The sequence below is a fragment of the Stenotrophomonas sp. B1-1 genome (genome assembly GCF_010894375.1).
In the GTDB taxonomy this organism is placed as follows: domain Bacteria; phylum Pseudomonadota; class Gammaproteobacteria; order Xanthomonadales; family Xanthomonadaceae; genus Stenotrophomonas.
In genome coordinates, this window is record NZ_JAAIUZ010000030.1 from 1 (window position 1) to 56768 (window position 56768).

Below are 56768 nucleotides of genomic sequence, written 5' to 3' on the forward strand. Positions count from 1 at the left end.
GTGATCCTCAATGCCCGCAAGCGGGACGCCGAGGTGGCCCTCGGCAGCCCCTGACAAGACAGTTGCTACTGGGTGAGACCACGCAGGGTTGGTACACGTAATGCCGGGACCCCGCACGGGTGATCGACCCCATGCCGGTAGATCCACGCCATGCGTGGATGGCGTTCCTTCAACCGGCAGATCTGTCGCCTTGAACTCTGTCGAGGCGTGTGGACGGTGTGTATCGTCCCCGACATGAAGAGCGGGGACCTAATCGCACATCGTTACCGTGCCCCATCCCAGGAAGGATCTGGGAACTGGCCTGGTCAAGGCAATCCGGAAGCTTGCTGGACTGAAGTAGAGGCTCCCATGCGATATCCAGTCTTGATCGAAGCCGGTGATGAACACACTGCATGGGGCGTGGTGGTGCCGGATCTCCCGGGCTGCTTCTCTGCAGCGGACACGCTCGATGACGCACTGCGTTCGGCCGAAGAGGCTGCGCTTGCCTGGATTGACGCCGCACTGGATGCCGGGCACTCGATCCCAACACCGTCGGCACCACAGAAACTGGTCGCCGACGCGGCAGGTGGAACGCAATGGATTCTTGCCTATGTCAGCATCGATCCCGCACTGCTGGATGACACCATCGAGCGGGTGAACATCAGCCTGCCGCGACGGATCCTGTCCAGGTTGGATGCGCAGGCCAAGGCGGCCGGGGAAACACGTTCCAGCTACATCGCCCATCTTGCCGCGTTGGCTTGACGGCGGCGGGTGGCGCAACCATCCACGCATGGCGTGGATCTACTGGGTGAGACCACGCAGGGTTGGTAAACGTAATGCCGGGAGCCCGCACGGGATCGACCCCATGGGTGACACCATGCCGGTAGATCCACGCCATGCGTGGATGGCGCACCACTCAATACGTGGCGCACTGCCGCCAGCGCACCGGCTCGTCCACGCCCGGGCGGGCGTTGAGCTGCACGCGCACGGTGCGCAGGGCAGGGTAGCGCAGCACTTCCTGGCAGACGCGCGGCCAGACCTGCTCCAGTTCGCCGGTGCGGTTGATGGCCAGAGTCTGCCGGGTCAGCCAGACGCCGCTGGCAATGCCGCTCTGGCCGGCCAGCGCGCGGGCCAGTTCGGCCTGGTAGCGCTCCAGCGTGGCCGCATCGGGGTTGGGGTTGCTGCGGCTGTCGTCGCCGGCCTTGGCGGCCGGCACCACGGGCGCGCTGGCCGGGGTCGCATCCGCTGCAGGCGCCGGCGCCGGCGCTGCAACGGGGGCGGTCGGTGCCACCACTGTGCTGGCAGTGGCCACGGGCGTGGGCTCGGGGGCGGCAACCGGTGCATCGGCGTGCAGCCCCTGCAGGCTGACCCCGACCAGCAGGCCCACGGTCACCGCACCCAATGCGGAAATGGCGATGCGGCGCACGGCCTCGTGGCGGGCGCTGGCACGCACGCGGCTTTCGATATCGCCGGGCAGGTAAGGCTGCAGCAGCGGCCACAGGCGCGGGCCGTCCAGCACTTCCACCGCCTGCTTCTCGGCGGCAGCCAGGCCATCACGCTCCACCCGCCCCTCGGTGATCAACAGGCCACCCTTGGCGCCGCCCAGGCGCGTGGCCGCGCCCAGCTCGTTCACCGCTGCCGTACCAATGCGGTAGGCCAGGCCGTGCTTGCACCAGACCATCCAGGTGTTGGGGCCGTCGGTCAGCACGAAATCGCTGCGCGGCTCGCGCGCATCCTCGTCCGCGTCATGCGCCTCGCGCAGCCCGCGCTGCTCGCTCAGCATGCGCTTGATCAGCGTGGAAAACTCACGCCAATGCATACCGGCCAGGGCCTGCAGGCCCAGTCGCATTTCCGTTTGCCGCCGCTTCACCCACCACAGATAGACAACAGCCAGGGTGCAGATGAGCAGGGCCGACAGCAGGGCCAGAATCCAAGGGAGCATGCAGGTGCGAACGGAAGGAAAAATTCAGAAGCCGACAGTGTAAAGGCCACACTGGGCGATTGCGTCAGGGTGTTCCTGACAAGAAGCGTGATGCAGCGCGCAGATCAGCGCTGTGCAGACACGAAAAAACCCGCCAATCCTGAAGCCGTGAGGGGAGGGAACAAACGGCAGGCGAAGCGATTGGCGGGTTCTCGCGATTGTCAGACAAATTTTATTGCATTGCAACAATCTGCCGGTCAGGCGGCGCCCGGCCCCTGGTGGCTGCCGGGGGCGGGGGCATCAGTGCCCGATGCGGCACGGTTTTCCAGCTTGGCCAGGCGCGCATGCAGCGCATCCAGGCGAGCTTCCAGTGCAGCCACATCCTGCGCGGTGGGCACATGCATGCGTTTAAGCACGCCCTGCACCTGTTCGTCGAAGGCCTTCTCCACCTTCGTCCAGGTGCCCGATGCCTTCTCGCGGGCCTCATCCAGCGACTGTTCCACATTGTCGCGCCAGCCCGGGCCCTGTTCGCCGCTGCGTTCGCGGCGACGCGCTTCCCAGGCTTCGCCTTCCTTCACCAGACCATCGAAGAAGCGGTTGCCTTCGGCCTGTGCCCGGCCCAGTGCGCCCAGCCCGGCCAGCCAGACCTGTTGTGCCGAATCGCTCAACTTGCGCGAAAAGCGCCCCGCCTGCTCGCCGAAGCTGGCGTCATCGTCGCGGCGGTCGTCGTTGTCGTAAGTGTTCATCGCACTCCCGGGGAGGTTGGGCCTGCCCCGAGAGTAGCGCGGCGTTGCGTTGCTGGGCCGTGATGGCCCGGGGCCGGGGTTCAGCCCAGCTTTTCCTTCAGCACGCGCTGGATCTCGCTTTCCACCATGCCCTTCATGGCCGACAGCAGGAAACCGAGCTTGGCCGTCACCCGCACCGCGCCCGGCTGCAGTTCGATGGCACCGTCCACGCCGCTGCCGCTGAAGTTCAGCACGTCGGCCGCCCAGCTCGACTTCAGGCCGAAGCGCTCGGACAGCTTGGCGGCCACCTGTTCGATGGCCTCGCGTGCCTGCGCGTCGGACAGGGAATGGGCGTGGCGGACGTCGATGCTGGACATGCAGGCTCCTGGCGCAGGGCCGGGTTGTAGTAAGAGGGCGGCCATTGTGCGCATCGGCGGGCGCGGCGCCAAGCACTCACGCTGGGTTCTTCTGCGTTGGCGGCCAACCTGCTAGTCTGCGCCGCGTGCAGAACCTGCTTGTTCACTTCAGTCAACACCAACAGCCCGACCAGCCGCTGCGGCCCGGGGTGCAGCGCATCGTGCGCCAGGCCAATGGCAGCGTGCGGCTGGGCGATGCCGGCAACGGCGCCCTGTTGTTGGCGCAGTTCTGCCTGGATGATCGCGGTCTGTGGCTGCAGGTCGGCAACGGTATCCGTGGCATCCACGTGAATGGTCGCCCGGTGCGGCGCATGGCCCTGCTGCGTGCCGGCGATGCGGTGTACGTGGATGGCGTGGAAATGGTCCTGCAGGGCGAGGTGGAAACCCTGCTGCAGGCACCGGCGCCGACGGCGCAGGCCGATCCGGGCATCGACGAACAGCGCGTGCTGCGCGGCGTGGGTGGCCTGCACCATGGCCGCGGTTTCACCCTGGCACGGCCGCGGGTGATCGGTCGCGGTGACGATGCCGACATCGCCATTGATGAGCCGGCCTTCGCCGACCAGCACGCCCGGGTCGAGCTGCATGGCGAGCGGGTGCTGCTGCGTGACCTGGGCAGTGCCGAAGGCAGCCGGGTGAACGGCGTGGCCGTGCGCCACTGCTGGCTGCAGGCCGGTGACCAGCTGGTGTTCGACGGCCAGCATCGCTTCGTGTTGGAAGTGCCGCACGACCCGCGCCGGCGCCCGGCTCCCAGCGCGGACGACGAGGCGGCAGACAGCGAGCAGGCGCCGGTGGCCCCGGCGGCGCCGCGTCACGTGCGCCGCTGGCCGTGGCTGCTGGTCAGCGCCCTGCTGCTGGCTGGCGTGCTCAGCCTGCTGCTCTGGTTCGGCGCGCGCTGAACCCGTTCCGCCGGGCATGGCCCGGCGCTACCGCCCGCCCGAACCCGCTTCGGTAGGTGCCAACCTTGGTTGGCACGATGCCCCCGGCCGCATGACGCCCTGACCGCTTTGGTAGGTGCCAACCTTGGTTGGCACAATGCCCCCGGGCGCGAATTGGATACGAATGCAACCAAATTTCCCTTGCGCGACAAGGCCGCAAGGCTGGTGCGCTGCGGCATACTAGGGGTCTTGCCCCACAGGTGTGACATGACGCGCGCGTTCAACTTCAGTGCCGGCCCTGCAACCTTGCCGGAATCGGTCCTGCGCCAGGCGCAGGCGGAAATGCTGGACTGGCACGGTGCCGGCGCCTCGATCGTGGAAATGAGCCATCGCGGCCCGGAATTCATGTCCGTGGCTGCCGAGGCCGAGGCCGACCTGCGCCGCCTGCTCGATATCCCCGACGACTACGCGGTGCTGTTCCTGCCCGGGGGTGCCACCACCCAGCAGGCGCTCATCCCGCTCAACTTCGCCCAGCCCGGCCAGCGCGCCGACTATGTCGTAAGTGGCCATTGGGGAAAGACGGCGGTCAAACAGGCCGGCCCCTATGTGGATGTGAACATCGCCGCCAGCAGCGAAGCCAACGGCTATCGCGAACTGCCCGCGCGCGAGGGCTGGCAGCTCTTGGCCGATGCCGCCTACGTGCACATCACCGCCAACGAGACCATCCACGGCGTCGAATTCCGTGATGTGCCAGACACCGGCACTGTGCCGCTGGTGGCCGATTTCAGCTCGTCCATCGCCAGCGAACCGCTGGATGTGCGCCGCTACGGCATCATCTATGCCGGCGCGCAGAAGAACCTGGGCCCGGTCGGTATTGCGGTGATGATCATCCGCCGCGACCTGCTGGAGCGCGCCGGTCAGCCACGCGCGGACATCTTCGATTACCGCTCGCACGTCGCGCGCGATTCCATGCTCAACACCCCGCCCACCTGGAACTGGTACCTGGCCGGCCTGGTGTTCAAATGGATGCTGGCCGAAGGTGGCGTGGTCGAATTCGCCAAGCGCAATGCCGCCAAGGCCGCGCTGGTGTACGGCGCCATCGATGCCTCCGGCGGCTTCTATCGCAATGAAGTGGCACCCTCGGCGCGCTCGCGGATGAACATCCCGTTCTTCCTGCCCAGCCCGGACCTGGACGCGCGTTTCGTGGCCGAGGCCAAGGCCGCAGGGCTGCTGGCGCTGAAGGGCCACAAGGTGGTGGGCGGCATCCGCGCCTCGCTGTACAACGCCATGCCGCTGGCCGGGGCCGAGGCGCTGGTCGCCTTCATGGCCGATTTCCAGCAGCGTCGCGGTTGAGCACTGAACGGCGCGCACCGTCCGATGCGTGCCCTGCAACAAGGAATTCCAATGGCAAGCAAACCCGCCAAGAAGGCGCCCGCCAAGGCTGAAACGGCCAAGGGCAGCGCGGCCCCCAAGGGCAAGAAGACCGCCACCGCGGCCCCCACGCTGGCACCGCTGGCGCTGGCCGACGTGCGCGCCAAGATCGACCAGATCGACCGTGACATCCAGGGCCTGATCGCCGAACGCGCGCAGTTCGCGCACCAGGTGGGCAAGGCCAAGGGCAAACTGGCCGCGGCCGTCGATTACTACCGCCCCGAGCGCGAAGCTCAGGTGCTGCGCATGGTGGTGGACCGCAACGAAGGCCCGCTCAGCGATGAACTGCTGGTGCACGTGTTCCGCGAAATCATGTCGGCCTGCCTGGCCCAGCAGGAACCGCTGAAGATCGGTTACCTGGGCCCGGAAGGCACCTTCAGCCAGCAGGCCGTGCTCAAGCACTTCGGCCGCTCGGCACTGGGCCTGCCGATGGCCAGCATCGAAGAGGTGTTCCAGGAAGTGGAAGCGGGCAACGCCGATTTCGGCGTGGTGCCGGTGGAAAATTCGGGGCAGGGCACCATCCAGATCACCCTGGACATGTTCCTGACCTCCAACCTGAAGATCTGCGGCGAAGTGGAACTGCGCGTGCATCAGTACCTGATGTCACGCAGCGGGCGTATCGAAGATGTCGAGCGCGTCTACGGCCACCCGCAGTCCTTCATGCAGACCTCGGCCTGGATGCGTGCCAACCTGCCGAAGGCTGAGAAGATCCCCGTGTCCAGCAACGCCGAAGGCGCACGCCGTGCGCGTAACGCCGACGATGCGGCGGCCATCGGTGGTGAAAGCGCCGGCCACGTGTACGGCCTGAAGAAGGTCGTGACCAAGCCGATCCAGAACGATGCCGACAACACCACCCGTTTCCTGGTGGTGGGCCGCAACATCTTCCCGACCTCCGGCCACGACCGCACCTCGGTGCTGGTGTTCATCCATGACAAGCCCGGCGCGCTGTTCGATGTGCTCAGCCCGTTCGCCCGCCACGGCATCAGCATGAACCGCATCGAATCGCGCCCGTCGCACCACGGCAAGTGGGAATACGGCTTCTTCATCGATCTGGCCGGCCATATCGACGATGCCCCCATGCAGGCCGCGCTGGCCGAACTGGAAGCGCACTCGGCGCAGATCAAGGTGCTGGGTTCCTACCCGGTGGCCGTGCCCTGATTGCTGTGGCGGCCATGTGCCGCGCCCCTTGAAGCACCGCCGGCCCGCCGGCGTTTACGGAACGATCGAACGATGAGCAACGCGCAACACTGGATTGCCCGCAAGGGCCAGCCCCTGCAGGGCAGCCTGACCATTCCCGGCGACAAGTCGGTCTCGCACCGCTCGGTGATGTTCGCCGCGCTGGCCGATGGCACCTCGCAGATCGACGGCTTCCTGGAAGGTGAAGACACCCGCGCCACCGCGCGCATCTTCAGCCAGCTGGGCGTGCGCATCGAAACCCCCAGCGCCTCGCAGCGCATCGTGCATGGGGTCGGCATCGACGGTCTGCAGGCGCCCAGCGCGCCGCTGGACTGTGGCAATGCCGGCACCGGCATGCGCCTGCTGGCCGGCCTGCTGGCCGGGCAGGCCTTCGACTGCACGCTGGTGGGTGATGAATCGCTGTCGGGCCGTCCGATGCGCCGGGTGACCGGTCCGCTGTCGCAGATGGGCGCGAAGATCGACACGCAGGACGATGGGACCCCGCCGCTGCACGTGCACGGTGGCCAGGCGCTGCACGGCATCGACTTCGCCTCGCCGGTGGCCAGCGCGCAGGTCAAGTCGGCGGTCCTGCTGGCCGGCCTGTATGCGCAGGGCGAAACCAGCGTGGTCGAACCGCACCCGACCCGCGACTACACCGAGCGCATGCTGTCGGCATTTGGCGTGGACATTGAATTCTCGCCGGGCAAGGCCCGCCTGCGTGGCGGCCAGCGTCTGCGCGCCACCGACATCGTGGTGCCGGCCGATTTCTCCTCGGCCGCGTTCTTCCTGGTCGCCGCCAGCATCATTCCCGGTTCGCACATCCGTTTGAAGCAGGTGGGCTTGAACCCGCGCCGCACCGGGCTGCTGCACGCGCTGCGCCTGATGGGCGCAGACATCACCGAGGAAAACCCGGCCGAGCAGGGCGGGGAAGCGGTGGCCGACCTGGTGGTGCGCCATGCCCCGCTGAAGGGCGCGCGCATTCCCGAGGAACTGGTGCCGGACATGATTGATGAGTTCCCGGCGCTGTTCGTTGCCGCCGCGGCGGCCGAAGGCCAGACCGTGGTGACCGGCGCGGCCGAGCTGCGGGTGAAGGAATCGGACCGTCTGGCGGCCATGGCCACCGGCCTGCGCGCGCTGGGCATGCAGGTGGACGAAACCGAAGACGGCGCCACCCTGCACGGCGGCGTGACCCTGGGCAGCGGCACCATCGAAAGCCACGGTGACCACCGCATTGCCATGGCGTTTGCCATTGCCGGGCAGATCAGCAGCGGCGAGGTGCGCATCAACGACATCGCCAACGTCGCCACTTCGTTCCCGGATTTCGACGGCCTGGCCCGCAGCGCAGGCTTCAATCTGGCCTGACGGTAGAGTCGAGCCATGCTCGACTGCTGCGCACCGTCAGTCGAGCATGGCTCGACTCTACAGGGCGGTGTGCAGCAAAAAAAAGGCGGAGGCCGAAGCCTCCGCCACATCACGAACCCCTCGTCCGCGATCAACGCTGTTCGGTACGGAAATCCACCGGCACGCGCACCACACTGGCCACGGCGCGCCCCTCATGCATGGCCGGCTGGAACTTCCAGCCCTGCACGGTATTGATCACGGCGCGGTCCAGGTCGCGGCTGCGTTCGCCGCTGCGCGACACGATGCTGGCCTGGGTCACATTGCCGCGCGTATCCACGTTCAGACTGGCCACCACGCTGCCCTGCACGCCACTGCGCAGCGCAGCAGCGGGGTAGGTCGGCTTGGCGTTGCTGGCCAGCGGGCGCGCCTCACGGTTACTCACGGCCGGGGCGCTGCGTCGGGTGCTGTTGGCCGGTGCCGCGTTGCGCGCCGCCGGCGCGGTGGTGGCAACCGGGGTCTCGGTGGCCGGAAGCATGCGCTCGCCCACCGGGGCCGGCGCCACGTCTTCCTGGTTGGCAAAGCGCAGCCAGACGAAAGCGGCCGCGAACATTGCCACGATCAGCGCCATCCACAGCCACGGCGACGTCGGCCGGTGCGGCACGTCCTGCTGCAGCTGGGGCGAATGAAGGTTTTCGTGGGTAGTAGCCGTCATTGCTTGCTCCTCGCGTCTGTAACGACGCCCCGAGTCTGGACCGGGCAGCAGTGGCAATGTGTCAGCGTTGCGTCAACGCAACCGGCAGGGTTCAGGTTGCCTGCCGGGCACCGTTCAGTTACTGCGGCTTGAAGTCGAACGGCACTTCAATGCTGCCCGGCACGGCCTGGCCGTTGCTCTGCGCCGGGGTGAAACGCCAGCGGCGCACGGCGTCGGTGGCGGCGCGGTCCAGGTCACGCGAACCGCTGCGCTGGATCACCGTTACGTTGTTCGGGTAGCCGGTGGCATCCACGTCCACGCGTACCACCACGCTGCCGGCCTCGCCACGGCGCAGGGCGGCGGGCGGGTAGCTGGGCGCGGGCGACTGCTCGGCAATTGGCATCGGCTGCGACGTTGCCGCAGCCGGCGCGGCCGTACCCGGGGCCGGGGCGGCCGGGTCCACCGCGGCCGGCGGCGGCGGGGCGGTTTCCACCAGCTTCGGCGCCTCGTCCTCGGGCAGCGGCGCCGGCTTGGCATCGGGCATGTCGCTGGAGCCCGCCGCGGCCGGCAACGGCTCGGGCAGCGGCTCGATCTGCGCCGTTTCCTGCGGGGTGGCCGTGGCCGGGTCGGCGCGGAAGAATTCCTTGTCGCGGCCGGTCAGCCAGACCACCACGAACAGCGCAATGCCCACGCCGAAAGCGATGCCGGCGATCTTCAGGGCGTTGCGCGGAATGTGCACAGTGAACGACTTGGCAGAGGACGAGCGAGGTGCAGACATGGACCAGACCAGCGTGAAGTACCCCGATTCTGCCACGCCCGGAATGAACCGGGCGGCAGAAATCCGTATAACAGGCGATAATCCCGTCCCTGTTACCCACCACGACTCCTGCCATGCTTGATCCAGCCCTGCTCCGCCACCAGCCCGCCGACCTCGCCGAACGCCTGCGCACCAGCCGCGGCTTCGAGCTCGACGTGTCTGCCCTGGAGTCCCTGGAGGCCGATCGCAAGCGTATCCAGGTGCGTACCCAGGAGCTGCAAAGCCTGCGCAACAGCCGTTCCAAGGCCATCGGCCAGGCCAAGGCCAAGGGCGAGGACGTCTCGGCCATCATGGCTGAAGTGGCCGCGTTCGCCGACGAACTGAAAGCCTCGGAAGTGGCCCTGGACGAGCTGCGCGAGAAGATCGACACCATCGCCGCCGGCATCCCGAACCTGCCGGCCGATGACGTGCCGGCCGGTGCCGACGAAAACGACAACGTCGAGCAGGCGCGCTGGGGCACCCCGCGCAGTTTCGATTTCCCGGTGCTGGACCATGTTGAACTGGGCGCACGCAACGCCGGCCTGGACGCGGAAACCGCGGCCAAGCTGTCCGGCTCGCGCTTCACCGTACTGCGCGGCCAGGTGGCCCGCCTGCACCGTGCCCTGGCCCAGTTCATGCTGGACCTGCACGCCGGTGAGCACGGCTACGAAGAAACCAACGTGCCGCTGCTGGTCAACGCCGATTCGCTGCGTGGCACCGGCCAGCTGCCGAAGTTCGAGGACGACCTGTTCAAGACCGCCGTGGGCGATTCCACGCGCTATCTGATCCCGACCTCGGAAGTGCCGCTGACCAACCTGGTGCGCGACGAGATCGTCGACGCCGAGCGCCTGCCGCTGCGCGTGACCGCCCATTCCATGTGCTTCCGCGCCGAAGCCGGCAGCGGTGGCCGCGACGTGCGCGGCATGATCCGCCAGCACCAGTTCGAGAAGGTGGAACTGGTCTCGATCTGCCGCCCGGAAGACAGCGACGCCGAGCACCAGCGCATGACCCGTTGCGCCGAAGTGGTGCTGGAAAAGCTGGGCCTGCCGTACCGCAAGGTGCTGCTGTGCACCGGCGACATGGGCTTCTCGGCCATCAAGACCTACGATCTGGAAGTCTGGCTGCCGTCGCAGAACACCTACCGCGAAATCAGCTCTTGCTCCAACACCGGTGATTTCCAGGCCCGCCGCATGCAGGCCCGCTGGCGCAACCCGGCCACCGGCAAGCCGGAGCTGGTGCACACCCTGAACGGCTCGGGCGTGGCCGTGGGCCGCGCCATGATCGCGGTGATGGAGAACTACCAGAACGCAGACGGCACCATCACTGTGCCTGACGTGCTGCGCCCGTACATGGGTGGTATCGAAACCATCGGCTGAACCCGCTGGGGTGGGTGCCATGCTTGCATGGCACTGCTCCTGCTTTGGTAGGTGCCTTGCTTGCATGGCACCGCTCCTGCTTTGGTGGGTGCCTTGCTTGCATGGCACCGCATCCACGCATGGCGTGGATCTACCGCATCCACGCAGGGCGTGGATGAACCCCCGCAATCACCCCACCACCCGCACCTTCTCCAACGGCACCCACCCGGGCTCGCCGTCCTCCGGCACGCACCACGCCCATCCATTCAGCGTGCGCAGCCCGCGCAATCGCTGGCCCGGGTCCACATCCAGCTCCCGCGCGCAGTAATCCTGCGTGGCAAATGCGCCACCGTGCGCATCGCGCCCGATCACCGGCGCCGGCACGAACCCCGGCTCCTGTCCCTCGGCCTGGCATAGAAACCAGTCTTCCCAGCCCTCAGGGCCTTCATAACGTTCGCCCACCACCAGCGCCTGCCCACGGCGCAGGGTGATCGGTTGCGGAAATTCGCTGCGGTGCGCAGTGATCACGATGTAGTCCATGCCCCCAGCCTACCGGCCCCACGCAACAAAAAACGGCCCCGCAATGCGGAGCCGTCGGGGTGGGCCGGGATGGGGGAGGGGCTCCCGGCCCGCAATCAGCGCCCCCGACGAGGAGGGGGGAGGGCGCCGATCGCTGGAACGCAGTACTTACGCAGCCACTTCTTCGGCAGCGTGCGACGGCAGGGCCGACAGCGCGCCGGCAATGGCGTCTTCGCGGTGCTTGGGCGAATAAGCAATGCCCTCGGCGCGCACGAATTCCACGTTGTCGATGCCCATGAAGGCGAACACCTGGCGCAGGAAGGGTTCCTGGAAGTCGGCCGGCGAATCGGTGTAGATGCCACCGCGGGCGCTCACCACGATCACGCGCTTGCCACCGGCCAGGCCCACCGGGCCGTTCTCGGTGTACTTGAAGGTGCGGCCAGCAACGGCCACGCGGTCAATCCAGGCCTTCAGGGTGGACGGAATGCTGAAGTTGTACATTGGCGCGCCAATGACAAGGATGTCGGCGGCCAGGAACTGCTGCATCACCTGTTCAGCATCGGCCGCCTCGGCGGCATCGGCGCCGGCCAGCGAACCGCTGCGCAGATGGGGTACCGGGTTGGCGTCCAGATCGCGATAATCGACCTGAAGGCCGTCGATCTGGTCCTTGAACTGGGCGACCACCGCCGCAGTCAGCTGGCGCGAGACGGAGTTGTCGCCAAGCACGCTGGCGTCGAGATGCAGAAGCTTCATGGCAGTCACCTATGTTCGGGAAGGAGGGGCGGGTTCGCCGCCGACGGAGAGAACGATAGGTTGTTGCATGGGCGGGATAAAGGTGGTTCAATGCCACGAATTGTTCTAGATATGGAACTCGGGTATGCATGACCTGAATGACCTGTACTACTTCGCCATGGTCGTGGACCACGGCGGTTTCGCCGCCGCCGAGCGCGCCCTGGGTATCCCCAAATCGCGCCTGAGCCGCCGTATCAGCCAGCTGGAAACCGACCTGGGCGTGCGCCTGCTGCAGCGTTCCACGCGCCGCTTTGCGGTCACCGACGTCGGCACCAGCGTGCACCGCCATGCGCAGACCATGCTGGCCGAGGCCCAGGCCGCGCGCGAAGTGGTCGACCGCCTGAGCGCAGAGCCGCGCGGCGTGGTGCGCGCCAGCGTGCCCGTCTCGTTGGCGCAGATGCAGCTGCCCAAGCTGCTGCCCAAGTTCCTGGAGCAGTACCCGAAGGTGCGCCTGCAGCTGAACATCAGCAACCGCCGCGTGGACATCATCAATGAAGGCTACGACGTGGCCCTGCGCGTGCGTTCGCGCCTGGACGACGACGGCAGCCTGGTCATGCGCAGCTTCGGCCAGGTGCAGGAACTACTGGTGGCCAGCCCGAAGTACCTGGACCGCGCCGGCCGCCCGAAGGATCCGGAAGAGCTGACCCAGCACGTCACCCTCAGCATCAGCGAAGACGAGGCGCGCCAGCGCTGGGAACTGCATGGCCCGGAAGGCGAAGTACGCCGGGTGGACCTGCAGCCGCGCGTGGCCGGCTTCGACTTCCCGCTGCTGCAGAGCATGGTGAAGGACGGCTTCGGCATCACCATGCTGCCGGAAACCGTCTGCGCCGAAGCCGTGCGCAACGGTGAACTGGAAGTGGTGCTGCCCGACTGGTCGCTGCCGCAGGGCGTGTGCCATGCCGTATTCGCCTCGCGCCGTGGCCTGCTGCCGGCGGTGCGCGTGTTCATCGACTTCCTGGCCGAACACCTGCCGCCGCAGCTGGAGGCCTCGCGCCTGGACTGCGGTGGCGCGTGCGAGAAGGCCAAGGAGAAGATCAAGGCCAGTGCGCTGGGTGCGCTGGCGGTGGATGCGGGCTGAGGCCTGCCGATAGCGCCGGGTCACGCCCGGCGTTACGCCGGTCTTGGGCAAATCGCCCGGCCGTGCGAGAATGCGTGCCCGGCCAGCAGGCTGGGCCGATACGGAGAGATGGCCGAGCGGTTTAAGGCACCGGTCTTGAAAACCGGCGAAGGGTTAAACCTTCCGTGGGTTCGAATCCCACTCTCTCCGCCAGAATATTTGGAAAGCCTCTGGAAACAGGGGCTTTCTTTTTTGCCGTGCCGGCGTATGAAAGACCCCTGGCGGGGCATTTTCATCCGTCATCTGGCTGCGCAATCACGTGAGAGCAACGAACAGATGGGGTTCGGTTGCGCAGCAATTACCCCATGCGCATCGCATCTCGCGCCTGCTCGTGGGCTTGCTCTTTCTGGGCAACCTGCTGCTGCGCCTGTGAGATCTGCTCAGCTTTGGCGAGTGACTGCTCCACTGGAGTGTTGATCGCGTCGCTGATGGCTACTGATGCCCGGAGATGTGCCGGGTTGTCGAGCTCACCTTGCACAACGAACATGCGCGGGCCAGAGCCGTCGGAAGATGGGTTGCCCAAGACGACGTGATCGACCCGATCCAGGCCGCCACTCTTGGCCGATGCCAGCAGGCTGGCACAGACGCGTTCGCTGGTTTCGTCGAAGCTGCGCCCATGCGTGGAGTCCACGGCCGATACACCATTGCGGATCTGTTGATAGAGCGGATGATCAGCGTGCCCTTTGTCCCTGGGATCTTGATTCATCTTGTCCAGGGTCGATTCGATGCTTTCCTGTAGTGGACTCTTGGGTGCGAAGCCCGGGTTGCTCAGCGAAGGCGAGCCCTTGTCGGTTGCTTCTTGCGTCAGTCGCTCACCAGGTTTGAGTGCACTGTGTGCCCGTTGCTCCGCTTCGGCCTCGCGGCGAGCGTACTCGCCGGCTTCCTCGGTGCCTCGCAGATGATTGATCCCGTCACGTAGTAGCCCTGGGCCGCCACCTACAACAACGGTGGCTCCCATGCGTACTTGATGGATGTCACTGCGGTACTCAGCGACCCGGCGCAGGTCGTCGGGGGCGGTGATCCGTGCGCTGGGATCGTCAAGGACGGACTGCACCGGCCCTTTGTCGGTCATGCGATCAAGGAAATGAACTACCCGATGGGAGTCGCCTAATTGCACCGCCACCGCCGCGGAGATGGCGTGCCCGCTCCTCAATCCAGGTGCCAGAAGGGACCCGACGCGTTGGCCCTGTTCGGCGTTGCGCAGAACCTCCAGTTCCTTGGGGAGCGCATACATCTCAACCTTGCCGTAATGGGGGCCGCCTGCGCTCACCAGGTCGCCTGCCATGACATGGTTGGTGAAGGGTGCCGCATTGGCGGGCTGGCCTTCGGGAATGCGGTACGCCAATCCGGCAGCGCCGTAGGGATTGAACGCGTCGCCGGGGAGGTTGTAGTGGTGTGCGGTGATCTGTGCAAGCGCGCCACCCAGGGAGTGGCCGGTGACGTGTACAGGGCCGTACCCCATTTCATTCGCCATTCTGATGGCTTGTTTGGTCAGCGCGAGGGCATCGTCGATCTGAGGGTTGATTCTGGCAGCAACCATGGCGGCGTCGATCCCGCCATCGAGCAGTGGCTCGCGATCAAACTCGGTGCCGCGGTGGGCAACAATGACTTCGTTCGTTGCTAGGCTGCGATAGACGGTGCCTTGATATCCGGTACTGGAGTCGCGTCCGGCCAGAATCTCGTACTTGATACCCGCAACGGTGATGAACGCATCTTCCAAGGGAGGGGATTCATACGTGCTGTCGGAGAGCGCGGCGGCGGTAACAGGATTCATCGAATCTCTCCTTCAGCCTTTCTGGAAATCTCGATAGGGAAGTACTTTGAGTGCTCACCTTCGGGGATCTTCTGGAATTGGCTGTCTGGCCAGATGCCCGCTCGCTCGGGTGTCTGTCCTGGAATCAGCGGTCTAAGTGCCTTCTCCACGTATGTAGTAGAGCGCGCTTTATCTTCGATCTCTGGAAAGAAGGCGGGAATAGCTACTCTGATCGGGCGGCCTTCGACGTCCATCATGAACGATGCTTGCACAAAGCGTGGCGTCCAGTTGCATGGTCCGCGGCCATAGTAGTCGGCGACCTCCATACCATCTTTGAACACTGTTGCAGTGAATTCGGTCTTGCTGACGCGTTGCACCGGAAACACCACTGACTGGCGTTGCGGCGCGTACTGCACGCCCTCGTAGTTGTCGATCGGCGGGAGACAGAGCGGGTCTATTTCGTAGGAGACGAAGACCTTGGGAGCAGGGACTTCCACGGGCGCATCGTTTACCCGAATCACGATAGCAAGCGCGTCCGTGGGAGCAGGATTCTCGCGGTAGGCCGGGTACGAACGGTCCTCACTGCAGCCAGGCGCGACGACGGTGACCAAGGCGATGAGAACTACACGAGGAAGGGTCTGGAGGAATGTCAGCATGATCGATCCATGTCGCTGATTGAGGTGCTGCCGGGCGGCGCCAGTACAGGCTTACTACAAAGCATGGCTCTCAGTGCGTGATGCAGTTCGCAGGACGGCCCAGATCGTAGATCAGCTGGGTAGAGCGTGTCGCCTTGAAAGATGAAGCCCTGACTGGCTTCTTGGGCAGATGCGACAGTTCCCGCTCTCTCAGCTTCACGTTCATCGGCGCGCCATTGCAAGGCGTGCGCTGACCATACGATCCGCTCTGGCCAGGCCTACCCGCGTCGCACGCCCTTCGGCTTGTTATGGCACAACGGGTAACTGGAACACGACCGGAACGCCCCATGCGGCCCATTCCGCTCCACGAACACCCCCACCTTGCACACCGGGCAGCGCTCCTCATTGATCGCCACACCCGACACGCTCGTAACCTCCACCACGCCATCCTGCACCAGCTCATCCAGGAACGGCGAGCGTTTGCCCTGCAGCGTGAACATCGCAACACTCCGCCGCGCGCGCGTCAGCGCCACATAGAACAGCCGCCGCTCTTCGCCCAGCGGGAAGGTATCGCCTTCGGGCATCGCAAGCGAAAGCACCGGATCATCCGCGCGCAGGCTGGGGAAGCCGCGGTTCACCATTCCCGGCAGGATCACGTAGTCCGCCTCGCGGCCCTTTGAACGGTGCGCGGTCAGGAACTCCACGTCCATCGTGCTGCCGAACGCTGCCTTCCAGTCCGCCGGTAGTGCGCTGCGCTCATTCCGGTAGCGGCCCAGAATGAAGACCGTCACGCGCCCGTTGCGGCCGCGAGGCACCGCGCCGGACAGCAGTTGCTGATGCAGCTGGGCCAGATACTGGCGAACGCCATCCTGCACTTCTTCGCGCCGGGTCATCTGGAAGGCCTGCAGCACCGGCCCAATTACCGGCGCGGTAGAGCGAACCGTCTTGGCAATCTGCGCAGGATTGCGGCTGATGATGCGGCTGGAGATATCGCACAGTGCCTGCGGGCAACGGAAGGTCTGCTCCAGCTTTAGCACCTGGCCGTGCCCCATCCATTCGCGGAAACCGGTCATCACCGAAACATCGGCACCGGCGAAACGGTTGATCGACTGCCAGTCATCGCCCACCGCAAACAGATAGCGGCCCGGGCGGTTGACCAGGGCGCGGCACAGGCGGGCGCGGGCGCGCGAGGCGTCCTGGAATTCGTCGGCCATCACCAGTTCGTAGGGCGATTCATAATGGCCCTGTTCCAGCAGTCCGGCGGCCATGTTCAACATGTCTTCGAAGTCGATGCTGCGCTCGTCGGCCAGTGCGTCATCCCAGGCCTGGAATACGGGCCCGGCGATTTCCAGGAAGCGCCGGTAGCGTTCCTTGAACTGGTCCTCGGGCATCTGCCGCAGGCGCTCGGCCATGTCTTCCAGGCTCAGGCAGTTGCTCTTGGCATGGGCAATGAAGGTGCGCATCAAGCCGATCAGATCGGCATCGGGCATGGGCTTGGCGCCGGCGTCGGGCAGCTCGCGGTCCGGGTTCGGGTCCAGTTCAATGCGCGATTCGCCCAGCCGCGCCGACAGGTGGTGCAGGGCCTCGCCACTGCGCAGCCCGAACGAGGTGGTCTCGACCAGCGCGGTCCCGCGTGCGGCATGCTGCTCGCGTTTCCAGCGCACACCCTCGGCGTAGTTGGCGAACTGCTGCGGCGGCTGGCCGTCGGCATCCAGCGCGAAGTGCTCGTGGTAGAGCGCGGCATCCGGGTAATAGAAGTCCGGCCGATACTGGCGATGGATATCGGTGGCGGTATCGAATTCGTAGCGCCGCTCGTAGTCGTAGGCCACGCCGTTGTAGAACAGCCAATCGGCAATTACGCACTCTTCCAGGCTCTTCACCCGCTCGCCCTGCAGGGTGCGGATATAGGGCGTGCCATCGCGGTCGTAGCCATCGGCCAGCATCTGCGCGCCCAGCGGCGGCAGATCGCGGCCGAATACCAGCCGGAACATGTCCCACTGCGTGCGGAAGTGGGTCGAGCGGTCCTTCAGGTCGTCCACCAGCTCGGCCAGCTTGTTGAAGCCCAGCGTCGCGTCGATGGCCCAGTCTGGAATATCAGGCTTGCGTCCGGTCGCCTTGGCGATGATCGACAGGCCCAGTGCGTGGAAGGTGCGCGCCTCCACCACGGTATCGCCCATGCCCAGCCGTTCGAACGATCGCTGCGCGCGGTCCTCCAGTTCCTTGGCGGCATCTTTGTTGAAGGCCAGCATCACGATGCGTTCGGGCGCAACGAAGCCGCGATCAATGGCATAGGCGGCCTTGGCGACCATGGTCGAGGTCTTGCCGGAGCCGGCGGCGGCGACCACCTGCACGTGGTTGTCGAAGCAGATGACCGCGTGGGCCTGTTCTTCGGTCAGTGGCTTGCTCTCGACCCGGTGCAGGAAATTGCGGGCCAGCACCAGCTCGCGCGTTGCCATGGTCGCGTTGGCTTCGGCCCAGACGGACGGCCAATCCAGCTCCCAATCGTGCAGGGCGTCCAGCGCGGCACGGTGGCTGTGCGAATGCAGGTCGTCGTGCACATCCTCGTCGAGGAACAGCCGCTGCAGCGCGGACGGCTGCAACGGCAGGGCAGGGCGCTCGGCCAGCAGTGCCTGCTGTTGGTCGTGCGTGATCCAGCGGCGCCCGGCGCTGCCGCGGTCGGTCAGGGCATCTGCCTCGGCCAGCCAGTTCTGGATCTGCGTCAGGATGTCTTGAAAGAGCGCCTTGCGCCCACGGGTGGTGCAGGCAAGCAGGACCTGCTGCACGGCGGCCGAAAGCTGCGATGCCTGGCGGTTGGGCAGGCCATCGACGGACAGCGTTTCACCGTCGTCGCGCTGCAGCTCGACCCGGGCCCAGAACAGGCCCGGAATGATCCGCACACGCGCGGCGCCATCTACGTGCTGCTGGTACAGCGTGCTCCCAATCGAGAGTTCGACCTGTTCGCCATCCAGCCGCAGCCGCCAGTCCGGCGAGCGGGTCACACGTTGGCCCCAGCCCGAGGGGCGCCATTCCATAGACATCCAGATACTGCCTTGCGTACGTCACTGGGCGTAAAGCGCCCTTACAGCCCAATGATAAGGGGGCTTGGCGTCGCGTGTGGCTTTTACCTCCGCGCCGGACCGGGGTACGCTGCGGTCCAACGGACAATCCTCGACAAGGAAGGAATGCCATGCCTGTGAGTCAGAAGGGACGTTGTCTGCTGAGCCTACTGCTGGTGCTTGCACCGACAGTGATGGCCCAGTCATCTGGCCCTTGGCTCACCTGTACCGTGGAAGAAAAGGGTGTTGATGGGCGTTGGCTCGCCACAAGGTACGTGAGCGAAAGTACAGGCGCGGCGGTCGGGCTGTCGGAGAGCTATACGTGGACGCCTGCAGAGAAGGCATCCTTTGCTCCAGGTGCGACGTTCAGGTGGTCGCTGAGTTATGAAATCCGGCCGGGCGCAGGCGATGCTGTGAAGGCCGTTGCGGAACGTGACGTTGTCGCGGAAATGGACTTCTGGTTCGACGCGCAGCAAGCCGGGACGCCAATGCGCGCGTCTAAAGATGCGGCGTTGCACCTGTACAGGTCTTCGGATCCGCAGAAGGAGTTCCGCTCGTCATCCACGAGCCTGACCACGTCTCTGCACTGGGGTGAACATAACAACGGTAACGTCGGCGCGACGGCATTCATGCCCTTGGATAGCGTGCTGGCGTTCGGGACGGGATTGGATGCGCTGGCCTGGAACATTCGTAGCGCACCCAACAGCCTTGGGGGAACGTCGGCCATCGCTGCGGGGACGATTTCGGTAGTGGCACTACGTAACAAGGTGGGCACGATTCCAAAGCTGCGACGTGCGCTGGACCGCAAGGCCGCCAACTTCCGCAAGGAATGCCAGATGCCGATCACCATGGTGGGCGGATAGGGTAGATCGGGCTCGACGCGGCCCACGTCGATTGGGTCGACGTGGGCCAGATGGGTGCGTGAACCTGGATGGGCACCGGCGTGCGCCGATCTACGCGCCCTCAGGCATTCACATCCACCACGATCCGCCCGCGCACCTTGCCCGGGATGATCTGCTCGTACACATCCAGCACTTCAGCCAGCCCGATCTGCTGCACCGTGCTTTCCAGCTTCTTCGGGTCCAGATCGGTGGCCAGGCGATCCCACGCGCGCTGGCGCACGTCCTGCGGTGCGTTCACCGAATCCACGCCTGCCAAAGTCACGTTGCGCAGGATGAACGGCAGCACCGAGCCGTGCAGGGCATCGCTCTGCGCCAGGCCGCAGGCCGCCACCGCGCCGCGGTACTTCGTTTCGGCCAGGGCATTGACCAGGGTGGGGCCGCCGGCCACGTCCACCACGCCGGCCCAGCGTTCGGCGCTGATCGGCTTCTTGCGCGGCTCGGAAAGCTCCGCGCGGTCGATGATCTCCGCCGCGCCCAGGCTGTGCAGGTAGTCGGCATGTTCGGGGCGGCCGGTCGCGGCCACAACGCGGTAACCCAGCTTGGACAGAATGGCCACGGCAATCGAGCCCACGCCGCCATTAGCGCCGGTTACCAGCACATCGCCCTTGACCGGGGTCACGCCGGCATCTTCCAGCGCCAGCACGCACAGCATGGCGGTATAGCCTGCAGTGCCAATGGCCATGGCATCGCGGGTGGTCAGGTTGCCGGGAATCTTGTTCAGCCATTCGCCACGCACGCGCGCGCGCTGGGCCAGGCCGCCGTGGTGGCCCATGCTCAGGTCCCAGCCGTTCAGTACCACGCGATCACCGGTCTTGAAATCGGCATTGCTGGATTCCAGCACCACGCCGGCCAGGTCGATACCGGGAATCAGCGGAAACTTCTGGATGACCGGGCGGCTGTTGGTCAGCGCCAGCGCGTCCTTGTAATTCAGGGTCGAATAATCGACCTGCACCAGCACATCGCCGTCCATCAGGTCGGCCTCATCAAAATCGACCAGTTCAGTCACTACGCGGTCGTCGGTCTTGCTGGAAAGTAGTGCCTTGAATGTCATCGCGGGCCTCACGGTCAATGGATGCGCCCATGCTAGGCTCGCACCGTTATTGCAACAAGAACGATGGTTTTTCGTAGGTACTATGGTTTTCCGGAGTATTCATGCGTAGCAGGCGTTGGGACAACAAAAGTGGTTGCGCCGTGGAAGTCACGCTTTCGGTGATGGGTGGCGTGTGGAAGCCGATCATTCTGTTTCACCTGATCAAGGGCAGGCGCCGGTTCATGGAACTGACGCGGCGGGTGCCCAATGCCACCCAATCCATGTTGACCAGCCAACTGCGCGAGCTGGAGGCCGATGGCGTGGTGATCCGCCATGTCTATCCAGAAGTGCCGCCGAAGGTGGAGTACGAACTGTCCGAGTTCGGCCACACGCTGGTGCCGGTGCTGCTGGCCATGCGCGAGTGGGCGAAACCTATCGCGGTTATCAGAGCGCGCGCGATGACAGTTGACGGGTGAGGTGTCGCGATTGGCCTGTAGGGGCGAGTTGAATTGCGGCTGGCGTGGATGAAGGCTCCAAGCCGGCAGCGCCATTGAAGGGGGCGCCCGTCACCGCATGACGCATGTGCCTTGACCACGCCATGGCGGCGTATTTCCCTACTTTTCATCCACGAAAGACTGCGGCAATCATCGCCTCGCCAAGGCACCCGCCCTGGCCGGGATTGGCGTCCCGAACTTACATGTCTGCACGACGTCGGGTTTGCACAGCAACGTGCGGCCCCGACAATGCACCGCCTGCCAGTCTCTGGCGGACGGTGCGTGGGGATCTCCCGATCCGCCGGCTTCTCGTGGCATGTATCCGGCACGCCAACCCGCACCGTCCGCCACCTTGCTTTCGCAGGTGGCCACACCGTGAGGTTGCCGCCATGTCCGACCTGCTTCCCGACTATCCCCGCCTGCACGCGCTGCTGGGGAATGCCACGCGCGATCTGCCCAATGCCATCGCCGAACAGCTGGAAGACGCGCTCTGCGATTCGCCCGACAGCCTCGCGCCGTCTGCCTTCTTCGCGCACCTGAAAGGCCACGGCAGGAACCTGCGTGCCGACGGCCAACCGTGGGGCGAACATCGCCTGACTCCCACCCGCGCATTCGATCTGGCCCTGGCCACACGCTGCGCGTCGGGCATTACGGCACTGACCGCCGTGCTGCATGCCGCCCATGTGGCGCGGGAGAGTGATGATCCGGCGGGCTGCCCCTCAGCGGCCGTGGTCGATGGGTTGTTCGACGCCTGCGAAGCCTTGTCGCTGCAGGTGGAACGGTGTCTGGTTCCGTGACAACCCACGATCCGCTGCGTGCCCGGTAGGTGCCCACCTTGGTGGGCACGAAGGGTAGGCAGAGAGCAATGCCCACCAAGGTGGGCATCTACCAAAGGCATTTCGGTAGGTGCCCACCTTGGTGGGCACAAGGGGTAGGTAGAGAGCAATGCCCACCAAGGTGGGCATCTACCAAAGCGAGACCGCGCGGGGCAGGCAAAGAGCAATGCCCACCAAGGTGGGCATCTACCAAAGCGAGACCGCGCAGGGTAGGCGGAAAGCCATGCCCACCTAGGTGGGCATCTACCGGGCGCTGCCGTGCGCCGCTTCGGTCATCACCTGGGCCAGTTGCTTCAGCGAATACGGCTTGCGCAGCAGGGTGAAGCCATGGCCCGGGTCGCGCGCCAGCAATTCGCTGTAGCCGCTGGTCAGGATGATCGGCAGCTTCGGGAACTGCGTGCGGATCGTGCGTGCCAGCTCCAGGCCGTTGGTGCCGGGCATCACTACGTCGGTGAACACCAGCTGGAAGCGCGCGGCGTCATGTTCCAGTTCGGCCATGGCCTCGGCCGCATTGCGCGCCAGGACCACGCCGTAGTCCAGCTCGCGCAGCGCGCCCACGGCGAAGTCGGCCACGTCCACGTTGTCTTCCACCACCAGCACGCACAGCCCGTCGCCACTGGCCAGGCCAGGGTGCGGGGCAGGGCGCGGCACGCTGTCGGTGCATTGGGTCAGCGGCAGGTACAGGGTGAAGCAGGTGCCCGCGCCCGGCCGGCTCTGCACATCCACTTCGCCTTCGGACTGCTTCACGAAGCCAAATACCTGGCTCAGCCCCAGCCCGGTGCCGGCGCCCACGCCCTTGGTGGTGAAGAACGGTTCGAAGATGCGTTCCAGCACCGAAGGATCAATGCCGCTGCCGGAATCGGTCACGCTGATCGCAGCAAAGTCGCCCTTCAGCGGAATCGACTGGCGCACAGATGGCACGGTGCTGACCCGTTGCACTGCCAGTGTCACCTTGCCGTGGCCCTCGATCGCATCGCGCGCGTTCACCGCAATATTGATCAGCGCGGTATCCAGCTGGTTGCGGTCCAGCAGCACCGGCAGCGGCACGTCGGGCAAGTGCAGGTCCACATCGATACGCGCGCCCACCACGGTGGTGATGATGTCCGCCAGCGCCAGCACGCTCTCGCACAGGTCGAATACTTCCGGCGACAGGCTCTGCCGCCGCGAGAATGCCAACAGCTGGGCGGTCAGTTTGGTCGCACGCTCGGCCGCCGATTCGATCGCCTGGGCGTAGCGCCGGCGCGGGTCATCGCTGGGCCAGCCGTACAGCAGCATGTCCACCGAACCGGTGATCACCTGCAGCAGGTTGTTGAAGTCGTGCGCCACGCCACCGGTCAACTGGCCCATGGCTTCCAGTTTCTGTGCCTGGCGCAGCTGCTCGCGTGCGCGCACCAGTTCCAGGTGCGCCTCGCGTGCTTCCTGGGTAATGGCAGCCACCTGGCGGCTGTGCAGGTCGCGCTCGATCACCCGCTCGGTCTGCTCGCTCACCACGCACAGCAGACCGGCAATCTCGCCGTTGCCCAGCCGCAGCGGCGAATACGAGAAGGTCCACCAGGTTTCCTTCATCGCGCCGTCGCGGTCCATCATCAGGCGCAGGTTCTGGAAGCTGCGCGCGGTGCCGGCGAAGGCATCGTCGATGGCCTGGCTGACGTCGGCCCAGACATCGGCCCACACCAGATCCAGGCGTGCGCCCATGGCGCCGTGCAGCTTGCCGCCCAGCAGCGGCAGGTAGGCGTCGTTGAAGAAGAACGCCTTGTCCTGCGGTCCCCAGGCAATCCACATCGGCTCGGGTGAATCGAACACCATGGCCAGCACGGTGCGCAGTTCGTCCGGCATCTGTGCGGCCTGCGCGGTCTGTGCCCAGTCACTGTCCTGCAGCAGACGGTACGCCAGCTGCTCGGGCGCAGAGACCGGAAGGGAAAAGGCGTGCATGGCCGCTCAGGGCAGGAAGGTGGCACAGCGTACCCGACGGCGTGTGTGCATGCTCTACACGCCGCCGGGTGGTCACTGCGGCATCAGAAGCTGTACGCCGCCTGCAGGTACACCCGGCGCGGTTCGCCGGGGAAGTGGCCGTTGCGCTCGATGAAGCCGCTGGCCGCATACACCTTGTCGAACAGGTTCTTCACGTTGGCCTGGAACTGCCACTGCTGCCAGGTGGTCTTCCAGCTCATGTCGAACACGGCATAGGGCTTCACCCGCTGGCCGTCCAGGCTGACGCGCTCACCCACGTAATCGGCGCCGAAGCCGATGGCCGAATGCAGGGCGGGCAGGTCGTAGCGGGTCCACAGGCCCAGCTTGTTGCGCGGCGCATTGGCGAAGCGATCGCCGGAGGCATTGGTGATCCCGTTCGGGCCGGCATCCTTCACCCGCGCATCGTTGTAGGCGTAGGTCAGGTTCAGCACCCAGCGTTCGGTCACGTCGGCCAGCAGGTCCATTTCCATGCCGGTGCTGCGCACCAGGCCCAGCGCAGCGAGCTGGTTCACCCCGCCCACCACTTCGCCGGTGGCCTGCACGATGTTGCTGCGGTCGATGCGGTAGGCGGCCAGGTTCAGGGTTACCCGGTCGGCCAGCAGCGATTTCATGCCAACCTCCCACTGCTTGCTGCGCTCGGCATCGAACGGACCGCCGGCGGCTGAATTCTGGTTCGCCGCGGTCTGCGGCACGAAACCACTGGCCACGTTGGCGTACAGGTTCAGGCCGTCGCGCACGATGAAGGTGCTGCCCAGCCGCCAGCTGATGTCGTTGCCATCCACGCTGCTGTGGGCGATGCGGTCTTCGTCCTTGAAGCCGTCCCAGCGCAGGCCAGCCAGCACGTGCCAGCGCGGGGTCAGGGTCAGCTCGTCCTGCAGGTAGCCGCCGTAGCGCTGGCTGCGGGTGGACGTGCTGCGCCAGGGCAGGGCGGCCAGGTTGTAGTCATGCCAAGTGCTGGCGCCGTACACCGGGTTGAACAGGTCGATGCCCTGCACCGGGCCGGCGCCACGGGCCAGGTCTGCACTGTTGGCGGTCTGCGCGGTGAAGTCTGCATCGGTCTGGTACACGTCGGCGCCGAACAGCACCTTGTGCTCGATGCCGCCGGTGCGGGTGCGCCACACCGCATTGGCGTTGGCGGTCACCGCGTCGTTGTCGCGGATCTGGTTGCGCAGCTGGCGGGTCATCCACTCGGCCACGCCGTCGCCGTCACGGTCGATCAGCCCCATCGGCTCGTGGTACATCTGGTGTTCGCTGTTCTTGAACCAGCGCGCCGCCACGTCCACGTCCAGCGCGTCGGTGGGGGCGAAGCGGTACTGCGCCAGCGCCACCTTGGCGCGCATGTCCAGGAAATCGCTGGCCTCATTGTGGTTCCAGCGGCGGTCGGTCAGGAAGGTGCCGTTGTCGTCCACCGGCACGCCGCGCAGGCGGTTGCCGCCCAGGTTCTGGGTGATATCAGTGAACTGCAGCACCAGCTCGCCGGTGTCGCCCACGTCGAAGGCCAGCGAGGCATCGCCAATCACGCTCTCACTGTCGGTGTTCCAGCGCACGCCCGATTCGGTATCACCATAGAGGCCCGCGCGGTAGCGCACGCTGCCGCTGCGGTTCAACGGGCCGGTGCCTTCAATCGACGCGGCGCGGAAGTCCTCGTTGCCCACCTGCAGCTCGATGCGGCGCTCGGCGCTGGCCTTGGGCTTGCGGGTCACGTAGTTGATCACGCCGCCGGCATCGCCGCCGCCGTACAGGGCGCCGGCCGGGCCCTTCAGCACTTCCACCCGTTCGATGTTGAACAGCTGCGGCACCGAAAAACCGGCATAGGGATCGCCGCGCAGGCCGTCGTACAGCACGTTTTCCTGGCGGAAGCCGCGCAGCGTCACGCCGGCGTAGCTGAAGAAGCTGATGCCGCTGATGCTGCGGTACAGGTCGGTCACCTGGCGGGCGGCCTGATCATCGATCAGTTCGCGCGGCAACACCTGGATCGACTGTGGCACCAGGGTCAGCGGGGTGTCGGTGCGGGTGCCGACGGCGGCGTCGTCGGCCCGGTACAACGTCTGTGCGCGGCCACGCACTTCCACTTTGTCCAGATCCTGCACGCCGGCAGGCGGGCTGGCGGCCGCGTGGGTAGTGTGGGCGGCAATAGCCAAGGGCAGGGCGAGCGCGGCGCACAGGGCGCGGCGGCGGGGCAAGTTGATGGGCATGGGCAGTGTGGGGGTGGTTGCAAATGAGAAATATTAGCATTTGCAACACTTCGACACGCATCCCCCGTTCGGGCAATGCCGTTTCGTTTCAGAGGCGCAGGGTCAGTACCGTGCCCGAATCGCTGGCGCTGGCCACCGACAGGGTGCCGCCATGGGCCTTGGCGATCTGCGAGGCGATATACAGCCCCAGGCCGAGGCCGGAATCCAGGCGCTTCTCCTGCGGGCGCGAGAACGGCTCGAACAACGCCGCCAGCTGCGCCTGCGGGATCACCCCGGCGTTGGCCACCTCGATGCGCAGGCCGTCTCCCTCGCTGCGGCCGGTCACGCGAATGGGTTCCCCGGCGGTGCCATGCACGGCGGCGTTGATGACCAGGTTGGCCAGCAGCTGGCACAGGCGCGCACCGTCGCAGCGGAACACCGGCGGCAACTGCAGATCCACCTCGCAACGGCGCTGCGGATAGGCACGCATGGCCTCGCGGCAGGCCACGGCCAGTACCCCGGAAAGATCGGACCAGTCTTCCAGCTTCAGGGCAATGCCGGTGCCCAGCCGGCCCCGGGCGAAATCCAGGGTCACATCGATCAGCTCGGCAATGCGGTCGGTGCTGTCGTTGATGTGCTCCAGCACCTTCTGCTGCGCCACGCTCAGCGCGCCCAGCGAAAGCAGGTCGGCGCCGGCACGGATGGCCTGCACGGGGTTGCGCAGATCGTGGGCCAGCACCGCGATGAACTCCTCGCGCTCCTTGCCCACCCGCAGCAGCTCGGCATTGTTGTGCTCGGATTCGGCCAACTTCACGTCGCGGCTGGTCCCATCACGCTTCAGGCCATCGATCAGTTCCGCATCGGCGTCGTGGCTGTGCACGGCATCAATCTGCGCGGCCACCAGCCGCGCCAGCATCGTCAGCGCCGCCACATGGCTCTCGTCCACTGGCCGGGGCAGCGGATCGAGCGTGCAGAGCGTACCGAAGATGCTGCCGTCAGCCAGGGTGATCGGCACGGAGATATAGCTGCGGAAACCATACAGGCCGGGTACCGGGCTGTGCTGGAAATCCGGGTGGGCGTGTGCGTCGGCAAACCAGACCGGGCACTGCTGGGCCTTCACGTCCCTGCAGAAGGTCTTGTTGATGTCCAGCACCATGCCGTTGCTGATGCCCAGGCCGGCGCGGTCAACGCTCTGCACGGCCCGCCAGTGCGCATCGGTTATTTCGCCCACCAGCGCCACGCGCATGCCGGTCAACTGGCAGGCGAGGTCCAGCGAGGTGCGGAAGTCGATTCGTGAGGGCATCGCAGGCAATCCGGCATCGCGTCTGGGCAGGGGCAGTATAGCGACGCGCGGTGCGCCAGCGATTCACTCGGCCACGTGGGTATCCAGCAGCGGACGGCTGTGGCCGGTGAACAGCTGATCCGGATCCATCGGCCGGGCCAGGGCAAATCCCTGGATCTCATCGCAGCCCAGTGCGCGCAGGCGGCTGACCTGGTCGGCACTCTCGGCGCCTTCGGCCACCACGCTGTAGCCCAGGCGATGGGCCAGGCCGATGATCGCTTCCACCTTCACGCTGGACCGGTTGTCCAGGCACAGGCGATCGATCAGCGACTTGTCCAGCTTCAGCGTGCTGATCGGCAGTTCGGTCAGGTAACCAAAGTTGCTGTAGCCGCTGCCGAAGTCGTCCACCGCCACGCGGATGCCCGCATCGGCCATCCGCTTCAGTTGTACGCCCTGCTGCGAATCGGCACGCAACCATTGGCTTTCTGTGATCTCCACTTCGACCTGCGTGCAGGCCAGGCCGCGCCGGTCGATCCCGGCGATCAAGCGCTCGGCCGCGCCTTCGCGGGCCATGTCGCGGGCCGAGTAGTTGATCGACAGGTTCAGCGGCAGGCCATCGGCGTGCCAGCAGGCAAGCTGGTCCAGTGCGCGGTCCACCACCCAGTCGGTGATGCCGTGCATCAATGCGGTGCGTTCGAACACCGGAATGAACTCGGCCGGGCTGACCGGGCCCAGTTGCGGGTGGTTCCAGCGGATCAGCACTTCGGCCGCGACGGGCTGCAGGTCGCGGGCCCGGAAGCGGGGCTGGTAGACCAGATGGAACTCGTCCTGTTGCAGCGCCGTGCGCCCGTCGGTAGCCAGCCGGTAGCCGCGGCGGGTACTGGCATCGTGGCCCTGCGAGTACCAGCGGAAGGGCGCGCGGGCGGACACCGCCGCGCTCAGCCCGACCAGCAGGCGGCGGATCACTTCCCCCGCGCTGTGCTGGCCCAAGGTCAGCTCGCATACACCGGCGTGGAAGCCCGGTGACATCGGCACTTCGGCGGCCATCATCGGCCGGGTCACCCGCGCCTGCAGTTCGGCCAGCAGGGCTTCCACCGCGCTGGCCTGCTCCAGTTCCAGCACGAAGGCAAAGCGGGCCACGCCCACGTGGTAGACCTGGGCCAGCCCGTCCAGTGCCACCTTCAGGCGCACGCCGGTGCGCCGTATCAGCGTTTCCAGCGGCGCCATGCCCAGCACCTGTCCCGCCTCGGTGGAAACGGCGGTATCGAACACGTCCACCAGCACTGCATGCATGAAGGTTCCCGGCTCGCGTTCGGCCAGCGCATCGTGGTCCAGCATGAACTGCTGGCGATCAGGCAGGCCGCTCACCGGGTCGCTGCGTCCGCTCATCGCCCGCAGCTCCAGTTCGTTCATGGCCGCCCGGGCCAGCGTTTCCAGCTGCCGCCGCTCGGCCTCGGACAGCGTGCGTGGTGCATCGTCCATCACACAGAACGCGCCGATGGCCACGCCGTTGCGTGCCACCAGGGGCGCCCCGGCGTAGAAACGCAGGTGCGGCTCGCCGGCCACCAGCGGATTGCTCGCATGCCGCGGGTGCTGCAGCAGATCGTCGATCACCAGCGTTTCGGCTGAACCAATCGTGCTGGCGCAGATGGAATCGCGGACATGGGTCTGCGACATCGCCAGGCCACGGCGCGAGACCAGGCGCTGGCGGTCGATCTGCAGCAGCGAAACAAACGCCACCGGCACGTTGAAGGTGTGGGTGGCCAGCTCGGTCAGGCTGTCCAGCGAGGCGCCACTGATCTCGCCCAGCGCATTGAGGCCGGCGAGGGTGGACATTCGTTCTTCATCACGGCTGGCAGGCATGTACGGCACATCGTTACGGCGGTCGGGGCGCTACACCGCCAGCATGCCGCAGGCGGCGCGAAGGCGGTGTGGCGTCGGCTTGCACGGCACGGCCCTGCGTTCCTGCCCACTGAATCCTTCAGCTGGGCAGGGCAGGGCGTGCGCCTACGCTGCGCGCTGCAACGTTGCGCGTGGTGCGCCAGCGGCTGCGATCTTGAACGTCGCTGCGGCCTGGTCCAGCGCACTGGCCTGCTCGGCCATGGCACGCGCCGATGCACTGGCTTCTTCCACCAGTGCGGCATTCTGCTGGGTGGCCTCGTCCATCTGCGCGATGGTCTGGTTTACCTGCTCGATGCCGGATGCCTGCTCGCTGCTGGCCTGGGCGATCTGCTGGATCAGCGTATCGGTCTGGGCGGCGGCGGCACGCAGCTGGTCGATCGCCTGTTCGGACTGGCGGGCGATGCCGATGCCGGCCTGCACGTTCTCGCCGGAGGTTTCGATCAGCGCCTTGATGTCCTTGGCCGACGCTGCCGCGCGCTGGGCCAGGGTACGCACCTCGCTGGCCACCACGGCGAAACCGCGCCCCTGTTCCCCGGCGCGTGCCGCTTCCACGGCGGCATTCAGGGCCAGGATGTTGGTCTGGAAGGCGATGCCATCGATCAGGCCCACCATCTCGCCGATCCGCTGGGACGAGGCATCGATCTGCTGCATCACCTGCACCACATCCTGTACTGCGCGGGCGGTGTGCTGCACGGCATCACCGGCGCTGCGCGATGCGGCGTTGGCATGCTGGGCGTGTTCGGCGTTCTGGCGCACCGTCGACGTCAGCTCTTCCATCGACGCAGCGGTTTCCTCCAGGTTGGCCGCCTGGCTCTCGGTGCGGCGCGAAAGATCGGCGTTGCCGGCGGCGATCTCGTCCGAGGCGTTGGCAATGGAGGCCGCTGCCGTCTGGATGCGCTGCACGATGCCCGACAGGTTTTCAGCGGTGCGGTTGGTGTCGCGCTGCATGGCCGCGAACACACCCTGGTAGTCGCCCTGCAGGCGTCGGCTCAGGTCACCCTCGGCCATCGCGCCCAGCACCACCGACAAGGCCTTCAGGCTGCCATCGGCGGTTTCCATCAACTGGTTCAGATCCACGATCATGCGCTGGAAGTCGTGGCGATAGGCACCGGCATCGCCGCGCGCGCTGAAGTCGCCGGCCGCTGCCGCGCGGGCCAGGCGCTGGATGTCCTGGTTGATCGCGTGCAGGCTGGCCTTGGCCGCATCCATCGATTCATGCAGCATCGCGCGGCTGCCGGGCAGGCGCCGGGCGTCGCGGCGCAGATCGCCCTGGGCATACTCGTTCAGCACCTCGATCGCATCCACGATAGCGTCCAGGTGCTCGAACACCATGGTGTTCATGCCCTCGGCCAGCTCGCCATACACGCCCGGGAAGTCGGTGGGCATGCGATGAGTGATGTCCTCGGCGGCATGCTTGTCGATCATCTGCCGGGTCTGCTGGGAAAAGCGCTGCAGCAGCTGCACCATGCCATCGGTGGCGCGCAGCATCTGGCCCACCTCGTCCTGGCTGTCATCCTGGGCGCGCACGCTCAGGTCGCCACGGGTCACCGCATTGATCGAGGCCTGCACGCGTGCCAGCGGCACGGTCAGGCTGCGCGAGATCAGCCACGCGGCCAGGACGCCCAGCGCCAGGCTGGCCACGCCGAACAGGGTCAGCAGGCCGGTGGTGCGCGCCGCCAGCGACTGCATCTCCGCCGCCGCTTCCGCTACAAGCTTCTGCTGCAGATCGGCGAACTCGCTCAGTGCCGTGTTCCATTGCGCTGCAGCCGGCGCCACCCTGTCCAGCAGCAGGGCGTCGGCGGCCTCGAAATCGCCGGCACGCATGCGTGCGTCCAGCTCGGCCAGTGCGGCCTGTGTGGCCTGCTGGTGCGCGGCCACCTTGTCACGCATGGTCTGTGCCAGCGGGCTGGTAGCTGGCCGTGCAGTGAAGTGCTGCCAGATCTGATCGTAGCGCGCGGTCTGCGCCTGCACGGTGGCCAGGTCGCGGTCCAGTGCCTGGCCGCGTCGCAGCAGCATGTCGCGGCGCAGCAGCAACAGTTCCTTGTTGATGATCAGCATGTCGTACAGCTCGCCCATGCGGGTCACGCGTACGTTCACCGCGTTGTCGAACTGTTGCCGCTGTTTGTAGTTGCTGTGCAGGGCGATCGCAAGAATGGTGGCGATCATCAACAACAGGATGGAAAAACCAGCGGTAAGGCGGGTGCCTACCTTGAAGCGGCGCAGTGTGTTCAATTTGTGAAGTCCGGTAGTCGTCGTAAGCCCGACTGCCGGGCGTGTCTGCACAGGAGAGAGTCCCGGCAGGCAGTAAGACGGTAGCGGCGCTGCAGGCCGAAGCTTTAGCGCAGCTTTCAGTTTTATTTTCGTAGGGCGCGCACCGCCGGCGCGCTAGACCATGCAGGCAACGAACACGCCGCACAGCGCGAGCGTCAGCGCGAACACGCGCCGGCTCAGGGCGAGGCAGGCCACCAGCGCGGCCAGCGCCCAGGCGCCCAGCAGGGCACAGGCCAGCAGCCAGAGCCCGGTCACCAGCAGCGAACCTGACAGTCCGGTGGCCAGGGCCAGTGCCTTCAGCAGCGCAACCGCCAGCACGCTGCCCAGCATGCCCGCCTGCAGGGCAACCGCATCATGTCGGGCTGGGGGTGCGGTCTGGCGCATGGCGAAAGGCGGCTATGCAGTGGGTGCAGCGCTACTGTGCCGCAGCCGATATCCACGCCGTGTGTTTTTCCGGCATTCACCTGGGCCAGCTACGGGTTCAATCGTCTTCGGCGGAATCGTCGCTCGACACGGCATCGTCATCATCATCGTTGACGGGGGGCTCGACGGGATCCAGCAGGGTGTAGTCGTCGCGGCGGGGATCGGCTACCGCCGCCGCCACGTAATACGCTTCCAGTTCGGGTGTCTGCGCCTGCGCCAGCAGGACCGCGGCGGTCATGCGCTCGCCCAGCAGCCAGGCGCCCGCTGCGGAAGGGTCCAGGAACACCGGGCCGTCAGGCGAAAGCGGGGCAGGAATATGAGCGTCGGCGTGGGTGAGCAGGGTGAATGCATCGCGGGGTTCATCGCTGTCGGCGTCGCGCCAGCGCTCCCACAGGCCGGCGGCCAGCAATGCCAGGCCATCGGCGCGCTGCACGTACATTGGCCAGGGGCGCCGGCGCTGCCGGTCCCATTTGAAATACCCCGTCAGGGGTACGATGCAGTGCCGATGCTTCCAGGCATCGCCGAACAAACGGCTACGCGCGGCGCGGTCCACGCGCGCGGTGACCGTGGTGTAGGGCGTGCTGGGTTCCTGCGACCAGCGCGGCACCAGGCCCCAGTGCATGGGCGCCACCCACGCGGGATCATCGCTGCCCGCAGCCCAGACACAGGCCTGCGCATCCTTGCCGATGTTGAAGTGGGCAGGCGCAGCGGCGAATGCTTCCGCCACGTCAGCCGGCAGGCCGGGTGCGAAGGCATCTTCCGCAGCGAAGGCCTGTACGAAGCGTCGCATGGGGTCCCTCGGATAGGGTTGGCTGCCGCGCGCGCCCGACGTCGCGCGGTGCCGGTGCCATCAAAGCTGGGCGGTCGCCTCTGCCGCGCCGGCCCAGGCCTGTCCGTCGGTCAGGCGCGAATTGCTCACGGCCTGGTGGCAGCCGCAGGCTTCGCAGCGGAACAGGGTGCCGCCGGGCAGATGCAGCAGGTTGTGGTCGGCCGCGGTGGTGGTGGCCGCGCAATGGCGGCAGCTGATGGTCAGCGCGGTGATCCGCTCGATGCCGCCGGACAGGTTGAAGATGGCGTCGAAGGCGAGGATCGAGAAGCGACCGGTGTCCGGCATGGGGAAGCTCGGCGAAGGGAGGAGATTCCATCGTCCGGTTCGGGCCGTGACGGCTTCGTCTGTGGCGTGCGGTGTTGCTGTCAACGTAGGCGCGTGGCAGAAACACAAACGCCCCTCGGTGAGGGGCGTCTGCGCAGGTTCCAGCGGGTGGCGACTCAGTGTGAGGTGACAACCGACGCCTTGCGACGGCGGTCCACCATCACCGATACGCACCACAGCAGCAGGCCGCCGATGGCGGTCGCCGCGCCCACGTAACCGGTGGTGGCCGGGCTGAAGCCGGCGCTGATGGCCATGCCGCCCAGCCACGGGCCCAGTGCATTGGCCGTATTGAAGGCAGCGTGGTTGGACGCGGCGGCCAGGGTCTGCGCTTCGCCCGCCACGTCCATCAGGCGGGTCTGCAGCACGGCCGCCAATGCGCCCATGGTGCCCACCGTCACGATCATCGGGCCGATGGACCACACCGACTGCGCTGCAACCGGGTACAGCAGCAGCATCACGATCGACCAGGCCAGCACCACGGCGGCGGCCTTGAAGTGGAACTTGTCCACCAGCCAGCCGCCGGCAATATTGCCGATGATCGCGCCGATGCCGAACACGCCTACCGCCAGCGGCATCCACGATTCGGCCACGCCAGTCACCTGCACCAGCGTCGGGGCCAGATAGGTGAACACACAGAACATGCCGGCAAAGCCGACCGCACCGATCGCCAGCGCCAGCCACACCTGGGTGGTGTTGAATGCGCGCAGCTCGCGCATGGGCGAGGTACGCACCTCGTCCGGGTCGGGCAGCAGGAAGCGGGCAATCATCACCACGGTGGCGATGGCCAGCAGGCTGACCAAGGCGAAGGCGGTGCGCCAGCTGACCTGCTGGCCCAGCCAGGTGGTGAGCGGGTTGCCGATCAGGATCGCAATCGACAGGCCGAGCAGTACCCGCGACATGGCCTGGCCGCGCTGGCCGGCCGGGCTGATTGCCGCGGCTACCAGCATGGCCACGCCGAAGTAGGCGCCGTGCGGCAGGCCGGCGACGAAGCGGGCGACCAGCATGGTGGCGTAGTTGGGCGCCAGGGCGCTGGCCAGGTTGCCCACGGCGTAGAAGCCCATCAGCGCCAGCAGCAGCTTGCGCCGCGGGAAGCTGGCGCCGACGAAGGCCAGGATCGGGGCGCCGACCACCACGCCGATGGCGTAGGCACTGATCAGGTGGCCCACCTGGGTTTCGCTGATGGACAGGCCGCGGCTGATTTCCAGCATCAGGCCCATGCTGGCGAATTCACTGGTGCCGATGGCAAAGCCGCCCAGCGACAGGGCGATGATGATCAGGGTGCGCTGGCGGGGCGTGAGCCGTGCGGCCAGGGAGGAATTGGGGCTCATGCGGGGGCGCGATGGGGCAGGGGAACGGGCCATTGTACTGCTGCACTGCAGCAGGCGGCATCGGCGTTCAGGAAAATCAGTGTTCGGCCGGTGGCGCGCCTAGACGGCCGTTGGCCCCAGCTGCGCCCGTGCGGCCCGGTACTTCCCGCGCAGGCGCTCGGCGGTGGCCGCATCCAGGGCCGAAAGCCGGGTTTCATCGGCATTGTCGGCGATATCGGCCAGCTTCACTTTCAGTGCCAGCGGGTTGGCCGCGATGCCTGCATAGTAATGAGCGGTGTCGGCGCTGTGGTTGCGGCTCAGCAGCTGCACCGCGTGCTGGATCGCCGGCGGGAAGTCCTGCACCTGGGCGGCGAACCCCGGGCAGTCCTCCAGCACGTCGTGCAGCCAGGCCACCACTTCGGCGTCGTCATCGCCGCGTACCCGTGCCGCGACGCGGGCCACATGCCCGATGTAGGGCGCACCGGCCTTGTCGATCTGCCCGGCGTGGGCGTCAGCAGCCAGTGCGCGGGCGCGTGCAATCCAATCCATGGTGGTCTCCGAAGCGCAGGCGTGTATTGTCAGGGGTGGCACCCGCGCGTTGCCAGCCCTGATCGGGGCGACGCACGGGCCCGTCGTGGGAACGACATGTGAACGCCGTCACGGAGTGAAGCAATGCAGCAGTACACACATCAACTTGAACTACGCGGGCGCTACCGATTGGTAGCGGTGACCCACGCGCCGGTGTACGCTCCCGGCGATGTGATCGGGCATGCGGTCATCGCCGATGACGGGGAACGTCTGTCCGATCTGATGTCGCTGGCCGAGGCGCGGCACTACCTGGAAGGGCTGCTGCGGGAAGAGGGCATCGAGCCCGGGCTGGAGGATGAAAACCACCTGCGGAAGAAGGCGTCACGCTGGCGCCGCCGCTAGTTCGTCGCGCCCTTGGGCGCATCATGGAGGATTCGGGTGTTGCCCAGTAAGAAGTATCTGCTCATCGCCATCGCCACCCTGGCGACCCTGGTGCTCGGGTTTGCGCTGTCCGGTTATCTGACCCTGCTGTTGCTCGGCCTGGATACCAAGCTCTTCACCTGGAACACCTATTACCAGTATTTCAATGCCCTGGACCAGCCGCAGGTCGCCCCGTTCGTGGGCAAGATCAAGTGGGCCGGCTACCTGGGCTTCGGCGTGCCGCTGCTGCTGCTGGCGGTGATCGCGCTGGTGGCGCTGCTGAAGAAGGACAAGCGCTCGCTGCACGGCGATGCCCGCTTTGCCACCAGCGCCGACCTGGCCAAGCACGGCATGTTCAAGAAGACCGGGCAGAGCATCGTGGTCGGCAGCCACGGCGGCAAGCTGGTGCGCCTGGACGGCCAGCAGTTCGTGATCCTGGCTGCGCCCACCCGTTCGGGCAAGGGCGTGGGCGTGGTCATTCCGAACCTGCTGGAATACGGCGAATCGCTGGTGGTGCTGGACATCAAGCAGGAAAATTTCGACCTGACCAGTGGCTGGCGCGCCAGCCAGGGCCAGGAAATCTACCTGTTCAATCCCTTCGCCGAAGACCGCCGCACGCACCGCTGGAACCCGCTCAGCTATGTGTCCGACGATCCGGCCTTCCGCGTCTCGGATCTGATGAGCATCGCCGCCATGCTGTACCCCGATGGCGCCGAGGACCAGAAGTTCTGGGTCAGCCAGGCCCGCAATGCCTTCATCGCCTTCACCCTGTACCTGTTCGAGAACTGGGACGACGAGCGCGCCAGCGGCTTCCCCGGCGGCATGGGCACGCCCACGCTGGGGGCGGTCTACCGCCTGTCCTCCGGTGACGGCACCGATCTGAAGAAGTTCCTGAAGAGCCTGTCCGAGCGGCCGTTCCTGAGCAGCAATGCGCGCTCGGCGTTCGCCAACATGCTGTCCCAGGCCGATGAGACCTTCGCCTCGATCTTGGGCACCTTCAAGGAGCCGCTGAACGCCTGGATCAACCCGGTGCTGGACAAGGCCACCAGCACCAACGACTTCCTGCTCACCGACGTGCGCAAGAAGAAGATGACCATCTATATAGGCATCCAGCCCAACAAGCTGGCCGAGAGCCGCCTGATCATCAACCTGTTCTTCAGCCAGCTGATCAACCTCAACACCAAGGAACTGCCCAAGTCCAACCCGGACCTGAAGTACCAGTGCCTGCTGCTGATGGACGAATTCACATCGATCGGCAAGGTCGACATCATCGCCTCGGCGGTGTCCTACATGGCCGGCTACAACGTGCGCCTGCTGCCCATCATCCAGAGCATGTCGCAGCTCGATGCCACCTATGGGCGGGAAACCTCGCGCACCATCATCACCAACCACGCGCTGCAGATCCTGTACGCGCCGCGCGAACAGCAGGACGCGAACGACTACTCGGACATGCTGGGCTACACCACCATCCGCAAGAAGAACGTGACCCATGCCCGTGAGAAGACCCACAGCTACAGCGAAGAGCGGCGCGCGCTGATGCTGCCGCAGGAACTGAAGGCGATGGGTCCGGACCACGAAGTGTTCCTGTACGAGGGCATTCCGCATCCGGTGAAGTGCGACAAGATCCGCTATTACAAGGATCGCTATTTCACGTCGCGTCTACTTCCGAAAGTTGACGCGCCGGTGCTCGATATTTGAATTGTCGAGTGCTGAATGTGACGCATGCACGAATTCATGGATGTGAATTCGTGAAGCGCGTCAAAAAAACACCATACGTTGATGGAATTCAGACTTGTCTGACATGGAATTGACGTGCGGTTGTGCGACTCTATGCACGGCTTGGGAATCCTCGTGATTCAGCTTGCTTTCAGAGTGGCCAGGAGTTTCAGCCATTGGAACAGGGATGGTTCCGACGTTGGTGAGGGCGCATGAGCGCGGCTTGGAAGAGCCGTGGTCTGCGACCTGGTTGGCAGCTTTCGGGCTGCAGGGGAACCGTGACAGTTGTGCCCTGTTAAGTGCGCTTACTGTGACGTTTCTGGCGTGCGCCACGCAGCGCCGGACGACCAGGGGACCAACATCGGGACTGCTTTTTCGTACGTCAAAGTGAAGCCCGTATGAATCAGGCGTTTATCGTGAAAATGTCCATCGCCGCAGCCGCGGCGTTGATGGTGGCCGGTTGCGCCACCAAGCCCGCACCCGATTTCGGCGGACGCTGGAAGCCGGTGAACCGGTTTGCCACCGCCCCGACCGAAATCCCGCTCTATACCAGCTACGTGTACCAGGCGTCGCCGATGGACGGCACGCTGAAGGCGATGCTTGAGCGTTGGGCCAAGGATTCCGGCCGCACCCTGGATTATCGCCTCAGCTCGGATTTCACCCTGTATGGCGCGGTGTCGGACATCGACACCACCAACGCACAGCAGGCCGTGATCGACCTCACGGCAGCCTATGCGGCACAAGGTGTTTCCGTCTCCATCGTGGGCAACCAGATTGTCGTGCAAAACGCCGGATCGACGCCCACTGCGGCGGTTCCGGCGGCTGACGCCAACAGCGGCAGCTGAGCCCCACCGAAATCATCGAACGTGCCGCACCCCGCGCCCGCCGCAGGGGCGTCACGCCCATTGATGTTTCAGCAGTACGGAAGAATCCATGTTCCGCAAGAAGGATGCAGGCAACAGCCAGAAGGTCGAGCAGTCGGTCGCCAAGGCGGTCAGCTACGAGATCACCGTGGCCGACATGGCACGACGCAGCGAGCGCCGCGCCTGGTGGGTGGCCACCGGGTCGTTGCTGATGTCGCTGGCGCTGGCGGGCGGCTACTACTACATGCTGCCGCTGAAAGAGAAGGTGCCGTTCCTGGTGATGGCCGATGCCTACACCGGTACGGCCACGGTGGCGCGGCTGACGGGCAATTTCGAAGGCCAGTCGATCACCGCCAGCGATGCGATCAACCGCAGCAACGTCGCCCAGTACGTGATGGCCCGTGAATCCTACGATTTCGCGGTCATGGGCCTGCGTGACTGGGCCCTGGTGCATGTCATGTCCGATACGCGCACCAGCTCGGCCATCCGTGCCTTTTATTCGCAGAACAATCCGCAGAGCCCTGTCGTGCTGTACGGCAAGGACCGGGCGATCCGGGTGAAGATTCTCAGCATCACCCCGCTGGAAGCACAGGTGAATGGTGGCTTCCGCGGTGCCTCGGTGCGCATCCAGCGCAGCGTGTACGACAAGAACAAGGCCACCACCTCGTACCTGGACAACCAGCTCATCACGCTGCGGTTCCGCTACGACAGCAACCTTGCCTTGAACGAGCAGCAGCGCATCCTCAATCCGCTGGGCATGCAGGTGTTCGAGTACCGTCGCGACAACGACTACTCGCGCGGCGTACCGGGTCCGGACGAGGCGCAGTTGCAGCGGCAGGCAGAACAGCAGGCGCTGCAGGCACAGCAGGGGGTCTACGACCCGAACAATCCTGCTGCGGCCACCATGATCGATCCGGCCACCGGCCAGCCGTTGGCGGTGCCGGGCGATGTGCAGGTCACCCCGCCCATGCCGGGGCAGCAACCCATGCCGGGGCAGCCGATGCCCGGCCAGCCCGTGCAGCAGGCTCAGCCGATGCAGCAAGGCCAACCGATGCAGGGCCAACCCATGCCCGGGCAGACCATGCCCGGCCAGCCGGCCATGAGGCCGGCGCAGAACCAATCCACCGGAAATGCTGATGGAGCAAGCAACCGATGAGTAGTCGAAAAGTCAGGGGGAGCGCATTGGCGCTGCTGTCGTTGCTGTCGCTGGTGTTCTCCACCGGCGCCATGGCACAGGCAGTGGACCATTACGAGTATGAAAAGGATCGCATCTATCCGGTTCGCACCGGCCTGGGCCTTACCACCCAGATCGAGTTGAGCCCGAACGAGAAGATCCTCGACTACAGCACCGGTTTCAGCAACGGCTGGGAGCTGACCCGTCGCGAGAACGTGTTCTACATCAAGCCGAAGAATGTGGACGTGGACACCAACATGATGGTGCGCACCGAAACCCATTCCTACATCTTCGAACTGAAGGTGGTGGCCACCGACTGGCGCCAGCTGGAACAGGCCCGCCGCGCCGGCGTGCAGTACAAGATCGCCTTCTCCTACCCGAACGACACGGTGTTCGGCGTGGCCCAGCAGGCGGTGGAAGAAGAAGCGCAGCCGCTGCTGAGCAGCGAACTGGCCAAGGATCGCCAGTACAACTTCAACTACTCCTATTCGACCAGCAAGGCGAAGAAGATGGGGTGGCTGATCCCCGTCAATGCCTATGACGATGGCCGTTTCACGTACCTGAAACTGCCCAACTCGCCCGAATACAAGACCGGCATTTTCCCGGCCGTGTTCGGTCGTGAGAAAGAGTACGGCGAGGACTTCGTGGTCAACACCACGGTCGAGGGCAACACCCTGATCGTCCACGGCACCTACCCGTACCTGGTCATCCGCCACGGCGAGTACGTCGTTGGCCTGCGAAGGAACGTGAAGAAATGAGCCAGCAGAACACCCCCGGCAACGATCCGAACAACGCCCGCGACGACGGGCAGTCGCCCTACGGTGGCCAGGGCCAAGGACCGGCCGAGTCGACCTCCAATCCTTACTTCGGCACGCAGCAGACCGAGTCCGCACCGAACCTGGATGCGGCGGCTCCGCAGCTGCGCTCGGCCGAAGAGCAGCGGCTGAACCGCAAGGCGCTGATGTTCCTCGGCGGCATCGTGGTGCTGCTGGTGGCCATGGGCTTCCTGCTGTTCCGCAAGGGCCAGGATGACAAGAACGCAGCGCCCTCCAACCGTCAGGAGGCCCGGGTATCGACGCCGGACCTGCCGACCGTTGCGCCTGCGCCGAGTGCAGCGGCGCCCGTCGCGCCGGCCGATCCGATCCCGATGCTGCCGCCGCCGCCGCAGCAGGACATTCCGATGGTCAGCCTGCAGGACGCTGATCGTGCGCGCCTGCGCCAGTCGTCCGAGCCGCAGGGTCCGTCGCTGCTGGACCGCCGTATTGGCAGCAGCAGCGGCTTCGGCGCCGGCGATGGCAACGCCAAGCCGCAAGGGCAGGGCACCGACTACAGCCAGGCGATGATCGCCGCCATGCAGGCCGCCAACCCGCAGGCCCAGCAGCAGCAGAAAGTGCGCCGTGGTCCGGACGTGGAAGACGTGTCCAACGCCAGCTTCATCCAGAGTCCGGATGCCCTGCTGGTGCGCGGTACCTACCTGCGCTGCGTGCTGGAAACCCGCATCATCACCGACATTGCCGGCTACACCTCGTGCCTGCTGACCGAACCGGTCTACTCGATCAACGGCCGCAACCTGTTGCTGCCGAAGGGTTCGAAGATCTATGGCTCCTACGGTGGCGGCCCCAACGGCAAGCGCGTGGAAGTCATCTGGGATCGCGTCACCACGCCGAACGGTATCGACGTGGCCATGTCCAGCCCAGGTATCGATGGGCTGGGCGGTGCGGGCCATCCTGGCCAGTACAGCGCGCACTGGGGCAGCCGCATTGCGTCGGCGCTGATGATCAGCCTGATCGCCGATGCGTTCAAATACGCCGCAGCCGAGCACGGCCCGGAGTCGACCACCGTGGCCAGCAACGGGTTCGCCGTGCAGTCGCCGTATGAAAGCGCGACCGCCCGCACCATGGAGCGCCTGGCCAACGAAGCACTCAGCGAAGGTCGTCGCCCGCCGACGGTCACCATTAACCAGGGCACCATCGTGAACGTCTACGTCGCAAAGGACGTCGACTTCACCAACGTGCTCCACCCGCGCCGGTAATTCATAGAACGATCATGGACGCCGAAGTGTCTCCCATCGCCCTTGTTTCCAGCGAATTCCTGCGCTATCAGTACGAAGTGCTGGGCATCGCGGAGTACATGAGCTCGCCCGACGTGACGGAAATCTGCATCAACCGTCCGGGCGAGCTGTACCTGGAAACCCGGGCGGGGTGGCAGCGCGTGGACGTGCCGGGCCTGACCTTCGAGCGGGCCCGGCAGTTCTGCACCGCGGTGGTGAACGAGAGCAACACCGGCCAGCGCATCACCGATGCCGATCCGGTGGTCTCGCTCACCTTCCCCACCGGGCAGCGTGCGCAGTTCGTGATCCCGCCTGCGTGCGATGCCGGCAAGGTGTCCATCACCATCCGTCTGCCGTCCAAGCACACCAAGTCGCTCACCCAGTATCACGAAGACGGGTTCTTCAACCAGATCCTGGAACAGGACGGCAGCCTGAGCGAGCAGGACCGCGAGCTGCTGGAACTGCGGCATTCGCGCGAATACGCCGAGTTCTTCCGGCGTGCGGTGATGTATCGCAAGAACATCGTGGTGTCCGGCGCCACCGGTAGCGGCAAGACCACCTTCATGAAGGCGCTGGTCAACCACATTCCGGACAACGAGCGCCTGGTCACCATCGAGGACGCCCGCGAACTGTTCCTGACCCAGCCTAACGTGGTGCACCTGCTGTACTCCAAGGGTGGCCAGAGCACCAGCAACGTCACCGCCAAGAGCTGCATGGAAGCCTGCCTGCGCATGAAGCCCGAGCGCATCATCCTGGCCGAGCTGCGCGGCGACGAAGCGTTCTACTTCATCCGTAACTGCGCCTCCGGTCACCCGGGTTCGATCACCAGCTGCCATGCCGGCAGCCCGGAACAGACCTGGGACCAGCTGGCGCTGATGGTGAAGGCCTCCAACGAAGGCTCCGGCCTGGAGTTCGAGGTCATCAAGCGCCTGCTGATGATGACCATCGATATCGTCGTGCATATCAAGGCGCATGCCGGTTCGCGTTACATCACCGGCATCGATTTCAATCCTGGGCGTGCCCAGGGGCAGGAGGGCTGAACGATGTTGCCAGGCCTGGAAATGATGGCATGCCCGGAAATGGCCGTGTCCATGGACGTCATGCAGCACGTCATCAACGTGGAATCCTCGCGCAACCCCTTCGCCATTGGCGTGGTGGGCGGTGCGCTGGTGCGCCAGCCCAAGGCGCTGGATGAAGCGCTGGCCACGGTGCGCATGCTGGAAGAGAAGGGCTACAACTTCTCGGTCGGCCTGGCCCAGGTGAACCGCTACAACCTGGCCAAGTACGGCCTGGACTCCTACGAAAAAGCCTTCCAGCAGTGCGCCAACCTGCAGGCGGGCTCGCGCATCCTGGCCGAGTGCTACAAGCGTTCCGGGCAGGACTGGGGCAAGTCGTTCAGCTGCTACTACTCGGGCAATTTCACCACCGGCTTCCGCCATGGCTACGTGCAGAAGATCTACGATTCGATGCGCCGTGGGCAGCAGGTGGCCAGCAATGGCGCAGTGCCGATCGATGTGGTCAGCCGTGGCGAGCGTCGTACGGTGAAGGTTGAACACCATCCGCAGACGCTGTCGCCGGTGCAGTCGCGCATCGTCGCCCAGGCCGACGCGCCGGTGTACGTGCCGTCCAATGATCCGGCCCGTGCCTACACGGTCTACCCCTCGGCGGGTGCCATGGCGCGAAGCAGTGCCTTGAACCTGGCCGACCAGGCGCTGTCGCGCGTGGTGCTGGGTTCGGTGGATCGCATGATGCAGCCGCAGGCCCAGCCCCAGGCCATGCCACAGCAGATGCCGCAGCAGTTGCCGCAGGCTGGTGGCGACCAGGCCATGCCGCAGCAGCTGCCCGGCGTGGCAGCGGGGAACGGGCAGCCGGTCATGCTGCGCCCGTGGAGCGAGCGCAACCAGCCGGTGGCCGCACCAGAAAATGCATACAACGTGCCTGCGCAGGGAGCGCCGGTGCAACAGATTCCCGCAGGGGATGCGGCCTTCGTGTTCTGACGAAGTCGTGGTACGGCCAGACCCCCGGCTGGCCGATTCAGTTGTGTTAGTCCATCAACAAGGAAATCAATCCATGAAGCGATTCAATCTCGATCTGGCCCAGGCCCAGCGCACGCTGAAGACCATGCTGATGGCCGTTGCCTTTGTCGGCCTGGTGTTTGCCCCGCAGGCCATCGCCAGCGGCACCGACTTCGGCGGCACCGATGAAAAGGTCTGCGGCTTCTTCAACAACATCAATGGTCTGCTGAACATTGCCTCGATCGCCGTGGTCACCATCGCGGTCATCTTCGCGGGCTACCAGATTGCCTTCGCCCACAAGCGCATTGCCGATGTGGCCCCGATCCTGATCGGTGGCGTGCTGATCGGCGCTGCCGGCCAGATCGCCCGCATGCTGCTGGGTGAAGGCAGCGACGGCAACTGCTCGGGCAGCTCGGCCGCCATCATCAACAACGTGCTGCAGTACTACAGTGCATAAGAACGTGCTGTTCCGCGGCTGCACGCGCCCGGCGATGTTCCTGGGCGTTCCCTACCTGCCATTTTTCATGGTGGCAGGTGGGTTGCTGCTGCTGAGTGTGTACACGAACTTCTGGTTCCTGCTCACCATTCCTGTCGCCATTTTCATCATGCGGCAGATGGCCAAGCGCGACGAGCTGATCTTCCGCCTGCTGGGGCTCCGCCTGCTGTTCAAGTTCAAGGCGCGCAACCTGCAGGACCACGATGGAATGTGGGTGTTCAGCCCGAACCACTACCGCAAGAAACCCGCCCGCATGGATTGACGGGCAACGGCCGGGCAGGTGTACGCACCTGCCCGGCCACCTCGTAGTTCCCCGGCTTACCTTTTGGAAGCAGTCGCATGTTCTCTCCAGATACCTCCATCAGCGAATTCATTCCCCTGTCGTCGCATGTGGCGCCGAACGTGGTCAAGACCACGGGCGGTGACTATCTGTTGACCTGGTACCTGGAAGGGCTGCCCTTCGTCGGCCGCGAAGAGTGGGAACTGGAGCACCGCCACAACACCTTCAACCGCCTGCTGCAGACCCTGCGTGCGCCGGACTTCGTCAACGTCGCCTTCTGGGTGCACGACATCCGCCGGCGCCGCACGCTGAAGGGCAAGAGCCACTACGGGCAGCGCTTCAACCAGGACGTGGCTGACCAGTACATGGGCATGCTGTCCTCGCAGCGCATCATGCAGAACGAGCTGTATCTGACCATGATCTACCGCCCGGTCGTGGCCGGTAAGCGTTTCGTGGAAAAGTCGGCCAGCATCGAAAAGCTGCAGGGCGAGCAGGACCAGGCCGTTGAAAAGCTGCTGGAGCTGGCCGGCAACGTCGAAGCGGTGATCCGCGATTACGCACCGTACCGCCTGGGCATGTATGAAGCCAAGAATGGTGTGGTGTTCTCCGAGACGCTGGAGCTGTTCGGCTACCTGATCAACCGCGTGGACGAGCCGGTGCCGGTGCTGCCCGCGCCGGTGAAGGACTATCTGCCGATCAGCCGCCACATGTTCTCGGCCAAGACCGGTGACTACGTCATCAACACGCCCAATGGCGCCAATCACTTCGGCGCCATCCTGAACATCAAGGAGTATGCCGAGGGTACCTACCCGGGCATCCTCAATGGTCTGAAGTACCTGGACTACGAGTACGTCATCACCCATTCCTTCAGCCCGATGGGCCGCCAGGACGCACTGAAGGTGCTCGATCGCACCAAGGGCATGATGATTTCCTCCGGCGACAAGGCAGTCAGCCAGATTGCCGAGCTCGACTACGCCATGGACCAGTTGTCCTCGGGCAACTTCGTGCTGGGTGAATACCACTTCATCATGGCCGTCTACGGCGACAGCCAGGCCAAGCTCTCGCAGAACGTGGCGACCACGCGCGCCGAGCTGTCCAATGCCGGCTTCGTGTCGACCAAGGAAGACCTGGCCATCACCTCGTCGTTCTATTCGCAGCTGCCGGGCAACTGGCGCTACCGCACGCGATTGGCCAACGTCAGCTCGCTGAATTTCCTGGGCTTGTCGCCGCTGCACAACTTCGCCACCGGCAAGCAGCACAACAACCCCTGGGGCGACTGCGTCACCACGTTGCAGACCACCAACGGCCAGCCGTACTACTTCAACTTCCACGCCACGCATCCGTCCGAGAATTCGCTGGGTGAAAAGGCCATCGCCAACACCATGGTGATCGGTAAGTCCGGTACCGGTAAGACCGCGCTTATCAATTTCCTGCTGAGCCAGGTGCAGAAGTACGACCCGTCGCCGACGATCTTCTTCTTCGACAAGGACCGCGGCGCAGAGATCTTCGTGCGTGCCTGTGGCGGCAACTACCTGGCCCTGGAAAACGGCGCGCCGACCGGCTTCAATCCGTTCCAGTGCGAGAACAGCGAAGCCAACGTGCAGTTCCTGGCCGACCTGATCAAGGTGCTGGCTGGCAAGCGCGAATACAGTGCCCGCGAAGAGGAAGACATCTACCGCGCGGTGGAAAGCATGCTGGACACGCCCATGCACCTGCGCAGCATGACCAACTTCCAGAAGAGCCTGCCCAACATGGGCGACGACGGTCTGTACGCGCGCATGCGCCGCTGGACCTCGGGCAACTCGCTGGGCTGGGTGTTCGACAATCCCGTCGATACGGTGGACCTGAGCAAGGCCAACATCATCGGCTTTGACTACACCGACATCATCGACAACCCCGAAGTGCGCGTGCCGGTCATCAACTACCTGCTGCACCGCCTGGAATCGCTGATCGACGGTCGTCCGCTGATCTATGTGATGGACGAGTTCTGGAAGATTCTGGACGGCGAGGGTGGCCTGAAGGAGTTCGCCAAGAACAAGCAGAAGACCATCCGTAAGCAGAATGGTCTGGGCATCTTCGCTACGCAGAGCCCGGAAGACGCGCTTAAGAGCGACATCTCCGCTGCCCTGATCGAACAGACCGCTACGCTGATCCTGCTGCCGAACCCGAACGCCAGCAAGAGCGACTACATGGACGGCCTGAAGCTGACCGAGGCCGAGTTCAAGGTGGTGACTGCGCTGGACGAGCGCTCGCGCTGCTTCCTGGTCAAGCAGGGCCACGCCTCCAGCGTGTGCCAGCTCAACCTGCGCGGCATGGACGACATTCTGTCGGTCATTTCGGCATCTACCGACAACATCGAAGTCATGCACCGGGTGCTGCAGACCGCGGCGGTGCGCGCCCGCGTGACCGTGGACGAACTGACCCCGGACCAGTGGCTGGACGCGTTCTACAAGAATCGAAAGGGCTCGGGCAAGCGAGCCGACAAGGACCAGGAGGAGGCGGCATGAAAACCATCACCGAACTGCAAAAGGAAACTGCCATGGGCATTGAAACCCGAAAGAGCGCGCCGCGTCGTCGGCGCTTGGCGCCGCTGTTCGCGGCCATGTTGACCCTGGGCATGAGCTTCAGCACCGGTACGCAGCAGGCGCAGGCCATGACCGTGTATGACCCGGCCAACTGGATCATGAACTTCCTGCAGGAATACAAGTCTGCCGGCGAGTACGTGACCGAAGCCGGGCGCTGGAGCGAGACGGCCGGGCAGTACATGAAGACGGTGGAGAACTGGGTTTCCAGGTTGCAGAACTGGTACCAGATCATTGCCTCCCCTCTGATGCCGGTCACGCCGGTGCTTACCCGAATTCCCGAAAGCTGGAACGTCGCCGAGAAGTGCGGTGGTGGCTCGATGGTCAGCCAGGAAGGCCTGATGTCGTTGCTGGGTGTCAGCCCGGGTGGCGACATCGGCGCACAGCAGCGCTCGATCTGCGCCTACATCCAGGTGCTTGAGAACAAGAAGTACAACGAAACCGTGGACGTGGTGACCAAGTCGCTGCCGGCCATGGAAGAAATGCTGGGCACGCTGCGCAAGATCCGCAACGCGTTCCGTAACGAGGGCGCGCTGCAGGAGGATATTTCCAATAACACTGCCAGCCAGCTTGCGATGGACAAGGCGTTCAAGGAATGGGAGACCAAGATCAAGGTCTACGACCAGCAGATCGCGGCCCTGCAGGGGCGTCAGCGCAACCTGACCGAGCGCGCACTGAAGGGCGAGAGCAACCCGCTTGGCACCGTTATCAAGGCTGCCGCGCTGAAAACCGCGCTCTCCAAGTGAACCACGTGCGTAACGCACTCCAGCAGGGCCCCAACGCGGGGCGGGTGATGTGATGAGTCAGGGAATGATGCAGGGCATGGTGATCGGGGATCTGCTGCACGGAACGCTGTTCGCCTCAGTGGGCGACTTCGTGTTCTTCAAGCTGATCCTGGAGTACCTGCGAGAGGAAATCGCGAACTTCGGCGAAGGCGTGCTCGGTCGCATGATGACCTGGGTGGGCTCGATCGCGCTGGTGCTGATGACGCTGTGGGTGCTGATCCAGGGCTTCCGCATCGTGACCGGGCGCAGCCGCGATTCGATGGCGGCGCTGGCCACCAACATGGCGCGCGCGGCGCTCATCGTGACGGTGGCCACGTCCATGGCGATGTTCGGCAAGGATCTGCAGTCCTTCCTGACCCAGGACGTCCAGGACGAGATCACCTACGTGGTGACCGGCAAGGATGACACGGCCGAAGAACTGATCGACCGCAACCTGGGCTACATGCAGTTGGCGCTGACGTCGGTGAGCGTGCTCGACGTTGCCGGCGACGTCACCCTGGACAGCGCGAAGACGCGTGCGATGTGGTTCATCGGCCTGGGCACGGGCGGTCCTGCGGTCACCGCCGGCGCCATGCTGCTGCTGTACCAGGTCGCGATGGCCATGTTCATCGGCTTCGGTCCACTGTTCATTCTGTGTCTGTTGTTCGAGCAGACCAAATCCTTGTTCCAACGCTGGTTGTTCTATGGCATCGGCACCATGTTCTCGATGGCGGTGCTGGCCGCCATGACAGGCATCGCCATGGAGATGGTGGCACGCGTTGCCGCCTCGTTCTGGGGCGCTGCCGCACTGGGCGCGCTGCTGAGCACGAACCTGACCGAAGGCATGAGCAGCATGGCGCTGCAGCAGGGTGGCATGGGCCTGATCCTGACGACGCTGATTCTGACTGCACCCCCAATGGCTGCGATGTTCTTCCAGGGTACGCTGGGTACCTTCATGGCATATTCGCAGATAGGCGGAAGTCCGGGTGCGGCTGCACCTGGCCCGCAGGGTCAGCCGCCGGGCTCGCATGGTGGTGGCGGTGGTGGTGGTGTATTCATTCCTCAAGCGCCGGTTGCCACCGGGACGCAGTACAAGGGTGGTGGCTCGGGGTCCCAGCTTGGGGGGTTCGCGGACTCAGCTCAGAGCACCGGCCAACGTGGCGCAGCAAATAACGAACGAGGTTGAGGTTTTACATGTCGATTCGCATCCTGCGTTTTGCCACCATTCCATTATTCTGTTTCGCGGCTTTCCTGGCCCATGCCGAGGGGGGGTGTCCTCCAGGTATGTATCCCATAGGAGGGCAGGGGGTTCAGGGCTGTGCGCCAATACCGGGAGCGCAGGGCGGGGGCGTGAGTGCCCCCTCAACAACGCCTATGCCGCCACGTCCACTCGGCGAGTGGATCAAGACCTGGGGTGCTTTGGCAAGGCCATCCAAGGGAAACATGGGGGGCGCTGTGGCCAACGAACTTACCGAGCCTGCTGCCAGGAGGAAGGCAGTAGAGAACTGCGAGCAGAACGGGGGGGGCGATTGTAAGGTTGATTTTGTCTACCAGAATCAGTGTGTCTCCGCTGTCTCCTCCCCAGAGTTGACTTCCAGTGGGACGAATTATGTCAGCGCTGCAACTGAGGACGAAGCGATCGAGGTCGCTCTGCAGGATTGCAAGAAGGCTGGCGGTAAACAGTGCCGGAGTATCTACTCGGCGTGTAGTGTTCCTTTTTTCAAGAAGTACTAGTGCTAGCTTCTGAGTTGGTCAGCTTTGCTTTGCAAAGACTCCACTGGCTTGTTGATTAAGCGAACGGAGCCTGTGGCAGTAGTACAGTTGGAAATAGGGTGCTTGCGCTGTCTGGCGCGTAACTACTTAGGCCTCGGGCGTGCACCTGCAAGTCCCACTTGTACGCTTCCTTTTCGTCGGATGGGGCTCCGGTGTCTTTGGTCGAATAGAGATCGTGGCCAAGTGTCGAGTGACATCAGCTGCCCATGCTTCCGCCAGGAGCCGCGCTTCCGAGGTTATGGACCTACAGGTAGACGCCGAGGCGGTGAAGTAAGCTGGTTGCGCAATGCGAGGTCACCAAACATTGCCGCAGTGAGTACATATTCATACGATTTGACAAGGTTTTTCGCGCGCGAACCGCGGGGTAGGTGCCAGAATGGTCAAACCGTGGGGAGCAAGCGTCGGAGGAGTGATGGTCTTGTGAATATTCGCTTTCTGCGCATCGCACTTTTGCCGCTGGTTTACTTGACCCTCTCCACTGCTCATGCCGAGGGGGGATGTCCTCCGGGCATGTATCCGATCGGCGGCCAAGGCGTCCAAGGCTGTGCTCCTATTCCTGGTGCTCAAGGCAGTGGCGCGGGCTCCTCGGTTTCTGCTCCAGCTCCTCCGCGCCCGACGGGCGAGTGGATCACGACTTGGGGCGCGCTCGCGGGGGCGGTCGAAGGAATGCAAGGTGGTGCGTCGGAGAGTGAACTCACCGAGCGCGCTGCGAGACGCAAGGCGATCGAGGACTGCGAGAAGCGCGCTGGCGGACGATGCCAGGTTGAATTTGTTTATCACCAACAGTGCGCGGCAGCGGTGGTGTCCGAGCTGGCATCGACCGGCACCAACTATGCCAGCGCCGCGACGGCAGATGAGGCGACAGAGGCCGCCATGCGTAATTGCAGAAAGGCCGGAGGCAAGCAGTGCCGGTCTATTTACTCGGCGTGTGCTGTACCGTTCTTCAAGAAGTATTAGTCTCGTCCGATCTGCCGTCCAAACGCTCGGGTGCCTATGATTCGTCGGATTCTCGTTGCCGTGCTGTTGATCGGCGCTGGGGTCAGTGGCACAACTGCTTATGCCGAGGGAGGGTGTCCGCCGGGTTCCTATCCGATCGGGGGCCAAGGCGTGCAGGGATGTGCTCCCATCCCGGGCGCCGGTGGTGGACAGAGCGGCTCCAGTATCCCGACACCTCCTCGGCCAACCGGGCGATGGCACGATGCATGGGGCGCGATTGCCCATTCCAAGTCGACGTCAGTAGTGGGAACTGCAAGCGCTGAGACTTCCCGCCGTTCTGCCGAGCGCACCGCCCTGAAGAAGTGCGCGGTTGAAGGTGCCAAAGACTGCGCGGTGGTCATGGCATACACGAACCAGTGTTTTGCCTGGGTCATCCCCAATGTTGGTGGGCCGGGGGCACAATCAGGTATGGCAAGGGCGGCGACGATGGAGTTGGCCAGTGAGCTCGCCCAGAAGGAATGCAAGGACGGTGCTGGCGATGCCTGCAAGCCTTTCTACTCAGACTGTGCCGAACCCACGTTTGAGCGCTTCTGACTGGAATTGGGGAGCTGTGGCTGTCTACCCAAGGTTCACGTAATGGCAGACGTATGCTGCGCGCCGGAAGGGAGTTCGCATGATGGTCCGTTCACGCACCAGCTACTTCGCATGGCTGATCAAGCCAGCCACAGCGGTGCTGGCGCTGGTGTTGGCGTGGCCAGTCTTTGCTGAAGGCGGCTGCCCCTCGGGCTACTACCCCATCGGCGGCCAAGGTGTGCAAGGCTGTGCTCCAATTCCCGGCAGTCAGTCCGGTGGATCGCCGGCCCAAGGTGCCGTGGTCGCGACGCCCAGACCGTCGGGTGAGTGGTTGACGACCTGGGGTGCAGTTGCGCAGTCGCCTACTTCCGATCTTGTAGGGACGGCGGCGAACATGTCGAGTGAGCGTGCTGCGGAGTCTGAGGCCCTGCGCATTTGCGCATCCGAAGGCGCGAAAGACTGTAAGACGTCGCTGACCTATTACAACCAGTGCGTGGCATTCTCCGTGCCGAATTCTGGCAAAGGCAGGGGCTCGGTCAATACGGCCGTAGATCTGCCCACCGCCAAGAAGGATGCGCTGGACAGTTGCAGTGACATGGGTGGTGGGCGGTGCGTTATCTCTCACACTGAATGTTCGGAGCCAGTGTTCAGGGAATTCTAGTGCTCACGTGCCCACGTGTTTTCTGGATGGTGTTACGTCTGCGCCATCGCAGTATCGGGGACGGCGAGATGGTGATTTCGCTTGCGCTTTGGGATGTGTGCTGCTGATGAGCGGCCTACGGATCTCTTCAATGGCCGTGGAGGTGGTTCAATGAAGCTGCTCGCCCGTACTGTCGTAATAGGCATTGCGATGCTTGGAACAAACGTGGTCTTCGCCGAGGGCGGATGTCCTCCGGGCATGTATCCCATCGGCGGCCAAGGCGTTCAAGGCTGCGCCCCCATTCCGGGCGCTCAAGGCGGCGCCGCCGGTTCCTCTGTTTCTGCACCGGCCCCTCCGCGTCCGACCGGCGAGTGGATTACCACTTGGGGGGCGCTCGCGGGCGCCGTCGAAGGAAAGCAAGGCGGGGCTTCGGTTAGCGAGCTCACCGAGCGTGAGGCCAGGCGTAAGGCAGTAGAAGACTGTGAGAAGCGAGCTGGCGGGCGGTGTAGGGTCGAATTTGTCTATCATCAACAGTGCGTGGCGGCAGTAGTGTCTGAGTTGGAATCAACCGGAACTATTTACGTCAGTGAGGCGACGGTAGAGGCGGCGACAGAATTGGCCTTGGAGGATTGCAGGAAAGCCGGCGGGAAGCAGTGCAGGTCGATCTATTCGGCGTGTACAGTTCCGTACTTCAAGAAGTACTAGCCGCAGTTCGTAGTCCGGCCACTTTCTGCTGTTCTTCACTGAGGCGGTGGAGTGCGTTGTTCAGCCGTGCGCCGCATGTTTCATGGGGTTTTAGACGGCGCAGTCGATTCACCCCGGTTCGGTTTGACGTGCGTCCCAATCGATCAGCTTCTCGATGGCCGTGCTGGCCGCTATGACAAGCATCGCGATGGAAATGGTTGCCCGCGTTCGGGACACAGTGCAGGAGTGGTGGCTCGGGGTCCCGGCTTGGTGGGTTCGCGGAACCAGCTCAGAGCACCGGCCAACGTGGGGCAGCAAATAACGAACGAGGTTGAGGTTTCATATGTCGATTCGCATCGTGCGTTTTGCCACCATTCCAGTGTTCTGTTTCGCGGCTTTCCTGGCCTATGCCGAGGGAGGATGTCCTGCTGGCATGTATCCCATCGGCGGCCAGGGGGTGCAGGGCTGTGCGCCGATTCCAGGTGCGAGTGGCTCGACCTCTCAGCAGCTTCCGGCCCTTCCGCCGCGGCCGACTGGGCAATGGCATAAGACATGGGGCGCCATGGCCATCGGCAGAGGTGGGGATACCGGCGTTTCGAAGGGCAGAGATTCGAAACGAGAAGCCGAGGAGGTGGCGCTTGCGCAGTGTGCATCCTGGGGAGCGGATGACTGCAAAGTCATGCTTGCCTACGAAAATCAATGCGCTGCAATAGCCACCCCCAAGGCGTCAAGCACCGGCTCATCCTTTGCAGGGGGTCCAACCGTGGAGAGTGCCTCGGAAACTGCAATGAAGTCCTGCAGGGAAGAGGGAGGCATGCAGTGTGAGATCGTCTATTCTGACTGTAGCGAACCGCGGTTCGAGAGATTCTGACAGGTGCGCCTGGCATGGGGCGGTTTGTGGCGGAGGCGCATTGGCTCCGGGCGGTTCGCGCCACGCTGATGCAGCCAGGACAAGGGAGTAGTGATCTTGTGAACGTTTGTTTTCTACGAGTTGCACTGTTGCCGCTGCTTTATCTCGCCATTTCCGTCGCATACGCGGAAGGTGGATGCCCCGCCGGCATGTACCCGATTGGTGGGCAGGGCGTTCAAGGCTGCGCCCCCATTCCTGGCGCGCAAGGCGCCGGAGCCAGCGGAACCTCATCCGCGCCCCTGCCGCCCCGCCTGCTGGGAGAATGGATCGAGACCTGGGGGGCGCTCGCCGGTTCAATCGAAGGAGAGGAAGGCGGTGCTTCGGTAAGTGAGTTGACGGAGGCAGCGGCCCGCGAAAAATCGATAGCGAACTGTGAGCGCCAAGGTGGAGGGCGCTGCAAGGTCGTTTTCGTCTACCAGAACCAATGCGTCTCGGCAGTGACTTCCGAGCTCGCTTCCACTGGCACAAAGTATGTGACTGCAGCGAGCGAGGAAATCGCGACGAAGCTAGCTGTTCAAGATTGCGAAAAAGCCGGTGGCAAGCAGTGCAAGTCCATCTATTCCGCTTGCACCGTTCCTTTCTTCAAGAAGTACTGACGAGCGCCAGTGGTCATCCGCCGCGTTTTGCTCCATGGCGGAAACGAGTGAGATTGAGGTGTGCCATGGTCATTCGCATCATCCCCGTTGCCCTGTTGCTCCTGACGGCTTTCGCTGTCACACCCGCCTACGCTGAAGGCGGCTGTCCGCCGGGTATGTATCCCATTGGCGGGCAGGGCGTCCAAGGCTGCGCGCCGATTCCCGGGGCCCAAGCAGGGGCTGGAGGTGGGGCGTCGTCCACGCCCCTGCCGCCGCGTCCTACCGGCGAGTGGATCAAGACCTGGGGCGCGCTGGCCGGCGCAGTTGACGGTACCGCAGGCGGTGCGTCGGTGAACCAGCTTACTGAGGATGCGGCGCGTCTGAAGGCTGTTGAGAACTGTGAGCGCCAAGGTGGTGGGCGCTGCAAAGTTGACTTCGTCTACCAGAACCAATGCGTGTCCGCAGTGAACTCTGAACTGGTCTCTACCGGTACCAAGTACGCCAGCGCAGGGTCGGTGGAGTCAGCGACCAGACTCGCGGTCCAGGCATGCACAGCGGCCGGCGGAAAGGAGTGCAGGTCCATCTACTCTGCTTGTGCAGTTCCATTTTTCAGGGAGTACTAGTGCCATGCGCGCACGTTTCTTTTTCGCATTGCTGCTGGGTGGCATGGCCGTGACGGGGACCGCCCATGCCGAGGGCGGCTGCCCATCCGGCATGTATCCCATCGGCGGCCAGGGCGTGCAGGGCTGTGCGCCGATTCCAGGGGCGTCAGCAGGGCAGGGCGGTGCAAGTCCGCCCGCGCCGCCGCGCCCCACTGGGCGCTGGCACGATGCCTAGGGCGCAATTGCGCACTCCAGATCAACGTCGCTGGTTGGCACTGCAACCGCGGAGACGTCGCGTCTCTCTGCGGAGCGGACTGCGCTGAAGAAGTGCGCTGTCGAGGGCGCAGACGACTGCACGGTGGTGATGACCTATTCCAATCAGTGTTTTGCCTGGGTGGTCCCGGGTGTGGTTGGACCGGGTACCCAGTCCGGCATGGCACAGGCGCCGACCTTGGAAGAGGCCACAGCGCTTGCCCAGAAGGAATGCAGGGACGGTGCTGGCGATGCCTGCAAGCCCTTCTATTCAGACTGTGCCGAACCGACATTCGAGCGCTTCTGAGCGCGTTTGCAGAAGGGCATGCCGATGCCCGGGCACGGGGCCGTGCGGTGCGGTGGCAAATGAAAGGAGTAACAAGGTCATGAATATCCACGTTCTGCGCATCGGGCTGTTGCTGTTGCTGCATCTGGCCGCCTTCGCCGTCCATGCCGAGGGCGGCTGCCCATCAGGTATGTATCCCATCGGCGGCCAGGGGGTGCAGGGCTGTGCGCCGATTCCCGGGGCCTCCGGCGGTGCCGGGCCGGCCGCAAGCGCTGCGCCGGCGCGTCCCTTGGGGGAATGGCTGACACGTTGGGGGGCTGTGGTGGAATCGCCGTCCTCCAATCTCGTTGGCACTTCGGCAAACGAATCCAGCGAGGAGCGCGCGGTGGCTGTGGCCACCCGGAAGTGCGCCGCGGAGGGAGCGCAGGGCTGCAAGCCTACGGTGACTTACTACAACCAGTGCGTTGCCTTTGCTGTCCCGTCTTCCGGCAAGGGCCAAGGGTCGCTTGATACTGCGGCGGACACGGAGACCGTGGCACAGAACGCAATCGGAAACTGCAAGGACACCGGTGGCGGCAAGTGCCACGTTGTGTATGCGGAGTGCTCGCTTCCTGAATTCAGCAGATTCTGAACCGCGGGCGTGGGTAACGAAAATCCGCTCGGCGACTGCGAACCACGCAGGGGGCCGGCGCCATTCGTAGCAGGGTGAATCAATGAAAAGCATCGCCGCGCGCGTTTTCGCTGTGTTCGTCGGTTTGTCAGGTGTGGGCGCAGCCTATGCCGAGGGCGGCTGCCCATCGGGCATGTACCCCATCGGTGGCCAGGGCGTGCAGGGCTGTGCGCCCATGGGCGGCGCAGCAGGTTCGACGTCACAGCAGATGGCCTCGCCACCGCCCAGGCCCTTGGGCGAGTGGATCCGTACGTGGGGCGGAGTGGCGGTGTCTGAGACCACATCGGACGCAGGCGTGTCCACGGGGCAGCTGACCAAGAAGGAGGCCGAGCGCGATGCCATGGTCAAGTGCGCGAACAGCGGTGCTCGCGACTGCAAGGTGAGCGTCACCTACTTCAATCAATGCATGTCCTGGGTCGTGCCCAGTGGTCGCACGGGTAATGGCAGGTCCGGTATCGGCACCGGCCCGACACTGGAGCGTGCAGCCGAACTGGCGCAGGGGATCTGCCAGAACGACATGCCCGGCGCGTGTGCGATTGTGTATGAGAACTGCACCGAGCAGATCTTCAGACCGTACTGATGGTGTCGCCCACAGCGCACCCGCTTCGCGAAAGTCACAGTTTTTTTGTGACTGAAACCGCTCTTTCAGCGCTTACCCCTTCGACGTAACGAATGCCCTCGCGGTAAGCTCGCTTTGCGTCAGAAACATGACGCGTCGGTGCACTGCATGCAGGAGCTTTCCCGTCCATGAGGACTCTGTCTGTCCCGTCCCAGGGTGACGCTCGCCACCATCGCCGCGGCGACGGTGCCGGGGCTATGATCCGTTTCGACGGACAGCCCGGTGCAGGTGGACCTGGCGTCCGTGCCCGCGGAGCGGGTGGGCACCGGCGGCATGACATTGAAGGAGTGGGAGGGGATGGAGAACCGGAGTGGCGCGCACATGGACAATGCCCTGGCATTCGTTCCGTCTGGCGCGAACCTGCTGGAAGCCGTCAGGGGCGTGTGCAACGGCGACGGTGTGCAGTATCAGCTACTGGTGATCGACCAGCCCGCGCCGGAAGGCCTGGTGGCCGGCCAGCACGGTCCCAACCGGGTATTGCTGTTGCTGCGCGGTGACGGCGGCGGCCGCTGGCAGCTGGCCGCGCGCAACGACAAGCTGGTGCCGTGTTCGACCCGGGGTGGCCTGGCCGGCGACCCTTTTGCGTATGCAATGGTTGAGGAAGACACGTTCAGCGTGATCACCAACGGCGGCAGCCGGCAGCGCTGGAGCAGCACCTACACGTTCCGCTATGCCTCGGCGGAGCGGGACTGCTGGGTCGATACCGTGCGCCGCAAGGTGGTGGACATCGAAACCGAGGCGACCAACATCCGCGAATTCTCGGCGGCCGAAATCGGCCGGGTGCGATTCGAGGATTTCGATCCGGCCAGCGTCGCAGAGGTGACGCTTCCATGAGCCAGGCTTCAACCGGCGGGACGGACCCCGCGCTGATGACTACCCAGGAGTGGCACCGTGTCGAGGGATAGGGAGTCGCAACTGCTGCGGCAGGCGACTGCGGCAGGCATCGATTCGCCACGCGAACTGGCCAACTTCATGGCCCAGGCGGGGCACGAGTCGCGCGGCCTGTCGCGTCTGAACGAGAGCTTCAACTACACCCG

The 56768-nt window shown here is 64.9% G+C and carries 55 protein-coding genes, 1 tRNA gene and 1 pseudogene (1 of these 57 running past the window's edge); 36 read left to right on the forward strand and 21 right to left on the reverse strand.

Annotated elements, in window-relative coordinates; translation table 11 throughout:
- The first annotated feature begins 268 nt into the window (after positions 1-268).
- Together G4G00_RS19475 and G4G00_RS19480 are read left to right on the forward strand one after the other, a co-directional pair.
- On the forward strand, positions 269-340 hold the full coding sequence (locus G4G00_RS19475; protein ID WP_234414730.1) for a hypothetical protein: 72 nt from the start codon (positions 269-271) through the stop codon (positions 338-340).
- A 23-nt stretch (positions 341-363) separates the two neighbouring features.
- The gene (locus G4G00_RS19480; protein WP_234414521.1) at positions 364-741 is read left to right on the forward strand and encodes a type II toxin-antitoxin system HicB family antitoxin; all 378 of its coding nucleotides are present in this window, start codon (positions 364-366) and stop codon (positions 739-741) included.
- Positions 742-895: 154 nt separating this feature from the next.
- Here the strand turns inward: G4G00_RS19480 and G4G00_RS19485 are convergent, their stop codons facing one another.
- The 3 genes from G4G00_RS19485 to G4G00_RS19495 all read right to left on the reverse strand — a co-directional run bounded on the left by G4G00_RS19485 (position 896) and on the right by G4G00_RS19495 (position 3002).
- The gene (locus G4G00_RS19485) at positions 896-1921 is read right to left on the reverse strand and encodes a restriction endonuclease (RefSeq protein ID WP_108753491.1); all 1026 of its coding nucleotides are present in this window, start codon (positions 1919-1921) and stop codon (positions 896-898) included.
- A 236-nt stretch (positions 1922-2157) separates the two neighbouring features.
- The gene (locus G4G00_RS19490) at positions 2158-2646 is read right to left on the reverse strand and encodes a phasin family protein (RefSeq protein WP_108749972.1); all 489 of its coding nucleotides are present in this window, start codon (positions 2644-2646) and stop codon (positions 2158-2160) included.
- Between the two features lie 80 nt (positions 2647-2726).
- Positions 2727-3002, reverse strand: coding sequence for a polyhydroxyalkanoic acid system family protein (locus G4G00_RS19495; RefSeq protein WP_164275902.1), 276 nt, complete (start codon positions 3000-3002; stop codon positions 2727-2729).
- A 125-nt stretch (positions 3003-3127) separates the two neighbouring features.
- Here G4G00_RS19495 and G4G00_RS19500 point away from each other — a divergent pair, with 125 nt between their 5' ends.
- The 4 genes from G4G00_RS19500 to aroA all read left to right on the forward strand — a co-directional run bounded on the left by G4G00_RS19500 (position 3128) and on the right by aroA (position 7885).
- Entirely contained in the window at positions 3128-3937 is an 810-nt protein-coding gene (locus G4G00_RS19500) for an FHA domain-containing protein (protein ID WP_164275905.1), read from the forward strand.
- 246 nt (positions 3938-4183) lie between these two features.
- On the forward strand, positions 4184-5269 hold the full coding sequence (serC, locus tag G4G00_RS19505; protein WP_164275908.1) for a 3-phosphoserine/phosphohydroxythreonine transaminase: 1086 nt from the start codon (positions 4184-4186) through the stop codon (positions 5267-5269).
- A gap of 51 nt (positions 5270-5320) precedes the next feature.
- Positions 5321-6505: a prephenate dehydratase gene (gene pheA / locus G4G00_RS19510; RefSeq protein ID WP_164275911.1), complete on the forward strand. Its 1185-nt coding sequence runs from the start codon at positions 5321-5323 to the stop codon at positions 6503-6505.
- A 72-nt stretch (positions 6506-6577) separates the two neighbouring features.
- Positions 6578-7885 carry a 3-phosphoshikimate 1-carboxyvinyltransferase gene (aroA, locus tag G4G00_RS19515; RefSeq protein ID WP_108749967.1) on the forward strand — a complete coding sequence of 436 codons (1308 nt, stop codon included), beginning with the start codon at positions 6578-6580 and terminating at the stop codon, positions 7883-7885.
- Between the two features lie 130 nt (positions 7886-8015).
- On the opposite strand, the gene G4G00_RS19520 is transcribed toward aroA, so the two are convergent.
- Entirely contained in the window at positions 8016-8576 is a 561-nt protein-coding gene (locus G4G00_RS19520) for an energy transducer TonB (RefSeq protein ID WP_164275914.1), read from the reverse strand.
- A gap of 118 nt (positions 8577-8694) precedes the next feature.
- Positions 8695-9333 (reverse strand): energy transducer TonB, encoded by a 639-nt coding sequence (locus tag G4G00_RS19525; RefSeq protein WP_108763435.1) that lies wholly within the window; start codon positions 9331-9333, stop codon positions 8695-8697.
- A gap of 113 nt (positions 9334-9446) precedes the next feature.
- On the opposite strand from G4G00_RS19525, the gene serS reads away from it, so the two are divergent.
- Positions 9447-10727 (forward strand): serine--tRNA ligase, encoded by a 1281-nt coding sequence (gene serS / locus G4G00_RS19530; RefSeq protein WP_108753484.1) that lies wholly within the window; start codon positions 9447-9449, stop codon positions 10725-10727.
- A 168-nt stretch (positions 10728-10895) separates the two neighbouring features.
- On the opposite strand, the gene G4G00_RS19535 is transcribed toward serS, so the two are convergent.
- Positions 10896-11246 (reverse strand): ligand-binding protein SH3, encoded by a 351-nt coding sequence (locus G4G00_RS19535; protein WP_164275917.1) that lies wholly within the window; start codon positions 11244-11246, stop codon positions 10896-10898.
- A 147-nt stretch (positions 11247-11393) separates the two neighbouring features.
- On the reverse strand, positions 11394-11978 hold the full coding sequence (locus G4G00_RS19540; RefSeq protein ID WP_108753482.1) for an NAD(P)H-dependent oxidoreductase: 585 nt from the start codon (positions 11976-11978) through the stop codon (positions 11394-11396).
- Positions 11979-12102: 124 nt separating this feature from the next.
- Between G4G00_RS19540 and G4G00_RS19545 the strand changes: the two genes are divergently transcribed.
- Positions 12103-13095 (forward strand): LysR family transcriptional regulator, encoded by a 993-nt coding sequence (locus G4G00_RS19545; RefSeq protein ID WP_079222336.1) that lies wholly within the window; start codon positions 12103-12105, stop codon positions 13093-13095.
- Positions 13096-13197: 102 nt separating this feature from the next.
- Positions 13198-13287 (forward strand) — tRNA-Ser (locus G4G00_RS19550).
- 145 nt (positions 13288-13432) lie between these two features.
- Here G4G00_RS19550 and G4G00_RS19555 read toward each other — a convergent pair.
- The 3 genes from G4G00_RS19555 to G4G00_RS19565 form a co-directional block, all read right to left on the reverse strand.
- The gene (locus G4G00_RS19555; RefSeq protein ID WP_164275920.1) at positions 13433-14908 is read right to left on the reverse strand and encodes an XVIPCD domain-containing protein; all 1476 of its coding nucleotides are present in this window, start codon (positions 14906-14908) and stop codon (positions 13433-13435) included.
- Positions 14905-15543, reverse strand: coding sequence for a hypothetical protein (locus tag G4G00_RS19560; protein WP_164275923.1), 639 nt, complete (start codon positions 15541-15543; stop codon positions 14905-14907). Before G4G00_RS19560 ends, G4G00_RS19555 begins: the two co-directional genes overlap by 4 nt.
- Positions 15544-15800: 257 nt before the next feature.
- Complete coding sequence (locus G4G00_RS19565) at positions 15801-18554, reverse strand: UvrD-helicase domain-containing protein (RefSeq protein ID WP_164275926.1); 2754 nt, start codon at positions 18552-18554, stop codon at positions 15801-15803.
- A 155-nt stretch (positions 18555-18709) separates the two neighbouring features.
- Here G4G00_RS19565 and G4G00_RS19570 point away from each other — a divergent pair, with 155 nt between their 5' ends.
- Complete coding sequence (locus tag G4G00_RS19570; protein WP_164275928.1) at positions 18710-19441, forward strand: hypothetical protein; 732 nt, start codon at positions 18710-18712, stop codon at positions 19439-19441.
- A 100-nt stretch (positions 19442-19541) separates the two neighbouring features.
- Here G4G00_RS19570 and G4G00_RS19575 read toward each other — a convergent pair whose 3' ends face one another.
- On the reverse strand, positions 19542-20531 hold the full coding sequence (locus G4G00_RS19575; RefSeq protein ID WP_164275931.1) for an MDR family oxidoreductase: 990 nt from the start codon (positions 20529-20531) through the stop codon (positions 19542-19544).
- Positions 20532-20632: 101 nt separating this feature from the next.
- On the opposite strand from G4G00_RS19575, the pseudogene G4G00_RS19580 reads away from it, so the two are divergent.
- Positions 20633-20979 (forward strand): annotated as a pseudogene (locus G4G00_RS19580) (helix-turn-helix domain-containing protein).
- A 414-nt stretch (positions 20980-21393) separates the two neighbouring features.
- Positions 21394-21801 (forward strand): hypothetical protein, encoded by a 408-nt coding sequence (locus tag G4G00_RS19585; RefSeq protein ID WP_108753417.1) that lies wholly within the window; start codon positions 21394-21396, stop codon positions 21799-21801.
- Between the two features lie 282 nt (positions 21802-22083).
- Here G4G00_RS19585 and G4G00_RS19590 read toward each other — a convergent pair whose 3' ends face one another.
- From G4G00_RS19590 to G4G00_RS19635, 10 genes are all read right to left on the reverse strand, one after another.
- Positions 22084-23772, reverse strand: coding sequence for a PAS domain-containing sensor histidine kinase (locus tag G4G00_RS19590; protein ID WP_108753416.1), 1689 nt, complete (start codon positions 23770-23772; stop codon positions 22084-22086).
- A gap of 83 nt (positions 23773-23855) precedes the next feature.
- Positions 23856-26006, reverse strand: a complete 2151-nt coding sequence (locus G4G00_RS19595; protein ID WP_164275934.1) for a TonB-dependent siderophore receptor — start codon at positions 26004-26006, stop codon at positions 23856-23858.
- Positions 26007-26094: 88 nt separating this feature from the next.
- A complete protein-coding gene (locus G4G00_RS19600; RefSeq protein WP_108753414.1) occupies positions 26095-27288 on the reverse strand; it encodes a GAF domain-containing sensor histidine kinase in 1194 nt (397 codons plus the stop codon).
- A gap of 63 nt (positions 27289-27351) precedes the next feature.
- Positions 27352-29103: an EAL domain-containing protein gene (locus G4G00_RS19605; protein ID WP_164275937.1), complete on the reverse strand. Its 1752-nt coding sequence runs from the start codon at positions 29101-29103 to the stop codon at positions 27352-27354.
- 171 nt (positions 29104-29274) lie between these two features.
- The gene (locus G4G00_RS19610) at positions 29275-31401 is read right to left on the reverse strand and encodes a methyl-accepting chemotaxis protein (protein WP_164275940.1); all 2127 of its coding nucleotides are present in this window, start codon (positions 31399-31401) and stop codon (positions 29275-29277) included.
- A gap of 153 nt (positions 31402-31554) precedes the next feature.
- Complete coding sequence (locus tag G4G00_RS19615; protein WP_164275943.1) at positions 31555-31824, reverse strand: hypothetical protein; 270 nt, start codon at positions 31822-31824, stop codon at positions 31555-31557.
- A gap of 97 nt (positions 31825-31921) precedes the next feature.
- Positions 31922-32653, reverse strand: a complete 732-nt coding sequence (locus G4G00_RS19620) for an SOS response-associated peptidase family protein (protein WP_164275946.1) — start codon at positions 32651-32653, stop codon at positions 31922-31924.
- Positions 32654-32713: 60 nt separating this feature from the next.
- On the reverse strand, positions 32714-32977 hold the full coding sequence (locus tag G4G00_RS19625) for a hypothetical protein (protein WP_164275948.1): 264 nt from the start codon (positions 32975-32977) through the stop codon (positions 32714-32716).
- A 155-nt stretch (positions 32978-33132) separates the two neighbouring features.
- Positions 33133-34344 carry an MFS transporter gene (locus G4G00_RS19630; RefSeq protein ID WP_164275951.1) on the reverse strand — a complete coding sequence of 404 codons (1212 nt, stop codon included), beginning with the start codon at positions 34342-34344 and terminating at the stop codon, positions 33133-33135.
- Positions 34345-34443: 99 nt separating this feature from the next.
- Positions 34444-34872 (reverse strand): HD domain-containing protein, encoded by a 429-nt coding sequence (locus tag G4G00_RS19635; protein ID WP_108753407.1) that lies wholly within the window; start codon positions 34870-34872, stop codon positions 34444-34446.
- Between the two features lie 123 nt (positions 34873-34995).
- On the opposite strand from G4G00_RS19635, the gene G4G00_RS19640 reads away from it, so the two are divergent.
- The 24 genes from G4G00_RS19640 to G4G00_RS19765 all read left to right on the forward strand — a co-directional run.
- Positions 34996-35253, forward strand: a complete 258-nt coding sequence (locus tag G4G00_RS19640; RefSeq protein ID WP_108753406.1) for a hypothetical protein — start codon at positions 34996-34998, stop codon at positions 35251-35253.
- Positions 35254-35289: 36 nt separating this feature from the next.
- The gene (locus tag G4G00_RS19645) at positions 35290-36969 is read left to right on the forward strand and encodes a type IV secretory system conjugative DNA transfer family protein (RefSeq protein ID WP_164275954.1); all 1680 of its coding nucleotides are present in this window, start codon (positions 35290-35292) and stop codon (positions 36967-36969) included.
- A 416-nt stretch (positions 36970-37385) separates the two neighbouring features.
- Positions 37386-37832, forward strand: coding sequence for a hypothetical protein (locus tag G4G00_RS19650; protein ID WP_108749944.1), 447 nt, complete (start codon positions 37386-37388; stop codon positions 37830-37832).
- A gap of 88 nt (positions 37833-37920) precedes the next feature.
- Positions 37921-39006: a type IV secretion system protein gene (locus G4G00_RS19655; protein WP_164275957.1), complete on the forward strand. Its 1086-nt coding sequence runs from the start codon at positions 37921-37923 to the stop codon at positions 39004-39006.
- Positions 39003-39782 carry a TrbG/VirB9 family P-type conjugative transfer protein gene (locus G4G00_RS19660; RefSeq protein ID WP_108749942.1) on the forward strand — a complete coding sequence of 260 codons (780 nt, stop codon included), beginning with the start codon at positions 39003-39005 and terminating at the stop codon, positions 39780-39782. The genes G4G00_RS19655 and G4G00_RS19660 overlap by 4 nt, the downstream gene beginning before the upstream one ends.
- Positions 39779-41056, forward strand: coding sequence for a TrbI/VirB10 family protein (locus tag G4G00_RS19665; protein WP_164275960.1), 1278 nt, complete (start codon positions 39779-39781; stop codon positions 41054-41056). Before G4G00_RS19660 ends, G4G00_RS19665 begins: the two co-directional genes overlap by 4 nt.
- A 14-nt stretch (positions 41057-41070) precedes the next feature.
- Complete coding sequence (gene virB11, locus G4G00_RS19670) at positions 41071-42114, forward strand: P-type DNA transfer ATPase VirB11 (RefSeq protein WP_108749940.1); 1044 nt, start codon at positions 41071-41073, stop codon at positions 42112-42114.
- A 3-nt stretch (positions 42115-42117) separates the two neighbouring features.
- Positions 42118-43071 carry a lytic transglycosylase domain-containing protein gene (locus tag G4G00_RS19675; protein ID WP_108753402.1) on the forward strand — a complete coding sequence of 318 codons (954 nt, stop codon included), beginning with the start codon at positions 42118-42120 and terminating at the stop codon, positions 43069-43071.
- 73 nt (positions 43072-43144) lie between these two features.
- The gene (locus G4G00_RS19680; protein WP_108749938.1) at positions 43145-43546 is read left to right on the forward strand and encodes a TrbC/VirB2 family protein; all 402 of its coding nucleotides are present in this window, start codon (positions 43145-43147) and stop codon (positions 43544-43546) included.
- On the forward strand, positions 43539-43847 hold the full coding sequence (locus G4G00_RS19685; protein ID WP_108749937.1) for a VirB3 family type IV secretion system protein: 309 nt from the start codon (positions 43539-43541) through the stop codon (positions 43845-43847). The genes G4G00_RS19680 and G4G00_RS19685 overlap by 8 nt, the downstream gene beginning before the upstream one ends.
- Before the next feature lie 77 nt (positions 43848-43924).
- Positions 43925-46372 carry a VirB4 family type IV secretion/conjugal transfer ATPase gene (locus tag G4G00_RS19690; RefSeq protein ID WP_108753401.1) on the forward strand — a complete coding sequence of 816 codons (2448 nt, stop codon included), beginning with the start codon at positions 43925-43927 and terminating at the stop codon, positions 46370-46372.
- The gene (locus G4G00_RS19695) at positions 46369-47193 is read left to right on the forward strand and encodes a hypothetical protein (protein ID WP_234413305.1); all 825 of its coding nucleotides are present in this window, start codon (positions 46369-46371) and stop codon (positions 47191-47193) included. The genes G4G00_RS19690 and G4G00_RS19695 overlap by 4 nt, the downstream gene beginning before the upstream one ends.
- 64 nt (positions 47194-47257) lie before the next feature.
- A complete protein-coding gene (locus G4G00_RS19700) occupies positions 47258-48397 on the forward strand; it encodes a type IV secretion system protein (protein WP_234414726.1) in 1140 nt (379 codons plus the stop codon).
- 1007 nt (positions 48398-49404) lie between these two features.
- Entirely contained in the window at positions 49405-49941 is a 537-nt protein-coding gene (locus G4G00_RS19710; RefSeq protein WP_164275963.1) for a DUF4189 domain-containing protein, read from the forward strand.
- Between the two features lie 36 nt (positions 49942-49977).
- Positions 49978-50514 carry a DUF4189 domain-containing protein gene (locus G4G00_RS19715; protein ID WP_108762272.1) on the forward strand — a complete coding sequence of 179 codons (537 nt, stop codon included), beginning with the start codon at positions 49978-49980 and terminating at the stop codon, positions 50512-50514.
- 79 nt (positions 50515-50593) lie between these two features.
- Positions 50594-51154: a DUF4189 domain-containing protein gene (locus G4G00_RS19720; RefSeq protein WP_164275966.1), complete on the forward strand. Its 561-nt coding sequence runs from the start codon at positions 50594-50596 to the stop codon at positions 51152-51154.
- A 1225-nt stretch (positions 51155-52379) separates the two neighbouring features.
- Positions 52380-52688 carry a DUF4189 domain-containing protein gene (locus G4G00_RS22035; protein WP_240336192.1) on the forward strand — a complete coding sequence of 103 codons (309 nt, stop codon included), beginning with the start codon at positions 52380-52382 and terminating at the stop codon, positions 52686-52688.
- Between the two features lie 128 nt (positions 52689-52816).
- Positions 52817-53323, forward strand: coding sequence for a DUF4189 domain-containing protein (locus G4G00_RS19735; RefSeq protein WP_164275974.1), 507 nt, complete (start codon positions 52817-52819; stop codon positions 53321-53323).
- A gap of 155 nt (positions 53324-53478) precedes the next feature.
- A complete protein-coding gene (locus G4G00_RS22115) occupies positions 53479-53925 on the forward strand; it encodes a DUF4189 domain-containing protein (RefSeq protein WP_108754827.1) in 447 nt (148 codons plus the stop codon).
- Positions 53926-54145: 220 nt separating this feature from the next.
- Entirely contained in the window at positions 54146-54463 is a 318-nt protein-coding gene (locus G4G00_RS19745; protein WP_164276027.1) for a DUF4189 domain-containing protein, read from the forward strand.
- A 79-nt stretch (positions 54464-54542) separates the two neighbouring features.
- Entirely contained in the window at positions 54543-55073 is a 531-nt protein-coding gene (locus G4G00_RS19750; protein WP_164275976.1) for a DUF4189 domain-containing protein, read from the forward strand.
- A gap of 82 nt (positions 55074-55155) precedes the next feature.
- Positions 55156-55692 carry a DUF4189 domain-containing protein gene (locus tag G4G00_RS19755; RefSeq protein WP_164275979.1) on the forward strand — a complete coding sequence of 179 codons (537 nt, stop codon included), beginning with the start codon at positions 55156-55158 and terminating at the stop codon, positions 55690-55692.
- Positions 55693-56028: 336 nt separating this feature from the next.
- On the forward strand, positions 56029-56565 hold the full coding sequence (locus G4G00_RS19760; protein WP_108749931.1) for a hypothetical protein: 537 nt from the start codon (positions 56029-56031) through the stop codon (positions 56563-56565).
- A gap of 57 nt (positions 56566-56622) precedes the next feature.
- A protein-coding gene (locus tag G4G00_RS19765) for an XVIPCD domain-containing protein (RefSeq protein WP_164275982.1) crosses the window boundary here: on the forward strand, positions 56623-56768 show its start. The gene runs 862 nt beyond the window's last position; only the first 146 of its 1008 coding nucleotides appear in the window; it begins with the start codon at positions 56623-56625; the stop codon falls past the right edge of the window.

Excerpts from the sequence above, each read along its gene's own strand:
- G4G00_RS19485 (WP_108753491.1), bottom strand. The coding sequence starts at position 1,921 with ATGCTCCCTTGGATTCTGGCCCTGCTGTCGGCCCTGCTCATCTGCACC.
- G4G00_RS19490 (WP_108749972.1), bottom strand. The coding sequence starts at position 2,646 with ATGAACACTTACGACAACGACGACCGCCGCGACGATGACGCCAGCTTC.
- G4G00_RS19495 (WP_164275902.1), bottom strand. The coding sequence starts at position 3,002 with ATGTCCAGCATCGACGTCCGCCACGCCCATTCCCTGTCCGACGCGCAG.
- serC (WP_164275908.1), top strand. The coding sequence starts at position 4,184 with ATGACGCGCGCGTTCAACTTCAGTGCCGGCCCTGCAACCTTGCCGGAA.
- pheA (WP_164275911.1), top strand. The coding sequence starts at position 5,321 with ATGGCAAGCAAACCCGCCAAGAAGGCGCCCGCCAAGGCTGAAACGGCC.
- aroA (WP_108749967.1), top strand. The coding sequence starts at position 6,578 with ATGAGCAACGCGCAACACTGGATTGCCCGCAAGGGCCAGCCCCTGCAG.
- G4G00_RS19520 (WP_164275914.1), bottom strand. The coding sequence starts at position 8,576 with ATGACGGCTACTACCCACGAAAACCTTCATTCGCCCCAGCTGCAGCAG.
- G4G00_RS19525 (WP_108763435.1), bottom strand. The coding sequence starts at position 9,333 with ATGTCTGCACCTCGCTCGTCCTCTGCCAAGTCGTTCACTGTGCACATT.
- serS (WP_108753484.1), top strand. The coding sequence starts at position 9,447 with ATGCTTGATCCAGCCCTGCTCCGCCACCAGCCCGCCGACCTCGCCGAA.
- G4G00_RS19535 (WP_164275917.1), bottom strand. The coding sequence starts at position 11,246 with ATGGACTACATCGTGATCACTGCGCACCGCAGCGAATTTCCGCAACCG.
- G4G00_RS19540 (WP_108753482.1), bottom strand. The coding sequence starts at position 11,978 with ATGAAGCTTCTGCATCTCGACGCCAGCGTGCTTGGCGACAACTCCGTC.
- G4G00_RS19545 (WP_079222336.1), top strand. The coding sequence starts at position 12,103 with ATGCATGACCTGAATGACCTGTACTACTTCGCCATGGTCGTGGACCAC.
- G4G00_RS19555 (WP_164275920.1), bottom strand. The coding sequence starts at position 14,908 with ATGAATCCTGTTACCGCCGCCGCGCTCTCCGACAGCACGTATGAATCC.
- G4G00_RS19560 (WP_164275923.1), bottom strand. The coding sequence starts at position 15,543 with ATGCTGACATTCCTCCAGACCCTTCCTCGTGTAGTTCTCATCGCCTTG.
- G4G00_RS19565 (WP_164275926.1), bottom strand. The coding sequence starts at position 18,554 with ATGGAATGGCGCCCCTCGGGCTGGGGCCAACGTGTGACCCGCTCGCCG.
- G4G00_RS19570 (WP_164275928.1), top strand. The coding sequence starts at position 18,710 with ATGCCTGTGAGTCAGAAGGGACGTTGTCTGCTGAGCCTACTGCTGGTG.
- G4G00_RS19575 (WP_164275931.1), bottom strand. The coding sequence starts at position 20,531 with ATGACATTCAAGGCACTACTTTCCAGCAAGACCGACGACCGCGTAGTG.
- G4G00_RS19585 (WP_108753417.1), top strand. The coding sequence starts at position 21,394 with ATGTCCGACCTGCTTCCCGACTATCCCCGCCTGCACGCGCTGCTGGGG.
- G4G00_RS19590 (WP_108753416.1), bottom strand. The coding sequence starts at position 23,772 with ATGCACGCCTTTTCCCTTCCGGTCTCTGCGCCCGAGCAGCTGGCGTAC.
- G4G00_RS19595 (WP_164275934.1), bottom strand. The coding sequence starts at position 26,006 with ATGCCCATCAACTTGCCCCGCCGCCGCGCCCTGTGCGCCGCGCTCGCC.
- G4G00_RS19600 (WP_108753414.1), bottom strand. The coding sequence starts at position 27,288 with ATGCCCTCACGAATCGACTTCCGCACCTCGCTGGACCTCGCCTGCCAG.
- G4G00_RS19605 (WP_164275937.1), bottom strand. The coding sequence starts at position 29,103 with ATGTCCACCCTCGCCGGCCTCAATGCGCTGGGCGAGATCAGTGGCGCC.
- G4G00_RS19615 (WP_164275943.1), bottom strand. The coding sequence starts at position 31,824 with ATGCGCCAGACCGCACCCCCAGCCCGACATGATGCGGTTGCCCTGCAG.
- G4G00_RS19620 (WP_164275946.1), bottom strand. The coding sequence starts at position 32,653 with ATGCGACGCTTCGTACAGGCCTTCGCTGCGGAAGATGCCTTCGCACCC.
- G4G00_RS19625 (WP_164275948.1), bottom strand. The coding sequence starts at position 32,977 with ATGCCGGACACCGGTCGCTTCTCGATCCTCGCCTTCGACGCCATCTTC.
- G4G00_RS19630 (WP_164275951.1), bottom strand. The coding sequence starts at position 34,344 with ATGAGCCCCAATTCCTCCCTGGCCGCACGGCTCACGCCCCGCCAGCGC.
- G4G00_RS19635 (WP_108753407.1), bottom strand. The coding sequence starts at position 34,872 with ATGGATTGGATTGCACGCGCCCGCGCACTGGCTGCTGACGCCCACGCC.
- G4G00_RS19640 (WP_108753406.1), top strand. The coding sequence starts at position 34,996 with ATGCAGCAGTACACACATCAACTTGAACTACGCGGGCGCTACCGATTG.
- G4G00_RS19650 (WP_108749944.1), top strand. The coding sequence starts at position 37,386 with ATGAATCAGGCGTTTATCGTGAAAATGTCCATCGCCGCAGCCGCGGCG.
- G4G00_RS19655 (WP_164275957.1), top strand. The coding sequence starts at position 37,921 with ATGTTCCGCAAGAAGGATGCAGGCAACAGCCAGAAGGTCGAGCAGTCG.
- G4G00_RS19660 (WP_108749942.1), top strand. The coding sequence starts at position 39,003 with ATGAGTAGTCGAAAAGTCAGGGGGAGCGCATTGGCGCTGCTGTCGTTG.
- G4G00_RS19665 (WP_164275960.1), top strand. The coding sequence starts at position 39,779 with ATGAGCCAGCAGAACACCCCCGGCAACGATCCGAACAACGCCCGCGAC.
- virB11 (WP_108749940.1), top strand. The coding sequence starts at position 41,071 with ATGGACGCCGAAGTGTCTCCCATCGCCCTTGTTTCCAGCGAATTCCTG.
- G4G00_RS19675 (WP_108753402.1), top strand. The coding sequence starts at position 42,118 with ATGTTGCCAGGCCTGGAAATGATGGCATGCCCGGAAATGGCCGTGTCC.
- G4G00_RS19680 (WP_108749938.1), top strand. The coding sequence starts at position 43,145 with ATGAAGCGATTCAATCTCGATCTGGCCCAGGCCCAGCGCACGCTGAAG.
- G4G00_RS19690 (WP_108753401.1), top strand. The coding sequence starts at position 43,925 with ATGTTCTCTCCAGATACCTCCATCAGCGAATTCATTCCCCTGTCGTCG.
- G4G00_RS19695 (WP_234413305.1), top strand. The coding sequence starts at position 46,369 with ATGAAAACCATCACCGAACTGCAAAAGGAAACTGCCATGGGCATTGAA.
- G4G00_RS19700 (WP_234414726.1), top strand. The coding sequence starts at position 47,258 with ATGATGCAGGGCATGGTGATCGGGGATCTGCTGCACGGAACGCTGTTC.
- G4G00_RS19715 (WP_108762272.1), top strand. The coding sequence starts at position 49,978 with ATGATTCGTCGGATTCTCGTTGCCGTGCTGTTGATCGGCGCTGGGGTC.
- G4G00_RS19720 (WP_164275966.1), top strand. The coding sequence starts at position 50,594 with ATGATGGTCCGTTCACGCACCAGCTACTTCGCATGGCTGATCAAGCCA.
- G4G00_RS22035 (WP_240336192.1), top strand. The coding sequence starts at position 52,380 with ATGGCCATCGGCAGAGGTGGGGATACCGGCGTTTCGAAGGGCAGAGAT.
- G4G00_RS22115 (WP_108754827.1), top strand. The coding sequence starts at position 53,479 with ATGTATCCCATTGGCGGGCAGGGCGTCCAAGGCTGCGCGCCGATTCCC.
- G4G00_RS19750 (WP_164275976.1), top strand. The coding sequence starts at position 54,543 with ATGAATATCCACGTTCTGCGCATCGGGCTGTTGCTGTTGCTGCATCTG.
- G4G00_RS19755 (WP_164275979.1), top strand. The coding sequence starts at position 55,156 with ATGAAAAGCATCGCCGCGCGCGTTTTCGCTGTGTTCGTCGGTTTGTCA.
- G4G00_RS19760 (WP_108749931.1), top strand. The coding sequence starts at position 56,029 with ATGGAGAACCGGAGTGGCGCGCACATGGACAATGCCCTGGCATTCGTT.